We start from the raw sequence: 56565 nt of genomic DNA, 5'->3' as shown, positions 1-56565 counted from the left end.
AAGCTGCCCGGAGGGCCACGTATGAGCTATGTGATCGACCGACGTCTCAATGGCAAGAACAAGAGCACGGTGAACCGCCAGCGCTTCCTGCGGCGTTACCGTGATCACATCAAGAAGGCTGTCGAAGAGGCAGTCAGCCGCCGTTCCATCACTGACATGGAACACGGCGAACAGATCAGCATTCCCGGTCGCGATATCGACGAACCGGTGCTTCACCACGGTCGCGGCGGCAAGCAGACCGTGGTTCATCCCGGCAACAAGGAATTCACTGCCGGCGAACACATCGCCAGGCCTCCGGGGGGCGGCGGTGGACGCGGTCCCGGCAAGGCTGGCAATTCCGGCGAGGGCATGGACGAATTCGTTTTCCAGATCACCCAGGAAGAATTCCTCGAGTTCATGTTCGAGGACCTTGAACTGCCGAATCTGGTCAAGCGCAACCTCAGTGGTACCGACACCTTCAAGACCGTGCGCGCGGGGATCAGTAACGAAGGCAACCCGTCGCGGATCAATATCATCCGCACCCTGCGCTCGGCCCACGCCCGGCGCATTGCGCTGTCCGGCAGCAGCCGTGCCAAACTGCGCGAGGCCAAAGAGGAACTGGCGCGATTAAAGCGCGAAGAGCCGGACAACTTCGGCGATATTCAGGAACTCGAAGCGGAAATCGAGAAACTCAGCGCGCGCATTCACCGCGTGCCGTTCCTCGATACTTTCGACTTGAAATACAACCTGCTGATCAAGCAACCCAACCCCAGCTCGAAAGCGGTGATGTTCTGCCTGATGGACGTGTCCGGCTCGATGACCCAGGCGACCAAGGACATCGCCAAACGCTTTTTCATCCTGCTGTACCTGTTCCTCAAGCGGAACTACGACAAGATCGACGTAGTGTTCATCCGCCATCACACCAGCGCCCGGGAAGTGGACGAGGAAGAGTTCTTCTACTCGCGGGAAACCGGCGGCACCATCGTCTCCAGCGCCCTGAAGCTGATGCAGGAGATCATGGCCGAGCGCTACCCGAGCAACGAATGGAACATCTACGCCGCGCAGGCTTCCGACGGCGACAACTGGAACGATGACTCGCCGATCTGCCGCGACATCCTGATCAATCAGATCATGCCGTTTGTGCAGTACTACACTTATGTGGAGATCACCCCGCGCGAACACCAGGCCCTCTGGTACGAATACGAACGCATCGCCGAAGCCTTTTCCGACACGTTTGCCCAGCAGCAACTGGTCTCGGCCGGGGATATCTATCCGGTCTTCCGTGAACTCTTCCAGCGCAGGTTAGTGACATGACCGCCAAAGAGCAGAAACGCCAACCCATTTCCACCGGCTCCGAATGGACGTTCGAGCTGATCCAGGCCTACGACCGCGAAATCGCCCGGATTGCGGCCGGCTATGCCCTGGACACCTATCCCAACCAGATCGAAGTGATCACCGCCGAACAGATGATGGACGCCTATGCCTCGGTCGGCATGCCACTGGGCTATCACCACTGGTCCTACGGCAAACACTTCCTCAGCACCGAGAAATCCTACAGCCGCGGCCAGATGGGGCTGGCCTACGAGATCGTGATCAACTCGGATCCGTGCATTGCCTATCTGATGGAGGAAAACACCATCTGCATGCAGGCGCTGGTGGTGGCACACGCGTGCTATGGCCATAACAGTTTCTTCAAGGGCAATTACCTGTTCCGCACCTGGACCGATGCCAGTTCGATCATCGATTACCTGGTGTTCGCCAAGCAGTACATCATGCAATGCGAGGAGCGCCACGGTATCGATGCGGTGGAGGACCTGCTCGACTCCTGCCATGCGCTGATGAATTACGGGGTCGATCGCTACAAGCGTCCGTATCCGATTTCCGCCGAGGAAGAACGCCGGCGGCAGAAGGATCGCGAAGAGCACTTGCAGAAGCAGATCAACGATCTGTGGCGCACCATCCCCAAAGGCGCGGACAAGTACAGCGACAAGGACAACGCCCGGTTCCCGGCCGAGCCGCAGGAAAACATCCTGTATTTCATCGAGAAGCACGCGCCGTTGCTGGAGCCGTGGCAACGGGAGATCGTGCGGATCGTGCGCAAGATCGCCCAGTATTTTTATCCACAGCGTCAGACTCAGGTGATGAACGAGGGCTGGGCCACCTTCTGGCACTACACCCTGATGAACGACCTGTACGACGAGGGCCTGGTGACCGACGGGTTCATGATGGAATTCCTCACCTCGCATACCAGCGTGGTGTTCCAGCCAGGCTTCGACAGCCCTTACTACAACGGGATCAACCCTTACGCACTGGGCTTCGCGATGTATCGCGACATCCGCCGCATGTGCGAAAACCCCACCGAGGAAGACCGGCGCTGGTTCCCGGACATCGCCGGATCCGACTGGCTGTCGAGCATCAAGTTTGCCATGAGTAGCTTCAAGGATGAGAGCTTCATCCTCCAGTACCTGTCACCCAAAGTGATCCGCGACCTGAAGCTGTTCAGCATCCTCGATGACGATCAGAAGGACGATTTGCTGGTACCGGCGATCCACGACGAAACCGGTTACCGGATCATCCGCGAAACCCTGGCCGCGCAGTACAACCTCGGTAACCGCGAACCGAACGTGCAGATCTACAGCATCGACCGCCGCGGCGACCGCTCGCTGACCCTGCGTCACCAGCAACATGACCGCAAACCCTTGGGCGACTCCACCGACGAGGTACTGAAACATCTGCACCGGTTGTGGGGCTTCGACATTCACCTGGAAACCCTGCAGGGCGACCAGATCATGAAAACTCACCACGTACCGCCGCGAAGTGAACACAGCGAGGGTGATTACGGTCGACTCGACCTGGCCGTGATTCATCTCTAGATGCGGTTCTGACCTCCGAAAGTCCGACACAAGGGTTATCCTGTCGGGCTAACGGAGGTTTTTTATGCAGATTTTCAAGGTTGGCGGTGCGGTACGCGATCGCTTGCTGGGTATACCGGTCACCGACGTTGATCGGGTGGTGGTGGGCGCGACCACTGAGGAAATGCTCGCCCAGGGCTTTCGCCCCGTGGGTGCGGATTTTCCGGTATTCCTTCACCCGAAAACCGGCGAGGAATACGCCCTTGCCCGCACCGAACGCAAAAGCGGTCGCGGTTATGGCGGGTTCACTTTTCACGCAAGCCCCGAAGTCACTCTGGAAGAAGACCTGATCCGTCGTGATCTGACCATCAATGCGATAGCTGAGGACGACCAGCAAAACCTCACCGATCCCTATCATGGGCAACGCGATCTCGAAGCGCGGATCCTGCGCCACGTTTCCCCCGCATTCGCCGAAGATCCGCTCCGCGTGCTGCGCGTTGCGCGCTTTGCTGCCCGTTATGCCAGTCTTGGCTTCACTGTCGCACCAGAAACACTGGAACTGATGCGCCAGCTCAGCGAGTCCGGCGAACTGCAGGCGCTGACCGCCGAACGCAGCTGGAAAGAAATCTCCCGCGCACTGATGGAAGATCAGCCGCAGGTATTCATCCAGGTGCTGCGCGATTGCGGCGCACTGAAAGAACTGATGCCGGAAGTCGACGCGCTGTTTGGCGTGCCACAACCGGAAGTGCATCACCCGGAAATCGACACCGGCCTGCACACTCTCAGCGTTCTGGAGCAATCAGCTCTGCACAAACAACCGCTGACGGTACGCTGGGCTTGCCTGCTGCATGACCTCGGCAAAGGCCTGACGCCGGAAGAAGAGTGGCCACGACATATCGCCCATGAACACACTGGGTTGAAGCTGATCAAAGCGGTCAACGAACGCTTCAAGGCACCGAAGGATTGTCAGGAGTTGGCCTTGCTTGTCGGCAAGTACCACACCCACTGTCATCGGGCGCTGGAATTGAAGGCCTCAACATTGCTGGAGCTGTTGCAGAGCTTTGATGTGTATCGACGACCGCAGCGGTTTGAAGAGTTTGTCGGCGCATGCGAAATGGACGCCCGAGGCCGTAAAGGGCTGGAGCAGAGAAGTTATCCACAGGCCGATTATTTACGCGGCGCTGCCCAGGCTGCGCGGGAAGTCGCGGTGCAGCCGTTACTGGAGAAGGGATTCAAAGGCCCGGAACTGGGCGAAGCGCTGAAGCGAGAACGACTGAAGGCGCTAAAAGCCTACAAAGACAGGGCGTCAGCCTGAAAAGCTTCGCGAGCAAGCCCGCTCCCACATTTGGAATGCATTCCCCCTGTGGGAGCGGGCTTGCTCGCGAAGGCGTCCGTCAGATCAACGCAAATCCGAAGGCGTGAGCTGCTCGTCTCGCCATTCAAACCCCACCGGCGCCAACACCTGATCAATCTGCGCCTCGGCCCACAACGTCGCGAAACTTTTCCCCACACCTGGATGCACCCGATCCGGCGCAATCAGCGACAGCGGCCACAGCACAAAGGCGTTTTTCAGAATCTCGGCACGCGGCAGAATCAAGCCGTCGAAGTTACCGGTCAGATCGCCGTATAACAGCACGTCGATATCCAGCGGCAGCCCCTTGCGATCCGGCGCATAGCGCCCGTTATCGGCTTCGATGAATTTCAGGCGCCGATCCAGCTCCATCAAGGGCAGATCGGTAAATGCCGAGACCACGAAGTTGAAGAAAGGCCCGCTCTTGATCCCCACCGGCTGACTCTCGAATACCGCCGAACAGCGGATATCCACCAGAAACGTCGCCAAAGCGTCGAGCCCGGCGCGCAAATGGGTTTCGCGCTCGATATTGCTACCGAGCCCGAGGTACACCTGAGTCAGCGACATCCGCGCTCGATCTCCACACCCACGCCACCCTTGGCGGCCGGCACGGCGCCCGGTTTGGTCAGCTTGAGGCGAACCCAGGTGATCTTGAACTCGGCCATCAATACTTCCACCAGACGCTCGGCAAAGGTCTCGACCAGTTGATATTGGGATTGCTCGGCAAACGCCTGGATACGCGTGGAAACGCTGGCGTAATCGAGCGCCAGGGTCAGGTCGTCACCGGCGGCGGCCGGGCGATTGTCCCAGGCGAAGCTCAGATCAAGACGCAGGCACTGTCGAATGCCCCGCTCCCAGTCGTAAGCACCGATCACGGTGTCGACTTCCAGGCCCTCGATAAACACTCTGTCCAAGCACTTTTCTCCGCTGCACGACAAGGGCGCAATGCGCCGTTAGAATCAGGGCGTCCTCGCCCGGAATAGTTAGCATGTTTTGGTTACTGGCGACTCTCGCCTACCTGCTCGGCTCTCTGTCCTTCGCCATTTTGCTCAGCCGCCTGACCGGAAACCCGGATCCGCGAATGAGTGGCTCGGGTAATGCCGGCGCCACCAACATGCTGCGCCTGGTCGGTCGCAAACTGGCGATCCTGACCCTGCTCGGTGATCTGTGCAAAGGCCTGGTACCGGTGCTGATCGCAGCGGCCGCTGGCCTTTCGTTGCAGGATCAGGCCTGGATCGGCGTGTGCGCCGTTATCGGTCACCTGTTCCCGCTGTATTTCCGTTTTCGCGGCGGCAAAGGCGTCGCCACGGCTGCCGGCATGCTGCTGGGCCTGTATCCACCCGCCGCGCTGCTGGCGGTGTGCGCCTGGCTGCTGACGTTCTACCTGACCCGTACCAGCTCGCTGGCGGCGCTGATCGCCACGCCCCTGACCTTGCCCTTACTCGCGTGGCAAGAACCGGAAGCGCTGCTGCCGATGAGCGCGTTGACATTGCTGATCGTCTGGCGCCACCGCGGCAATCTACGCGACCTGTTTGCCGGGCGCGAACGGCATTTTTAAATACCGCTCAGCCACACCGCCAATCGCACCGCCAATCACAGTGCCGACAACTGCTCCATCGGCCAGCGCGCCTGCACGCTGATCGCCAGACTTTCCTGCTGACCAGCCTGCAAACGCTGACAACCGGCAAACGCGATCATCGCGCCATTGTCTGTGCAGAACTCCGGGCGGGCGTAGAACACATCGCCCTGCATGTCGCCGAGCATCTTTTCCAGCGAAGCGCGCAAGGCCTTGTTGGCGCTGACGCCGCCAGCGATCACCAGACGCTTCATGCCCGCGTGTTTCAGGGCGCGCTTGCACTTGATGGTCAAAGTCTCCACCACGGCCTGCTGGAACGCCAGCGCGATGTCGCAACGGACTTGCTCGCTGTCGTCCCCGGCGCTGACGCATTGCTGCCAGGTATTGAGGGCAAAGGTTTTCAGACCGCTGAAGCTGAAATCCAGACCCGGGCGATCACACATCGGACGCGGGAAGGTGAAACGCCCTGCGACGCCCTTCTCGGCCAGCTTGGCGATTTCCGGCCCGCCCGGATAATTGAGGCCCATCATTTTCGCGGTTTTGTCGAACGCTTCGCCGGCGGCATCGTCGAGGGTCTCGCCGAGCAGGCTGTATTGGCCAATGCCATCGACCTGAACCAGCTGCGTATGCCCCCCGGAAACCAACAAAGCGACGAACGGGAATTTCGGCGGTTTTGGCTCCAGCATCGGCGCCAGCAAGTGGCCTTCCATATGGTGCACACCGAGTGCCGGAATGCCCCAGGCAAATGCCAGCGCCTGAGCGCACGAGGCACCGACCAGCAGCGCCCCGACCAGGCCCGGGCCCGCGGTGTAGGCGATCGCATCAATCTCGGTCGGCACGCAGTCAGCCTCGGCCAACACCTGACGAATCAAGGGCAGCATGCGTTTGACATGGTCACGCGAGGCCAGCTCCGGCACCACGCCGCCATAGACGCGGTGCAGGTCGATCTGGCTGAACAGCGCGTCGGCCAGCAGGCCGCGTTCACTGTCGTATAATGCGACGCCGGTTTCGTCGCAGGAGGTTTCTAATCCCAGTACTAGCATGGGTTTGCGCCTTGTTTAGGCTGAATTCGAAGGCGCGCATAATAGTCGCCATGCGATGCCCCGACTAGCGGTTTTCGATCAGAGGCTTTGCATTCCGAGCGATGAGGGGTTAACATCCGCAACCCTTAAAAACCGACGTCTTCAAGTGCTCTTTTGCCGCGAGGATGTTGACCCCGGTAATGAATGAAGGTAGCTCTGGATGCCAGCCGTCAAAGTTAAAGAGAACGAACCCTTCGACGTAGCTCTGCGTCGTTTCAAGCGCTCCTGCGAAAAAGCCGGTGTACTGGCTGAAGTTCGTAGCCGCGAATTTTACGAGAAGCCAACTTCTGAGCGTAAGCGCAAAGCAGCAGCCGCTGTTAAGCGTCACGCCAAGAAAGTTCAGCGCGAACAGCGCCGCGCCGTTCGTCTGTACTAATACACAGACGATCGTAGCAAGCTTCTTGCCTAAGCCCGGCCCTCAGCCGGGCTAATGGCATTTGCGTAAAACGCTTGATGCTTCACCGTCGAAGCCGCACACGCGACCGAGACAAATCTGCTTCACGCGTCAGACCTGGCTCTTTTGCCAGCGGTGCACGTCTTTTCTGACGAGCCTTTCAAGGCTACTGACGAGCACACCCACTGATTCCTCTTACGACGATCAGCCCAAGGCACCTGCATGCGTGCCCGTTTTATTGAGCTATCCGGGGCCATTTATCGGCCGTCAGCGGATTCAGCGCAACACTTTCAAATAGTCGAAAACTGATGAGTACTAACGTCAGTGGTTTTTCGGCAGATACACTTCCCGACAGCGATCACGCAACCGAACCCGGTCGAGCCGCCCATTTTGTGCGCCTCACTCAAGACCTGCGTCCGGCCGCCCTTCGCATCGGACTCATTACAGCGCAGACGAGAACGCCATGGCCGGGCTGATTCCCCAGAGCTTTATTGACGACCTCCTGAACCGCACCGACATCGTCGACGTGGTCAGCTCGCGCGTGCAACTGAAAAAGGCCGGCAAGAACTACACCGCCTGCTGCCCGTTCCATAAAGAGAAAACCCCATCGTTCAGCGTCAGCCCGGACAAGCAGTTCTATTACTGCTTCGGTTGCGGCGCCGGTGGCAACGCCCTCGGCTTTCTCATGGACCACGACAACCTGGATTTCCCCCAGGCGGTTGAGGACCTGGCCAAAGCCGCCGGCATGGAAATCCCCCGCGAAGAAAGTGGCCGCCCGCACAAACCGCGGCAGCCAACCGATTCGCCGCTGTACCCGCTGCTCACCGCCGCCGCCGATTTCTACCGCCAGGCGCTCAAGAGTCATCCGGCGCGCAAGGCTGCGGTGGATTATCTCAAGGGCCGCGGACTGACCGGCGAGATCGCCCGGGACTTCGGTCTCGGCTTCGCGCCGCCGGGCTGGGACAACTTGTTCAAGCATTTGAGCAGCGACACTTTGCAGCAGAAGGCCATGATCGACGCCGGACTGCTGATCGAGAACGCCGAAACCGGCAAACGCTATGACCGCTTCCGCGATCGCGTGATGTTCCCGATCCGCGATACCCGCGGCCGCATCATCGCTTTCGGTGGCCGGGTACTCGGCGACGACAAGCCGAAATACCTGAACTCGCCGGAAACCCCGGTCTTTCATAAAGGCCAGGAACTCTACGGCCTCTATGAAGCACGCAAGAACAACCGCAACCTCGACGAAATCATCGTCGTCGAGGGTTACATGGACGTCATCGCCCTCGCCCAGCAAGGTTTGCGCAATGCCGTCGCGACCCTGGGCACTGCAACCAGCGAAGAACACCTCAAGCGTCTGTTTCGGGTAGTGCCGAACGTTCTGTTCTGCTTCGACGGTGACCAGGCCGGCCGCAACGCCGCATGGCGCGCACTGGAAGCAACATTGCCGTGCCTGCAGGACGGGCGCCGCGCGCGCTTTCTGTTTTTGCCCGAAGGCGAAGACCCGGACACCCTGGTTCGCGCCGAAGGCACTGATGCCTTCAAGGCCCGCATCAACCAACATGCGCAGCCGCTGGCCGATTATTTCTTCCAGCAACTGACCGAGGAAGCCGATCCGCGCTCGCTTGAAGGCAAGGCCCATATGGCCACCCTCGCCGCGCCGCTGATCGACAAAGTGCCGGGCGCCAACCTGCGCATCCTGATGCGCCAGCGCCTGACCGAAATCACCGGCCTGAGCAGCGAAACCGTCAGCCAGCTGGCGCAAAGCGCGCCGCAGGAAGCGCCGCCCGCCTACGATCCGGGCATCGATTACGACGCAATGCCGGATTACAGCGACTACCATCAGCCGCAGGCACAAGACATGTATGTGCCGCAGCAGGAGTGGACGCCGAAGAAACCCGGCGCCGGCGGCAAGAAATGGGACAAGAAACCCTGGGACAAGAACGGCAAGCGTGGCGGCGATCGCGATCAACAACGCCCGCGCACGCCGATTGGCGTCGAATCACCGACCCTGACCGCGCTGCGAACATTGCTGCATCACCCGCAACTGGCCGAGCGCGTCGAGGACGCCGGGCACATTGCGGACGAAAATCAGACCAACGCACAGTTGCTTGTGGCGCTGCTCGAAGCCGTACAGAAGAATCCCAAGCTAAACTCATTTCAGTTGATCGCGCGATGGCACGGCACTGAACAGGGTCGCTTGTTGAAAGCGCTGGCGGAAAAGGAGTGGCTGATTGACGGAGAAAACCTTGAACAACAGTTTTTCGACACCATTACTAGCTTGTCAGCCCGCCAACGCGAGCGAAATCTGGAACAGTTGCTCAGGAAAGCGCGTCAAAGCGAACTGAGCGCCGAAGAGAAAAATCAACTGCGCGACCTTTTAAGTCGCAATGTTTCCGCATCAAACCCGACCTCAACTGGCGCGTGAGGTCATAGCTCAGGTATAATCCTCGGCTTGTTTTTTGCCCGCCAAGACCTTCAGTGGATAGGGTGTTATGTCCGGAAAAGCGCAACAGCAGTCTCGTATTATTGAGTTGATCAAACTGGGTCGTGAGCAGAAGTATCTGACTTACGCCGAGGTCAACGACCACCTGCCCGAGGATATTTCAGATCCGGAGCAGGTGGAAGACATCATCCGCATGATTAACGACATGGGGATCCCCGTACACGAGAGTGCTCCGGATGCGGACGCCCTTATGTTGGCCGACGCCGATACCGACGAGGCCGCTGCGGAAGAAGCAGCCGCTGCGTTGGCAGCGGTGGAGACCGATATCGGTCGCACCACTGACCCGGTGCGCATGTACATGCGTGAAATGGGTACGGTCGAGCTTCTGACTCGTGAAGGCGAAATCGAAATCGCCAAACGTATCGAAGAAGGCATCCGTGAAGTGATGAGCGCGATCGCGCACTTCCCTGGCACGGTTGACCACATTCTCTCCGAGTACACTCGCGTCACCACCGAGGGTGGTCGCCTGTCCGACGTGTTGAGCGGTTACATCGATCCGGACGACGGCATTGCGCCGCCGGCCGCCGAAGTGCCGCCGCCGATCGACGCGAAAGCCGCCAAGGCTGACGACGATACCGACGACGATGACGCCGAATCTTCGGATGACGAAGAAGAAGCCGAAAGCGGTCCGGATCCGGTCATCGCGGCCCAGCGTTTTGGCGCTGTGTCCGATCAGATGGAAATCACCCGCAAGGCCCTGAAAAAGCACGGTCGTCACAACAAGGCAGCGATTGCCGAGTTGCTGGCCCTGGCTGAGCTGTTCATGCCGATCAAACTGGTGCCGAAGCAATTCGAAGCCCTGGTCGAGCGTGTTCGCAGCGCCCTGGATCGTCTGCGTCAGCAAGAGCGCGCGATCATGCAACTGTGTGTACGTGATGCACGTATGCCACGCGCCGATTTCCTGCGTCAGTTCCCGGGCAATGAAGTCGACGAAAGCTGGTCCGACGCCCTGGCCAAAGGCAAGAGCAAATACGCCGAAGCCATTGGTCGCGTACAGCCGGACATCATCCGTTGCCAGCAGAAACTGATCGCGCTGGAAACCGAGACCGGTCTGACCATCGCCGAAATCAAGGACATCAACCGTCGCATGTCGATCGGTGAGGCCAAGGCCCGCCGCGCGAAGAAAGAGATGGTTGAAGCCAACTTGCGTCTGGTGATCTCGATCGCCAAGAAGTACACCAACCGCGGCCTGCAATTCCTCGATCTGATCCAGGAAGGCAACATCGGTCTGATGAAAGCGGTGGACAAGTTCGAATACCGTCGTGGTTACAAGTTCTCGACTTATGCCACCTGGTGGATCCGTCAGGCGATCACTCGCTCGATCGCCGACCAGGCCCGCACCATCCGTATTCCGGTGCACATGATCGAGACGATCAACAAGCTCAACCGCATTTCCCGCCAGATGCTGCAGGAAATGGGTCGCGAACCGACCCCGGAAGAGCTGGGCGAACGCATGGAAATGCCTGAGGACAAGATCCGCAAGGTATTGAAGATCGCTAAAGAGCCGATCTCCATGGAAACCCCGATCGGTGATGACGAAGACTCTCATCTGGGTGACTTCATCGAAGACTCGACCATGCAGTCGCCAATCGATGTTGCAACCGTTGAAAGCCTGAAAGAAGCGACCCGCGAAGTGCTGTCCGGCCTCACTGCCCGTGAAGCCAAGGTCCTGCGCATGCGCTTCGGTATCGACATGAACACCGACCACACGCTCGAAGAAGTGGGCAAACAGTTTGACGTAACGCGTGAGCGGATCCGTCAGATCGAAGCCAAGGCGCTGCGCAAGCTGCGCCACCCGACGCGAAGCGAGCATCTGCGCTCCTTCCTCGACGAGTGATACCAGAACCCCCGGCCCAGGCCGGGGGTTTTGTTTATGCGGCAGATTAAATCCCTCGCACCGCCCCTCCCCGGCATACCCCGTCTACACTCGAAACAATGAATCCCGTGCCATAACGAGACGGTTATGCCCAGACTGGCGCCCGTGCTTTTCTTGCTGTCACTGATGATCTGGACCGCAACGGCTGACGCGCTGACTCTGACCGATGAAGAACGTAGCTGGCTGGCGGCTCACCCGGACTTGCGCCTGGGTGTCGATGCATCGTGGCCGCCGTTCGAGTTCCGCGATGAACAGAATCGCTATCAAGGCCTGGCCGCCGACTATATCGACGTGATCCGCCAGCGCCTGTCGATCAAACTCAATCCGGTCGAGCCATCGAGCTGGACCGAAGTGCTGGCGCAGGTGAAAACCGGCAAGATCGACCTGCTGCCAGGAATCATGTCCACGCCGGAGCGCCAGAACTATCTGTCGTTTACCCGCCCCTACCTCGACTTTCCGATCGTGATTCTCGCCCATATCGGCGGCGCACAACCGCGCAAAATCGAGGACCTGTACGGTCTGAAGATCGCCGTGGTGGAGAACTACGCCCCCCACGAACTCCTGCGCACCCACCATCCCGACCTGAATCTGGTGGCCATGCCCAATGTCAGCTCGGCCTTGCAGGCTCTGGCTACCGATGAGGTAGACGCCGTGGTCGGCGACCTTGCCTCCAGCGTCTGGAGTCTGCGCCAGCTCAAGCTCGACGGTTTATACGTGAGCGGCGAAACCCCGTATCGCTATCAGCTGGCAATGGGCGTACCCCGCGACAACAAAATGCTGGTGGGTATTCTGGACAAAGTCCTCGCGGACATGAGCCCCGAGGAAATCAGCAGCATTCAGGAACATTGGGTCGGTAATGTTCTGGACCATCGGACATTCTGGTCGGACCTTCTGATCTATGGCCTTCCGGGCCTGTTGCTGCTGGTCAGCATTCTGGCGGTGGTCATTCGCATCAATCGCCGCTTGAGTTCGGAAATCGCCCGCCGCGTCGACCTCGAACAGGAATTGCGCAGCAGCGAATATCATTACCGCGGATTGGTCGAGAGCCTTTCGGCCATCGCCTGGGAAGCGCGCATGAGCGACTTCACCTACAGCTATGTGTCGCCCCATGCCGAAGATCTGCTCGGTTATCCACAGGCGCACTGGCTGATTCCGGGCTTCTGGCGCAACATCATTCACCCCGCCGACCTGACCCGCGCCCAGGCCATTTGCGATGAGGCGGTACGCGACGGACGCGATCACACCCTCGACTATCGGGTGATCACCGCTGACGGGCGCTGCCTGTGGGTGCGTGACATTGTCAGTCTGATTGAACATGGCCATGAGCCTGTGATGCGCGGGCTGATGATCGACATCAGCGAAACCAAGCGCACTGAGGAGGCGCTGCGGCTTTCGGAGCAGAAGTTCGCGTCGGTGTTCCAGCAATGCCCGGATATCCTCGTGATCGCGCGGTTGTCCGACGGCTGTCTGCTGGAGGTCAACGAAGCCTTTGAAGAACAGATCGGCCTCAAGGCCAAGGACGTCGTCGGCCAGACCGCCACCGAACTCAACATCTGGGGCATCCCCGGGGTCGGGCCCGGGCTGTTACAGCGCTTGCAGGCTGGCAGTATCCGCAACCTGGAGATGCCCTTTCGCCGCAACAATGGCCAGGTGTTCACCGGTCTGATCTCCGCCGAGCCCTTCGACCTCGACACCACTCCGGCGCTGGTGGTGGTCGTGCGCGACATCACCCAGCTCAAGGAAACCCAGCAGCAACTGCAAACCTCCGAAGAGAAGTTCGCCAAGGCCTTTCACGCCTCGCCGGACGGCTTGCTGCTGTCGCGTCAGAGCGATGGCTTGCTGTTGGAGGTCAACGAGGGTTTCAGTCGCATCACCGGGTTCAACAGCGCGATGTCGGTGGATCGCTCGGCGCTGGATCTGGGGATCTGGGTCAATCTCAACGAACGCAAGCAGATGCTCGACCTGCTGCACCGCGACGGCTTCGTACGCGATTTCACCTGCCATATCCGCCGCAGCGACGGGCAGATCCGTCTGTGCGAAGTGTCCAGCCGTCCTCTGCCGATCGGCGAAGAAGATTGCATGTTGACCATTGCCCGGGACATCACCGAGCGCCATTTGATGCAGGAAAAACTGCAGCAGGCGGCCACCGTATTCGAGAGCACCGCCGAAGGCGTGTTGATCACCGACACCCAGCAGCACATCAGCGCGGTGAACCGTGCGTTCACCGAAATCACCGGCTACAGCGAAAGCGAAGCCCTCGGCCACACCCCGCGCCTGCTCGCCTCGGGACTGCATGACAGCGCGTTTTACGCGGCAATGTGGCACCAGTTGACTGCTGAGGGACACTGGCAGGGCGAGATTTCCAACCGGCGCAAGAACGGCGAGTTGTATCCGAGCTGGCTGACCATCAGCGCCGTACGCAACCGCGACAAGTTCATCACCCACTTTGTTGCGGTGTTCGCCGATATCTCCAGCCTCAAACACGCACAGGCCAAGCTCGATTATCAGGCGCACCATGACCCGCTCACCGGCCTGCCGAATCGCACCCTGTTTGAAAGTCGCCTGCTCACCGCGCTGAACAGTCAGCAGGAAAACGGTGGTCAGGGCGCGGTGCTGTTCCTCGATCTCGACCGCTTCAAACACATCAACGACAGCCTCGGCCACCCGGTTGGCGATCTGCTGCTCAAAGGCATTGCCGTGCGTTTGAAAGAACAACTGCGTGATATCGACACCGTCGCACGACTGGGCGGTGATGAATTCATCATTCTGCTGCCGGGTCTGCAACAAGCCAGCGATGCCGACAACATCGCATTCAAACTGCTCAACTGCTTTGGCGCACCGTTTCAGGCCGGTGAGCACGAGTTCTTCATCAGCGCCAGCATCGGCACTAGCCTCTATCCACGGGATGGCTGCGATGTCGCCACCTTGGTGAAAAACGCCGACGCGGCGATGTACCGCTCCAAGGCCAAGGGCCGCAACCGCGTCGAAAGCTACACCCGCGACCTCACTGCCCAGGCCAGCGAGCGCGTGGCACTGGAGCACGAACTGCGCCGGGCCATCGAGCGCGAAGAGTTGTTCCTCTACTACCAACCGAAAATCAGCCTCGACGACCATCGCCTGGTCGGCGCCGAAGCACTGATTCGCTGGCGTCACCCGACCTTCGGGGAAGTGCCGCCGGAGCACTTCATTCCACTGGCCGAAGAGAACGGCATGATCCTGCAGATAGGTGATTGGGTGCTCGAAACCGCCTGTCGGCAGATGTTCGAGTGGAATCAGATCTACGACAGCCTTGGCCCGCTGTCGGTCAACCTGGCCGGCGCGCAACTGCGCCAGCCGAATCTGCTCGGGCGCATCGAACAACTGCTCAGGGACAACCGTCTGCAGCCGGATTTACTGCAACTGGAAATTACCGAAAACTTCATCATGAGCCAGGCCGAGGAGGCCTTGGCGGTGCTGCACCAGCTCAAACACTTGGGCGTACAACTGGCGATCGACGACTTCGGCACCGGTTATTCTTCGCTCAGTTACCTCAAACGCCTGCCGCTGGACATCCTCAAGATCGACCAGTCCTTTGTTCGCGGACTGCCCGATGACCCGCACGACGCGGCGATTGTCCGCGCGATCATCGCTCTGGGCCGGAGCATGCAATTCACCGTGATCGCCGAAGGCGTCGAGACCCAGGCCCAGCAACAATTCCTCGCCGCCGAAGGTTGCGAACAGATCCAGGGCTACATCGTCAGCCTGCCGCTGCCCCCGGAAGAATTCGCCGCAACGTTTCTTCGTGTAACCGTATCGGATTATTCGGATAGCACAGCCGCCAAACCGTCGCTATAATCCGCGGCCTACTGAGGGCCTATAGCTCAGTTGGTTAGAGCAGAGGACTCATAATCCTTTGGTCCACGGTTCTTATGTGGTACGAATGTTAGTGTGGCATTTGAACCTGATTTTTGATAGCTTTGCACCTTCTCAGCGCCACTGTAGCTCAATTGGTTAGAGCAACCGACTCATAATCGGTGGGTCGCGGGTTCGATTCCCGCCGGTGGCCCCATCCCCCTTACAATCAAGCACTTAGCGCACTCCGCAGACGGCCAACGGCCATGCTGACGGAGCTTTCTGCGTTGGCCTGATTCACCCACTTGAGCCTTTTTCCTTGACAAAGGCAAGTGCGACACCCAAAGCTAATAGGGTGTGGTATTTGGAATAAGAGCTCATGAAGAACTTCATCTTGGTCGAAGCGCCCGTTACGAGCGAGGCTAACTACATCCTGCTTCATCTCGACCCTGGCATGCCCGACGAGGCACGCGAGTTCAAACCGTTCACCGACTACACGACTTGGCTGGCACGTAGGGGCTATGCCGTAAACACTGATAAGCTCTACTCGGAGCACGTTAGCCGCTTCATCGACTACGTGTATGAGGCGTCGAAGACCCAATTTCCTGCAGATGTCGAGGTCACTATCGAGACCGTCATCTACAGCTATCAGGTTTATCTCCTCTTCGGTACAGACGCCACGAACCCGATAGCGAAGACCCTGGCTTATAGTCTGGGGAAGACGCGGCTCACAGGTCAAAACTCAATCGCAGAGTCTATAGAATCATCTATCCGGTGGTTTCTTGAAGTAGCCGAGTCAAAAAACATTACAACACCTGACCATCTTTTCAGTCGGTTCTACTCGAGCCGGGCCGAATATCGAAGCCAATATGAGGTTTCGGCCCACAAGGCCAATTCGTGGATGGCAGCAGTCATTCGTGGCTCGCTTAACTCAGTGTTGCCTAAGCGCAAGCAAGATAAGCTGTTTGCTAAAGCAGGGCGTAGGAACAGGAAAAACGACAAGCAGCCGTTCAAGATTCTCCCATTCCCTATAGAACGATCCGTCGACTTTCTCAGACAGGCCAAGCCTGCAAAGTCCACGACATTTTACAGGGACATGACGCTATATGCCCTACTCGCCGCGACAGGTTCGCGTACAAGCGAGGCGCTACAAGTTCGAATGCCTGACATCGATGGTGACGATTTTGCAGTGTTCCTACGCGACCCCTTTGCAAGGAAAACGCCTGGCATTACTGAAGAAGAGCATAAGCTTCTCTCCTGGAAAGGTCGGGAGACCGAGGTGACCTTCATGATTGAGCCATTCGCTAAAATATTCTGGGAGAACCTTGAGAAGTACCTGACCCTAGAATACAACTCCAGCGTTGGACATGATTTCTTATTTCAAAACTCTGACGGTAGGCCCTTCTTCGCAAGCGACAGGAGTAGCCGTGACAAAACCCTCAAGAAATACGCCTTGAAGGCAGGCTTGCCGGACGTCACAGGCATCAGCACTCATTCGCTTAGGCATATGTACGGAACTTACACGCTTAATTACATGCCAGTTCCTGGACAGCCCCTTCCTGGCCTGCCCATTACATACGTTAAGATCCTGATGGGCCATGCCAGCGTTACATCCACGATGAAGTACGCGAAGCATGACACCGACATCATCGAAGCATACATTCAACATGCTAACCAGTACGTCATGCAAAGAGGCGATGCCTCCTTTACCACAATTCGCGAAGAATTTTATCTACGCCAGCTCGAAGTATTGAAGGACGAGGCGAATCGCATTCAAGGGACGCAACATGATTAACCTGACTAAGGATATTCAGATTATCAAAACTGGAGCACCTCTTGATAGCTCCATTAAAGAGGCGATCACGAAAGCCAAGGCTTGCGTCTGCAAAGAGCTGTTTGGCACGAACTATATCTCTCCAAGTAAGGTAACAAGCGGCGCTCGTAACGAATATTACAACGCGTCCATCGTGCGCCTGTTTGATGACCACCTGAACGTGTCGAATGCACCTATTTATGATGAAGTGTGGGTGCGTAATGCTTTAGCTTGCACGAAAAAGACTGCGCCGATAGAACTTGCGAAGCAGGTCGTTCCGAAGGCCTCTATTGACTGGCTCAACAAGTCTTCCTTGGAGAGGCTGAGTAAAGACTGCGTCTTAATTCTTCACTTTCTCTGGCAGGAGCGAGCTGTCCTGCTCCCGGCTGACCTAAGAAAGCCCACGGTTCACAATCAGGACGAAGGAACCAACTTCTATGAGTTTGCTGCAGCATCCTATACCGAGGTGCTTGCATTTGTGAGCAAACCGTTTGTCTCGCATGTTCTCTACGAAGACATTCCGGACATTACCTCCGTAATGAAGCCTAGTGCCGTCAAAAACTTTGGATGGTACGCATGGCGCATGATTCGTTGCACAGACTGGCATAGAATCGAAGACATCAATCCAAATGACATCGCTGACCTCTCCGACCACTTGGTCTTAACGCGAAGAAATGACGTTGACTGGTTCCAGTACCCCATCGCCCCAGCCGCGTTTTGGAACTATGTTCAGAGGCTGTATTCTGACAGATGTAGCCAGGCCGCCGTCCGCCCTAAAAATGATTTGCACGCCAGTAGAAAAGCGCTGGCCTCTGGCGAATATGACTATCCTGATGAGCACAAGGAAAGTGTCGAGTCGTGGTTGAAATATCAGGACAAATACACCGCTTTACAAAAGTCTCGGGGAATTAAGTCTTTCGACGCTTACAGCAAGAGCTTCTCAGTTCTGAATACCTGGTTGTTTGGCGAATACCCTACTGCCACGGGATTGCTTCCTCCTCACCCAAGTGAGCTTAATCGGACGCACATGGAAGGCGATGGATACATAGGCTTTCTCACTTTTCTTCGCAGAGGCAGGTCAAACTCAACGATCCAGCAGATCATGTACCACATCACCAGTTTCTTCAACTACTTGACGGCTCACTCGAGCGCCGACGAGAAACTTTCTGGTTTTGTTTGCCCCATACTTGAGCTCGATTTCCCCATCGTGCGAAGAAGGAATGGCTCTAATAAGCCTGCATTTCATTCTGAGCATTTCCCATACCTTCTCCAATACTGCTACGCGATAGAGTCTTTCACAACTCACCTAGCCGAAAGGGTATATCACGAACAAATAAACCTGTTCGACGAAAAATTTCGAGCTGATATTGAAACAAAGAACTGGAACAATACCCAAAAAATCGTTCAAACTGAAAAACTTGGGTACGTTCCAATTGTGTTCTACCGGAACCCATCATTTGACGCTTCGCAGCCTAAATCCGAAAATAATCGCCCCATGAAGTATGAGGCGCTGCGACTTCTTCCAAGGTTCGTCGTGCCAATTATTGAACACTCGGTTGAACGCGAAGGAAAGTGGGTGTTCTATCCTCAGCTCAATTACATCAGACATAATATCATCGCACTGGAGACAGGGGTTCGTAGTATTCACATACGCTGGCTAGAGAGGCGAACCTATGATATGCGAATTGATCGTTCAAGACCCCTGCCTCCGCTTTGCAAGTTACGCATCAACACTGACAAAGTAAACGGCCCGTGGGACGCTACTGTTTCGAAGACGGTAATTGAACTGCTAGATCGTCAAAAAGCCATGATCCCTTGGTTTAACGATCCCGCAATGGATGTCGAAACTTGGTATGACTACCATGAAGAAAATGAGCATGGCAAAATCATCACGCTATTTCCGAAGGGAACAAGTCCTGGCGTGCTGACTCCGGAGGCCTATGCGAAATATTTCAAAAGGCTAATTTATTCTTTCGACTTGTTCTGCAGGTTTCAGCTGGGCATTGAGGCGACGAACGCTATGCCAGAGGCTGTGGGGGATCTGGAGTCTATTGATGATCCTCACGACTATCTCACCGCGATCAAACTTGAGGGACAGGCCTGCAAATTAATCGAACATACCCCGCACTCCTGCCGAGTATCAGTTGTATCTGAATACATCCCAATTTTGCCGCCACACATCATCGGCGCATTTATTACCGGCCATGCCAGTGATGAACATGTAATGTATTACGCAAAAGTTGACCCTGCATACCTGAAATCGGTTGCCCAGTATCAAAAACTGAGTGTTGAGCATGGATGGCTAGTTGACCGCCCAGCAATGTCTAACATCAAAGCAGAAGACGTTGCATCGAAGCTTCAGCAGGCTTTCCGGCGAGACAAGGAGAAGTCTCTGATTGACTTCGGTGCGATCTCATTTGACCGTGAGACCAAGGATGATGTGGTTTCGGGCGTCAGGGAGACAAGGCAGCGCCCCATCGACTCGCTGGCCTTCATGCCCACTCATATCTGCCCGTTTGGTAATCGCTGCCCAGCGGACGTCATTAAAGACCTGGGTGCCATTCCTGAGATAAGCATGCCGTGCGGGGGCTGCTATTACTCGGTCAAAACTGTCGACCACCTGCCAAGGATATACGGTCACATTCGTGTGCTAACTGACGAGTGCAGCGAGCTGGAGGCCTATATCGCTGAGTCTAAAAGGAATGGAGCATCGCCTGAAAGCCTTGTCCCAAAAGCCAATCGTCGCAAATTCCTCGCCGCAGAGATCATTTCATGGAGCGTTACTGCTCACTGCCTCGAGCAAATGCATAACGAAATCAAAACGCGTGAGAGCTTCCTGGTAGAGAAACCTGAAATCGTCTCAGAGCACCTGGAGCGCTTAGAGCTCAAGAAAGACTCGCTTTCCAACCTGATTGCTCGCACTGCAGAAGCCAAGTCGCATGCGGAGTATTTCACTCCACAGTTAGACAAGCAGGTTAAAGTGGCAAGAAACAAGCTCCTAGCATTCACTGGGGACTTTAACCGCATGCTGCAAGAAGCTCCTACAGGATTCACGTTGATCGATGAATTTAGGGGCCTGATTCGGTCTACGTGTGAAGTTCTGGGTCTTTCACTGCATGATTTGAATGATGCAATGAGTAAGCCCATGGCCTTGGAACGACCTACTGCAATCCTGAAGCTAATTTCGAGCCCAGGGGGTGTTTCTGCATGAGCAAAGGTGCGAAAAAGGGCCAAAACCGATTTGCAGGCTCTCAAAAGCTGAACCGCGACTATAGAATTTCCCGAATTAAAGACGAAGTAATACCTAAGCTGAAGTCTTTCGTAGGAAAAGCATCATTCGATGGGGTTACGCCTTACTCAAGATTCTGCGCCGAACTTTACAACGATGGGCTTCCTGTAAACGAAAAGAAGATTGGCTACAGAACCTTGGTACAGAGCACTGACTATTGGACTCTGCTCGGGCCAATATTCTTCAAGCACTGGGATGCTGCTGGAAACATGGAGCCTAAGAAGGACAAGCTTGTCGGAAAGCTGGCCGTTCAGCGAGCAGACCAACTTCAAGCTGAGACAGAGAAACTGAGGAAGGAGGTCGAAGCTCTGCGCTCAGCCCTCCGTAGCCATGGTGCTCAGCCAGTAACCCTGCCAGACACAACGCATGTGGATCAAGGATTCATGGCGAAGTTTGACAAAACCTGCCGGGCCCTTAAGTTGGTTCTCGATGCAAGTGAAGGGATGTTTACGGTTGACATGCAGGCTAAAAAGATTTGCTGCAGTTTTGACGACCTTGAACCTAGGGAGGGACTCGTGCCAACAGAGGTGGTTGAGCCGTTCATTCTGTGGTTGAAAGCGAAAGAGAAAAGCCATGGACACAAGTGATCAGAAGCGCTCTCCGTACGACCGCTATAGGGACTACGTGCTGCAACTGGAACAGGCTGGGGAGAAATTTCCTATGAACCAGTTTGGCGCCGTCAACTTCAGCAAAATCGCTGATGAATGTGGTAATCGTAGGCAGTGGTTTTCTGAAAGCGCCAAGAAGGTCTTTTGCTCCCAGGGCCAGACCCTGGAACAGGTCATCGCGAAGGACATTCGCCGCATAGGCAGCGAGTTTGTTGCGGCCAAAGACCCCGAGTCTCTGGCGGTTGATATGGCGGATTCGAAAAGTCGCGAAGCCAATCGCTTGCGAGTAATGCTTGAGCAAAAGTCGAAGGAAAACGAACTGCTTCGCGAGCAAGTTGAGCGACTCTCTGCCGAGCTACGGTTGCTTCGGACATCTGCACAGGAAATCAGTAGCCAGCAGGACTTAATGATCGACTCTGGGCGGTCATTCATCCTATGAGCAACCTGTCGAGCGTGATCCAGGTGAGCTCGGTGAAGCCAGGCAGTTTCGGTGGTGCAGTCTTCTCCGGGCGCATCATTGGCCAAAACAAAATTTACACCTGCAGAGCCAGTTATAAAATCATCACCCGCATTCCTCAACCAGGTGAATGCTGGCAGTTCAAAGGCTCGATCACAGGGCATGATCAGTTCAGGGATTTCGTTCTGATCGAGAGCTGCCATATCGTAAACCTGCCCATTGCGGCGTATGTGGAACGATTGCTGGTAAAGCATCCTGCATTTCGCGGGCTGTCATTCGGCAAAGCGAAAGTCTCGAAACTGGTCAGGGCATTTGGCGCAGAAAACCTTGCTCAGGCATTGACTGCTGGCAGGGTCAGCTACCTGGCGGAATTTATTAATCCCGATCTCGCCCAGAAGGTCGTGGATGCTTGGAGGACGCTGCAGGATGAGATTTCAACGATTGAGTTTCTCATGGAACACCACTTCGACCCTGGGCTCGCCAAAAGCATTCTCAAGGTTTGCCAGACCAATACGGTAGAGCGTCTGAAGCTTAACCCGTACAGCCTCGTTGCGTTTCAAGGCATCCACCCGAACATATGGAAAATCGTGGACGCCGCAGCAGCTAAGCTAGGCATATCTCGTGATGACCCACGCAGGCTGGCCGGCCTTGTGGAGAACTTGCTGTATGTGCGCCTGGATCAGGGTCATACGGCATACCGAATCGAAGAACTAAAAACCGCCCTGATGCAGAAGCTTTCATCCGCCAGACTGGTAGACCAAGCTATCGACTGTGCCCTACAAAGGCGTGCTGTATGCGTGAAGACGCATCAAGGGACGACACTCATCCAGCCACTGGGCGCGGCCCTTATCGAAAGTAAACTTGAGCAGCGAGTCGCTACTCTACTGTCCGCTCAGGCCTCATTGCTCCACGGTTCTGCGCAGGAACTGGAGCAAGCGATTGAAGATTACTCCGCACATAGTCAGAGCACCTTTGGGTACTCGCTTACTCAAGACCAGAAAAACGCAGTGCGAATGGCGCTTACTAATCGCATCAGCACGCTGACTGGGTTCGGCGGTACTGGCAAAACAACCGTGCTGAAAGCCATCGTGGATATAGCTTCTCGGCACCGCCCAGTGCATGTCCTAGCACTGAGCGGAAAAGCCAAGGAGCGGGCCAAGGAGTCTGTTGGCCGAGACACCCACACGATCCACAGCTTTTTGATCAAAATCAGCGCCGCAAGCTCAGGGTTCAACACTGGGGGCGACCCGCTCGTAGTCATTGACGAATCCAGCATGGTGGACATCGCCTTGATGCTGAAACTGCTGAATGCGTTCGCAAAGAAGGAACTGTCTCTCTTGCTAGTAGGCGATACCGGTCAGCTATCACCGGTAGGCTATGGAATATTCTTCCATGCCCTGGTCAAATCAAAGGCGATACCGTCGACCCATCTGACCAAGGTTCACAGGTCTATCGACAACAGTCACCTTCAGAACATCGCCATGAAGATTAGATCGGGTCATCTGGACACATTGCCATTCTGGAATGGCGAGCGCGATGGGGTTTATCTGATCCCCTGCACGAACACGCAGGACATGCTGACACACCTCGCGAAGATCAAGCAGATCATCCCTGATGCTCAGATTCTGACGCCCCACATGTCCGAGCGCATGCCGGATTCCGGGCACAAGATAAACAACCATCTGCAAAGCGTCCTCCAGCACACAGACGAGACGCTGGGCATTTGGATGGGCAAATACTGGCTGCGAGTGAATGACCCCGTCATCGTGACCCAGAATAGCTACGAGCATAATTTGTTCAATGGCAATACCGGGATCATGTCCGGCGTTACGTCAATCGATGGCCAGATCTATGGTGCATGTCTCTTCAATGGGATCGAAGTCACCCTATCCAGGATGGACTTGTTCGTGCTCGGGATGAAGCTCGCTTACGCCATCTCAATTCACAAGTCGCAAGGCAGCGAGTACGAGACGTCCATCATTTGCTCTCTGAGCCAAAGCGAATTTGTGGAACGCAGCATGCTCTACACCGGCGTGTCACGATCAAAGCGGCTGGCCTTGATCCTAAGCACTCAGGACATTGTGCAGCAGGGGGTAGCTCGCCCAAATCGAAGCGACACGCTCTGTGTTGGCTTTTCGGTTTGAATTCCTAATCGTTAGTTAGCAACAATGTTTTGGACTGGGCTACCCCTTCAGGCGTCTTGCACTCCTAGTATGATCGCAGGATCCGCGCCCAATACCTTAGGTAGGAGTATGTCCTTGAAGCTGCTTACAAGCCTTTGGAACGTCATTAGTCCCGACCGACGCCCCGAGCGGGAGAAGGCGCGTGAACGCGAGTTCATCCTGGCGGCGAACTCCTTGAAGACCCTCTCGGTTACTGACCGGGGTGGAATGTCTATCGACCCGGAAGAGATTCGCGACCAGATCATCGCCTCACGTGAGCAGCTCAAGCATCTCGTCCACAAACCTGGTGCGCCTGGCGGGCCATTCAAAGCAGCGGTACATGTCCAGGTGGAACAGGAAGAGAGTCCCGCCGTAGAGGCTCCAGTGAGCGCATTAGACTGTAGGGAAGTGGTGACTTGGCGTCGGCTCCATAGTGGCGCTGCTGTGCGCTATGTGTGCCTCCAGTCTACGAATACCGGCTGTTACGCTGTGGCGACGGCTAGTCTCTTCTCAAATGGCCAAGAGAGTCTCCCGCCTTGGGTCGACGGCAATACCAACAGGCAAGTTGCAAATGCCCTACGGCTCGGTGATCTTCAGTGGTACTCGACTTTGAGCGAGGCGATGGATGCATGGGATGCAGAGCTCTGATGGCTCCACTAAGCGTCATCACTGACGCCAAGGCCCCCAAGTTGGCGGGTTATCCACGATATCGATGGACGTGCTGAGTTCGTACTGCATGTGCTCGAAGACTCTGTCGAGACGTGGATGAGCTTTCGATTCTCGTAGTGCACTCACTAATTCCAATAGCTCCCGCCCTTGAGCCACAGGCATTTGGATATCGCAATACACGGTGTCATCGCCGCCTCGCTCCATGTCTAGTCTCCGTCTGCTTCAATCCAGCTTGGGCTTACTGCAGGCAGCTGTGTGTGCCTCGAAGTGTTGCATCTCTGTTTCCCAGCAATCCAGGAATTTATACCAGTCGCAGGCGTAGAACCCTTCTGCCAGCCTGGTCGAGCCTACGCTTGCCTGAACGAAGCGCTCCCTCCAAGGCTGCGGGATAGTCTGCTCCAAAATGATGTCGATTCCAGAGTTATGACGCATTACCGAGACAGAATTACGAACCTCAACGAGTTCGAGTGGCTGATCGCTACAGGGGGCGTCGTTTTGCTCTTGGTCATCGAGATCATCGAGGATCGCAAGGAGGCCGGATGCACTGATATCACCAGGGTGGAAGGTGGCAAGCGCCCACAGAAACCTTCGCCTAGTTCTCTCACGCTCGCGGAGTAAATCGCAGGTCATTTAAGCCTCCTTTTCACAAAGCAGGGCGGTGGTTATGGCGTGCCGCCTTCGGCGGATGGCTGGCGTGAACCGAGCCGTGGCAAGCCACGTCTCGTCCCTACGGGCGTCCATCCCACACGCCTGCGCGCTCCGCTTGCCCGATACTCGCAGCCAAAGGAAAGTCTGGCGCAGCGATCCTGAAGCCGGGGCGGGTGTTAGCGTGCCCTACGCACAGGACAATTACTTGTGGAGCTTACTAAAGCGACTCGATAGCGCTGCGGCTTCGGTAGTTTCCCAAGCTTCAGGATCAGATGTAGCGTTGAACATCGCCCATGCCCTCCACAGGAAAAATGCGGCAACCAAGCTCGACTCAATTACTGCAAATACCGTAGTGGTATACATATAATCCGAATTTTCTCCAAACAAGAAAAGCACTGGGAATATCGAAGCTATCCAGCCGGCGACGAAAGTTAAGCAAAATGCGATGGTCGCAGTGACCGTCAGGAAAAGCGGGACTTGATATCTATACTGGGTTGCAAATGATTTCTCGCCGTTTTGCTTCGCTAGGCCGTACAAGATGCCTGTGTTTTTTTCCTTGTCATTACTTCTTTTGAAAAGTCCATACAAAGTTACGTTTTCGCCGACTTCTAACTCTTCGTAAAGCTTATTCGATACTTGCAAATTCGGGATAACTGCACCATCAATGCTGACTTTAGCTTTATGTCCGCCGTTCATTCGATCAACAGATCGAACGTAGTCAACTTTTCCTGAAACTTTCACGCAATCGAACTTCATCACTCACTATCCCTGCCATCGCTCAAAAAAGTGGATCTGGTTCTTGCCAAGACGTCGCTCAGTGACTATTGCAGGCGGGCTCACGCTGGCCATAAACGCCGGACTTGATGAGCGCGTCTCCCATCGAGACGTCCCTGGCCGTGTCTTAGGTGCTGCTCTGATGACCAATCCATCACCAATCCAGACGTCGCCGCTATGATCAAACGACTGCTTGGCAAACCATATGTCACGATAATATCACTATGATCTGTTTATCGAAACACGCTTGCCGTGGCTCTATCCTCAGTTTTGAGGATCCGACTCATGCATCTGAAAGAAGCGCTGGCAGGAGCATTGCGTGGAGCTCGTGCTCATCAGGGGTTGAGTTACGAAGAGTTGGCGGGGGCAACGCACAGAACGTACGTGGGGAAGCTTGAGCAGGCCCGAGCGAACGCGACGTTGGAGAAACTGGACGAGATCGCTGACTATCTAGGCCTCGACCTTTTGACTATGGTTACTCTCGCCATTGCGGCTCAGGGTGACGAGCTCCCTTCGCAAGCCCTGCAACGTACTGCCTTGCGAATCAGGGAATTCGAGATGTCCGGAGGGTGGCAGTTGGTAGAGGAGCAATTCAGTGATGGAAAGCTCATCAAGCGCTCCCAGGGAAAGCCTAAGCAGCCGCTTTATGCAGATTACGTTCGAGCCCTGAAAGCGCAAGGTTTCGACAGGAAAACAATCGCTGAAAAGCTTGGCATTGCCAGAAGCACAGTCCAAAAATATTGGAATACATAAACCTCCAGGTTATCGCGACCCCTCTTTTTCTACGTGATGTGTTTCGTGCTCATGGCTGCGGTGTATCCTTGGGCAAGGGTAGGCACTTGTGGTGTTGCCCATAACGTAGAGAGCAGGTTCGGATGGCTGAAATAGTGGGGATATTTGATCGGTGAAGCACGTCAGGCTGATCCGCCATGGAGAAAGCGCGGCCAACGCAGGCCAACCCAGCCTTGATCACGCGAGCATCCCTCTTACCCCAAAGGGGGTCGAGCAAGCGCGCCAAGTGGCAGGGTCATTCGCTCAAGCCCCAGATCTGATCGTTGCCTCGCCGTTCTCCCGAGCGCAAGCAACTGCAATGCAGACAGTGGCTGCTTTCCCTTCAGTGCCGTTTGAAATATGGCCCATTCACGAGTTCACCTACCTTGAACCTGCACGGTGTATCAACACGACCGTTGCCCAGAGACGAGCTTGGGTGGAGGGATACTGGGCCAAGTCAGACCCAGCGTTCACGGATGGTGAAGGCGCCGAGTCATTCTTGGACTTTATATCTAGAGGTCAGTCTTTCTTAGATAGACTTGCAGAGCATCCTGCCCAGGACATCGCCGTGTTTTCACATGGGCAACTCATCAATGCGGTGGCTTGGCTGATTGAGTGCAGGCCACAGAAGATTGACGGTCAAGCTATGGCCGTATGGCGAGAGTACGAGATCACTCACCACGTGCCTAACTGCTCTGGTTACAAGCTTACCAAGCACCCAGACGATGCCGGCTGGAGAGTAAGTCCTGAGGAGTTGCGAGTTGGCGTAACTCAACGCGTACCAGGCAGATCCTACCAAGCGTTTCGCGTTCCCGAGCGCGTGCTGATTGAGGAGCGGGCCCAGGCCCTATCGGCTGCAGGCTACCCGCTGCCAGACGATGATCCGGCTATGTACGCTGAGCAAAGGCTACTCGAGGCAAAAGAGGCTGCAGGTTTATTACCCTCGCACTCTCCTGGCAGAAAACTGTAGCGGGAGTGCGAAGAGGGCAGGACTTTAGCGAGAGGTGTCACCTGGCTGGAGACACCTCCTCCACGTTCAACGACGAAAAATGCGATTTATCAAGATCAACGCTGCAGCACCAATCGCGAGGGCGGCGACTGGTTTTTCTTTAACGAACGTGGATACGCTATTCAGTGTATCGCCATAGGTTTTAGTCAGCTGACCAGCCGCTTGATGTCCCGCACCTTCAGCTTCCATCTTCGAATCACCAATTAGTTTCCCGACCGTGCTCTGCGCCTTGCCGGCCAGCTTTTCTGCTACACCTTCAACTTGTTCGCTCTTCATGATTCATCAAACCTTTGCGTGAGAGTGGGGAGCTCCGAACCGCGCTAATCGGGCGGCTATCAGCACGACATTAGGGACATGCGCATGATGATTAGTTCAATGGTGATGAGCTGTAGGCCAGTTTGGAAAAGCGCCTACACGTTTAAGCCTATTGCTATGCTGTTGCTCCCAACATGGAGGTGAGCCAAATGCAGGGTGAGTATTCCCTATCAGATGTACTGGAAAGGATGTACCAAAACCAGCTGGCCCTTGAGGCTGCGCTCATGGAGCTGACCCTCCAGGTGGAAGCCCAGGGACATGCGGAAGTCGGCGACAACGTCCGTGGTGCGCTTTACACAATTGGTGAGAACGCTGGTCATATCAAACAGGGGCTGGCCCGGCTCAAAACACTCCCATGAACCAGCCGCTTTTCGATTTTGATCTCAAACGCGTTTCCCGCACGCACTACATCACTGGCAAAGCTGCGATCAATTTTCCAGATCCAGGTAGTACAACGGGAGGATGGCATTTCCTGTCTTACTTCGACCGAAAATCCGGCGTGGCCAAGGTGTCCTTGGCAGGTATTCATTATCCAGATACGACCGATTTCTTTGGAGACGCTGGACTCATCGACGTAACCGACGAGCTTGCGATGAGAGGCTGGTCAGAAGACGGCAAAAGGCTGTTCATGGCGGATCACTACCGTGCCGCAGCAGACATGATTATTAAGTGGGCGGTAGGTGACGCCAAACGCTGCAACGTCGAAATCGCTGATTGGTTCCCTTCAACATGCGAAAGGCAGGGATTGTTGGTGATGTTGGATTTAGGGAAACCGGTGCTTTTACGTAGAGGAAGGTTGCAAAAAATGGAAGCTTGGCTTCGCTCGCAATGACCACCGCAAGTCTGCGTGTCTGTTCCTTCTTCCGAATGCCCTCTGAACAACTGCTTTTGTTGAGCACCGCTTCCCAAGCCTTGCAGCAAGGAGTAGCGTAGCGATTACTACATATCGAGTAGATATTCCTACATGAAAAATTGGCTCGCATTGATCCTTGGCTTACCCACCGCCAACGCCACCGAGCGCATGCGAGCCTGGCGTGCCTTGAAAGCTTCAGGTGCCGCTGTACTCCGTGACGGTGTTTACCTGCTCCCTGATACCAGCGCTTGCCGCGAAGCTCTGACTTCTGTCGAACGAGACATATTGGCCATCAATGGCACCGCCTACCTCCTGCCTGTAGTTGATCCCAACGGTGAGCGCTTTATCGAGTTTTTCGACCGCAAGGATGACTACACCAAACTTGGTGGAGAGATCGAAGGCTGCCGTGAGCAGTTGAATGCTGAAAATGCGCTGGCGACGACCAAACAAATCCGCAAGCTGCGCAAAGCCTACGATCAGATAGCGAGCATCGATTACTTCCCAGGTGAACCAAAGCACCAGATTGATGCGGCTCTACAGGAGTTAGAGACGGCAGTCAGTAGAGCCCTGTCGCCGGATGAGCCGCACAGCAGTAATCAACCGATATCGGTACTCAATCTCAGCGATTATCAGGGCCGTATCTGGGCAACGCGTAAACGTCCCTGGGTCGACCGGCTCGCCTGTGCCTGGTTGATCCGCCGCTTCATCGACCCGCAAGCTCAGATCGTCTGGCTGAACACTCCACAGGACTGCCCAGTCAACGCCTTGGGGTTTGATTTTGATGACGCAACCTTCAGCCATGTTGGTAACCGCGTCACCTTTGAAACCCTACAGGCCAGTTTTCAAATCCAGATACAAGGTCTAGGTCGCATTGCTGCCCTTGTGCATTACCTCGATGTTGGCGGTATTCAGCCGGTGGAGGCTGCCGGGATTGAGCGGGTGCTTGCTGGGCTGCGAGAGACCATTTCCGACGACGACCAACTTCTGGCTGCCGCGAGCGCCATCTTCGACGGCCTGCTCGCCGGGTTTGTGAAAGAGGAGCAACCCAATGAGTAAAGTTATGGCACCAGAGGTTGAAGCGAATCCGTTGAGGCCTGAACAGATTAGTCTGCGTGAGGCGTTCTGGTTCTGGTTGAAGCTCGGTTTCATTAGCTTCGGCGGGCCTGCGGGCCAGATCTCGATCATGCATCAGGAGTTGGTGGAGCGGCGACGCTGGATTTCAGAACGCAGATTTCTACATGCCCTCAATTACTGCATGTTGTTGCCAGGGCCCGAGGCTCAGCAATTGGCGACTTACATTGGTTGGCTGATGCATCGAACGTGGGGAGGCGTGATCGCCGGCGCGCTGTTTGTACTGCCCTCACTATTCATCCTGATCGCGCTGTCGTGGATGTACATCGCGTTCGGCGAAGTACCCGTGGTAGCCGGACTTTTCTACGGCATCAAGCCCGCCGTGACGGCCATCGTGGTGCAGGCGGCGCATAGAATCGGCTCTCGGGCACTGAAGAATAATTGGCTGTGGGCGATAGCAGCGGCTTCATTTGCCGCCATCTTTGCATTCAATGTTCCGTTCCCGCTGATCGTCTTAGGGGCAGCGTTGATTGGCTATTTCGGGGGGCGAATGGCACCCGAAAAATTCAGAGCCGGTGGCCATAGCGCCGCCAAAAAATCCTTCGGCCCGGCCTTAATCGATGACGACACGCCGTCCCCCGAACATGCTCGGTTCAGCTGGTTGAAATTGGCCTCACTCGCACTGATTAGTGCCGTGCTATGGGCTTTGCCGATGGGTGTTTTGACCGCGCTCTTTGGGTGGGAAGGAACCCTGACCCAGATGAGCTGGTTCTTTACCAAAGCTGCATTGCTGACCTTCGGCGGGGCTTATGCCGTACTGCCGTATGTCTATCAAGGCGCAGTCGGTCACTATGGCTGGCTAACCCCGACACAGATGATCGACGGCCTTGCGCTGGGGGAAACCACGCCAGGGCCGCTGATCATGGTGGTGGCTTTCGTCGGCTTCGTCGGGGCCTATGTCTCGCAAGTGTTCGGGGCTGATCAGGTGTTTCTGGCCGGAGCTGTCGCAGCTGCCCTGGTGACCTGGTTCACCTTCTTACCTTCGTTCCTGTTCATCCTTGCGGGTGGCCCTCTGGTTGAGTCGACCCACAACGAACTCAAGTTCACTGCACCGCTTACCGCCATCACCGCCGCCGTAGTTGGGGTGATCCTCAATCTGGCGTGCTTCTTCGGGTATCACGTGCTTTGGCCGAAAGGCTTCAGCGGTAACCTCGACTGGCCCTCTGCATTGATCGCCATCGCAGCCGCAATAGCATTGTTCCGCTTCAAGCGCGGCGTCATTCAGGTACTGATGGCCTGTGCGCTCGCTGGTCTGGCAGTACATCTGTTGCGCTAGCGATCACGAGCGGATTAAACAGCGTCCGTCAGACACCCAGAGATCTGAAGTGACCAGCTCACACCAAAGCCCAGCCTGACGCTGGGCTTTGGCCATTTAATGGCAGTGGTAGTCGTTGGTTTTATGGTTGCGATGGCAACCTTTTGAATCAGTACCGCCGCTGTGTGCGAAGGCAGCAACGGACGTAATCGAAAGTAAAGCGGCGATCAAAATGGCGGACAGTTTCATCAGGGCTTGCTCCTTGCTCATATTTTATATCCGTGAGAGGTCTCACGCCCGGCAGCGTATGGCTAAGTGCCTTCACTGAGCAAGCTACTTCTCCGGAGACTCGATCAAAGGTCGAATGCTTATTTCTTGAGCTACTTCTGGCTCTGGTTTAGGATGAATTCATATCCCCCTAGGGGGGATATGAATTCATCTGAAAACGAGAAACTCGTAGTTCTTTTATCTTCGGGAAATCTCAGTAACCAGATAGTCGTACGCGCTTCCTTTTGAGATTTCTCATGCTGAAAATCCTAGCCAACCGAACCTATCGCCATCTTTTCCTGGCTCAGGTGATTGCACTCTTAGGGACTGGCCTTGCCACCGTCGCGCTCGGTTTACTGGCGTTCGATCTAGCAGGCGCCCAAGCAGGTGCCGTTCTCGGCACGGCGTTGGCTATAAAAATGACGGCCTATATTGGCGTAGCGCCCATTGCAGCGGCTTTTGCAGAGCGCCTGCCTCGCAGAGCCATGCTGGTCTCGCTGGATCTGGTGCGGGCGCTGGTCGCGCTTGCTCTCCCGTTTGTGACCGAGGTTTGGCAAATCTACGTGCTGATTTTCGTCCTTCAGTCCGCATCGGCAGCGTTCACTCCAACGTTCCAAGCGACCATTCCAGACATCCTGCCGGATGAAGACGACTACACCCGTGCCTTGTCGCTATCGCGTCTGGCTTACGATCTCGAAAGTGTCGCGAGCCCGATGCTCGCTGCCGCGCTCCTGACGGTGATCAGCTTCCACAGCCTTTTCGCCGGCACGGTCATCGGCTTCCTCGCTTCTGCCGCCCTAGTCGCCACGGTGTTGTTGCCAAAGGCGAAGCAAGTACCACGACGCAGCATCTATGAACGAACTACTCGTGGCATGCGCATATTCCTAGCGACGCCCCGCCTGCGAGGGCTGCTGGCTCTCAACCTGACGGTAGCGGCTGCCAGTGCCATGGTCATCGTCAATACCGTGGTGATGGTTCAGTCGCGCTTCGCTCTGCCTCAAAGCTCAACGGCATTGGCGCTGGCTGCGTTTGGTGGTGGTTCCATGATCTCGGCCCTGGTCTTGCCTCGCCTGCTGAAAAACATCAAAGACCGAACGGCCATGTTGTTTGGCGGAGGAATACTGGTCGTAGGCTTGGCCGTCGGCATCAACCTGACCACCTACAACTTCCTGCTGCCGCTGTGGATGGTGCTCGGGGTGGGCTATTCGCTGGCCCAGACTCCGAGCGGTCGCCTGTTGCGTCGCTCGGCACATGCCGAAGATCGCCCGGCGTTGTTTGCCGCCCAATTTGCGCTGTCCCATGCTTGCTGGTTGATTACTTATCCACTGGCGGGATGGCTGGGAGCCAACATCAGCCTCACGGCGTCGTTTGTTGGCCTCGCCGTGGTGGCAGGCAGTGCACTACTGGTCAGCATCGTGATCTGGCGCCCAGCTCATGATCAGGAGTCGATCAAACACACCCATGAGAATCTGCCGGGCGATCACGCACACATCGACGGCCAGGACGGTGTGGATCACGAACATCCATATGTGATCGATGATCAGCATCGCCGATGGCCCAACAGATGATCGTGAGTTCCTAGGACTTGCTAAAGCTGGTGACCGGTATTCAGACCAGCAACCTTAACGCTTGCAAAGCGGCAAGGTGGCCCGGATAGAACCAGTATCCCCATTGCCGCACCGGCCAGACCTTGAAGGTGAAGGTCTGACGCAGTAGCCAGAGTCCGATCAGCGGCGCCGCGAACGCGGTGCTCAACGCCACCAATGAATAGACTTCCAAGTCCAGCGCCCTGGTTACGATGCTACTTCGCGTATTGCTCATCAAGCATAGAGCCGCAGGCAGCAGCCAAAGAACACCGGGGCCTTTAATTGCCATTAAAACAGCCGCTGGAACAAGTGCACCGTAGAAGCCGTACATCAGTGGATCATCCAGCACGTAGGCAATTGCGGAGGCCATCAACGCCATAGCGCTGCTCAACAGGGTGCGATGTTGCCATCCCCAGGCAATCACCAGTCCCAATGCCAGCGTCACCAACACGTTGAATGATCCCGAGGTGCTGATGTAGCGATAAGGCACTTCTGAAATGGCGGCGAACACCAGCATCAAGGCAAGGTATCGACCATTCGCCGCCGTCAACAACTCGCCCTATTTGGAGCGCGCCACGTTGGCCGCAATGGCGACACAGAACAACGGAAAGGAAAGTCTTCCCGGAATGAACAGGTTGCTAATCTCCGGCCACACCAACCGCAAGTGATCGATAACCATGGTCAGCATCGCTAGCCACTTGATCAGATCCAAGCTACTGCTTCGGCTCTTGAGTGGGGAAAGCGGGACAGTGGGTATCGTCATGCCCACCCCAGCGTAACGGCGGTCAGCACGAGATAACGCACGCCCTTGGCCAGGGTGACAATCAGCAGGAAACTCCAGAGGGGCTCGCGCATGACTCCGGCGACGACTGTCAGCGGGTCGCCAATGATGGGCACCCAGCTCAACAACAGTGACCAGCGCCCGTAGCGCAGATAGGACTGCTGGGCTTTTTCTAACTTGCTCTCACTCACGGGGAACCAGCGCTTGTGGCGGAATCGCTCAACGGAACGGCCCAGAAGCCAGTTCAGTGCGGAGCCAAGCACGTTGCCAACAGTCGCGACCGCCAATAGCGTAGAAACAACGTACCGGTCGGAGAGCAACATCCCGACCAGCACGGCTTCAGACTGCATTGGCAATAACGTGGCGGCACCGAGTGCCGCCACGAACAGACCAATGTAGCTCGTGAGTTCAAACACGAAAGACTTGCCTCAAGCGTTCAGGCCGATCCAGCCATGGAAGCCCACGTATAGACCAACACCAATGATCAGTACGCTGGACAGGTACGGAGCACGACGAGCCACGGTGCCCAGCCAAGGCCAACGGTTGGAGGCCTGCTTAGCACCAATTGCCGCCGCAGCACCTACAGTGACCAAGGTGAGCGCCAATCCGATGCTGAAACACAGGACAAGCATGCCTCCCAGCGCGACTTCTTTAACCTGAAGACATAACAACAGAACGGTAATGGCTGCCGGACAAGGAATCAGACCGCCAGTCAGGCCGAACATAACGATCTGGCCCGTGGTGACCTCGCGATTGGTGAAGCGCTTGCGGATATCGTTGGCATGCGCACGTTCATGCGCATCTTGGTAGCCATCAATCGACAACTCTAAGCCTTCCAATTCGGAATGAGCATGCCCGTGATCGTGTTCCTGGTACTGGAGATCGTAATCATGGGAGTGACCTGCATGCCCAAGACTCAAGCGAGCACTGAACTCATGTGGTTCCGGAATATCGACCGTCGACTCCAGGACGCCGTCGCGCTCAACGAAAGAGAACGATTGGCTGCTACCGTCCGGACGAGTAGTCATCAGGCGAACATCTGAGGCAGCCCAAGCGTGCCCGGTCAGTGTCTTCAGGCGCCAGTGCGGTGGCATGCCTTCCTCGAAGATCGACAGCTCGATGCGGCCATGGCCGGTATCGATTCGATGGGTCTCATCATGGTGACCATGGTCGTGCTCGCCATGGTGATGATCATCACCTTGCTCGAACTTGAACATCTGCTCGCCGCGCCAAGTACGCCAGAGCATCCATAGCGCAATCACGATAATCAGTGCAGAAGAGGCAAGCTGGAAGTACGGCTCAGTGGTTTGCGCATCCAGGCCTTTGCCCAGGTACATGCCGCCGATGGCGACCAACCACACCACTGCGGTATGCGACAACGTCGCGGCCAAGCCTAACAAAACAGCCTGTTTGACCGAGCCACGGATGGCCACGATGAAGGCCGCCATCATGGTTTTGGAATGTCCCGGCTCCAGGCCATGCAAGGCGCCGAGCAGGATCGCGCTCGGGAAATACAGCCAGGCGTGAGCCCCGCCTTGTTGCAGCAGTTCAGCGAAATTGGGCATGTCTGACCTAGAGGTACTTGGTGATTTGCTTGAAGGCTTCCAGTGGTGCGCGTTCGCCATTGCCTAGCGCCGAAACGGTGTCCTCCAGGCAGTGATCGATGTGATCCTGGATGAGCGTACGTTTGGCTTGGCACACTGCTTTTTCAACCGCATGCAGCTGCTGGGCAATGTCAACGCACTCACGACCCTCTTCGATCATGGTGATGATGCCGCGTAAATGCCCATCCGCCCGTTTGAGACGTTTGATGATCGCCTCATGACTTTGGTGGGTGTGGGGATGGCTGTGTTCGTGTTCGTGCTCACTCATGACTTGAGCCTCAGGCCTCAATGAATTACGCTGGCATCCTATCCCCCCTAGGGGGATCCGGTCAAACGCGTAAAAGCCCTATAAACCGAGTTGAAACCCTAACGCCATGTTCAGCAGAACACTGACAACTACGGTGGTAATCGCGCTTGCTCTCGCCATGTTGGTGGCTTGGGCCGGGCATACCTATTCGTTATCAGTGGCGTCGAAACAGCCAGCCTGGGAGATCACGCAAGACGCCCATCACTCCCACGGCGAAGAGGCTTCATCAAGCTATTCGAGTCTTTCAGATCACTACCATTCGCCATTGACCCCTGATCACCAGCACGAAACACCGCAACTCACAGCGGCGTTGATGCTGGCGACATCCCCAATGCTATCCATCCGGGTCGATGCGATTCGACACTCTGTTCCCCTCCCGCCGATATTTTTGATCGAGCGTCCACCCCGTCCTTCGTTCGCATCTTGACCTTGGCCGCACTGCGGCCTTCGATCTCTGCAACGTAGGATTGATCTATGCATTCGTACTTGATGAGCGGCGCTGGCGCGTTTATTACGCCTTCGCACCGCCCCCTATTGCTGTTGTTTTTATTCGTCGCTGCACTTTTCCTCGGAATGCCCGAGGCGATGGCTCACGCTGTTGCGGAAGGCGACAAGGGCTTCATTCAGGAAAGCTCCGGCGTCATGTTGGTGCCCTTCATCTACATGGGCGCCAAGCACATGATGACCGGGTACGACCACCTGCTGTTTTTGTTCGGGGTGATCTTCTTCCTCTACCGCCTGAAGGATGTTGGGCTTTACGTCACGCTATTCGCCGTGGGCCACTCTGTCACCCTGCTGCTTGGCGTGCTAACCGAGGTCAGCATTAGCTCGTACATCATCGACGCCATCATCGGTTTCTCGGTGGTGTACAAGGCGCTCGATAACTTGGGCGCGTTCCAGCGCTGGTTCGGTTTCCAACCCAACACTAAAGTGGCCACGTTGATCTTCGGCTTGCTCCACGGTTTTGGTCTGGCGACGAAGATCCAGGAGTACGAGATCTCACCTGATGGCCTAATTCCGAACCTGATCGCCTTCAACGTTGGTGTTGAGATCGGCCAGCTGCTGGCTCTCAGCGCGATTCTCATTCTGATGGGGTATTGGCGGCGCACCGGCAGTTTCTGGCGCCACGCCTATACCGCCAACGTTGCCATGATGAGTGCCGGTTTCCTCCTGATCGGTTACCAGATCACCGGCCTGTTTGTCTCCGCGTAAGGAATTCTGACCATGTTCAATACTCCGCTTCCAACTGTTAATGAATTGCCAAGCACTCGCAAGCTGGTGCGCTCCACTGTGATTGCCCTGCTGACTGCGGTCGGCCTGCTGGTGACAGTGGTTATGCCTTCGGAACATGCCGTCGATCCAACGGGTGTGGGCCGAGCACTGGGACTGACCCAAATGGGCGAATTGAAAATCATCCTTGCTCAGGAAGCTTTGGCGGATGCCGCACCACCGCAAGCGGCTGCTCCAGCCCCAGCCCCAGCCCCGACTCCGCAGGTTGCGCAAGTCCAGCCTATTGCGAAACCTGTTGCTCAGCCGGCGTCCACACCCACTTCAGCTTTGAAGACTAATCAAATGAGCGTCACGCTCAAGCCAGGTGAAGGGACGGAAATAAAGCTCGAAGTCTTGAAGGGCAAGTCTGTTAGCTACGAATGGACTGCGGTTGGTGGGCCTGTGAACTTCGATACCCATGGCGAACCCTACAACGGTGAGAAGGGGTACTTCCACAGCTACAGCAAGGGCAAGCAGGTCAAAAGTGACAAGGGTGAATTTACCGCCATTTTTGACGGCACCCATGGTTGGTTTTGGCGTAATCGCAGCAACAACGACGTGACCATCGCACTCAAAACTAACGGCGATTACTTGAACGTCAAACAGTAATTCAAAACAGCGATGGCTGTCCTACTGCCGAAAATTCACCGTTCAGCCTGCCCCCAGGCCATTTATCAACTTTTGACGAGTCCTTCCATGAAAACCCCAACCACTCTGTTTCGTTCGATGCTCCTGATCTGCTTCCTCGGCCTGATGACGGCATGCGGCGGTGGTGAGAAAGGAGAGACCTCCGAGTCCGCTGAACACGGACACTCACACGAGTGACCCCCTGAATAGAACAAGGCCGCAGTTGCGGCCTTGTTTCTCCATGAAGGGGCACCCGAGCTTTCTTTTATTCTCAGTCAGCAGGCCACACAGGTGAGCGGATCTCAAAGGCGCATAGCCTGAGGCCTGATGAAGTATCCACCTGTCTTGTGGTGAAGGCAGCGTTGACTCTAGAAATAGAACATCAACGACAGGTAGATGGAGAAAACAGCATCCAGCGCATTTGAGGTATAAGAATCTGGTAGCCGAGCCCATCTGGTGAAGATAATTTTCGCTGCAGACGGTCAGGCTTCGGCTCATGGAACTGTGACTAACACCTCAGGTTGTTCACCCTTATTTTTGATTCTCCAGCTCAGGGCTAGACATGCACACCATAAGGAAAGTGGTAATTCAGAATTTCAAAAAATTCAAATCACTCACGCTCGATTTTGAGAGCGGGAAGAACGTCCTGATTGGCAACAATGAAGCGGGGAAAAGCAGCATTTTGCTCGCTCTAGACCTCGCGCTTGGCGGGAGTCGCAACCGCATTGAAGCTCTGGGGGCAGAAGCACTGCTCAACAAGGATTCGGTGAACACCTTCCTCGCAGGGGAGAAGACCCTAGAAAAACTACCTGAGCTGATAGTCGACGTTTTCCTAGAGGAAGGTGACGACGAAGGCCTGTATGGAACCAACAACTCCCACCAGCGCCAGACTGACGGCGTGCGCATGATCCTTGCGGTGATGGCCGAGTATGGCGAAGCGGTGCAAGCCATCTTGGCTGATGATCAACCGAACTTCCCGTTCGAATATTACGCGGTGCGGTTTGAAACGTTCGCCTGCAGGCCTTATGCAGCTTTCAACCGACCCATCAAACACATGATGCTAGACGGTTCACGTATTGATGGCGACCACGCATCTCGTGAATACACCCGAGCTGTGTACGCTTTCAACGCCCCCGTTGAAGACCGCTATAAGCTTGAAAACCTGTATCGCCAAGGCAAGCAGGCTTTTACAGGACAACATCTCGCAGCCCTCAACGCTGACCTACCCGCGTATCAGTTTGACGTACGGAGTAGCGTCCGGTCGAACCTGGAAACTGACCTAATCATCACGGAAGACAATATTCCGCTTGAGAACCACGGCAAAGGAAGGCAGTGCTTCATCAAGACTGAATTTGCGCTGAGCAAGCACAAGCAAGGCGGCTTGGATGTAATGCTCTTGGAGGAGCCTGAGAACCACCTCAGCCATTCCTCCATGAAAGCACTTGTCGCCAAGCTAGCGGAGAACGAGAGCACCCAGCTTTTCATTGCAACCCACAGCAGCCATATCTGCTCAAGGCTTGATCTTCGGCATGCCCTTTTGATCGGCCCGAATGCAGCTGCTGGCTCACTTAAAGCCCTATCACCTGACACCGCAGAATTCTTCATGAAGGCCCCGGATAACAACGTCCTGGAGTTCGCGCTCTCGAAGAAGGTGATATTGGTTGAAGGTGATGCTGAATTCATCCTGGTGGAAGAGTTCTATAAGCAATGTACAAATGGGCGCCTACCGCATGTCGATGACGTCCACATAATCTCTATTGGGGGCACCAGCTTCAAAAGGTACATGGAACTCGCTAACCTGCTCGGAATTCGAGTCGCAGCCATACGAGACAATGACAAGGATTATCAGAAAAACTGCGTAGAAAACTACGTCGACTTCGCTTCGGATAATGCCAAAGTCTTTGCCGACAAAGACAATGCCCGTTCAACCTTCGAAATAGGGTTGCACAACGACAACGAGGAAACCTGCAAGACCGTCTTCGGCCCAGGACGAAAAACCCTCTCCCCCTTGGAATACATGCTGGCAAACAAGGCAGAAGCCGCGTTTGAGCTGCTCAAGGGAAAGCCAGGCGAGCTCACCGTTCCTGCCTACATCGCGGAGGCAATCCAATGGATAAACGAGTGATGTTCGCTGTGGCAGGTTCAGGGAAGACCACCTTGCTAGTGAAGCGTCTGAGCCTAGAAAAGCGCGCACTGATAATCACCTACACGGAGAACAACTATCGCCATTTGCGCGATAGCATCATCAAACGGTTTGGCCATGTGCCGAAAAACATCAACCTGCTGAGTTATTTCACGTTCCTTTATAGCTTCTGCTATCGCCCTCTGCTGCAAGTGCATATGCAGACGCGGGGAATCAGCTTTCGAGCTCCGCACGCCCGTACGCTAAAGCTCAAACGGGACAATATGGCGTATTACGCTACTACAAGCGGCAGCGTTTACCACAATCGCCTCGCAAAGCTCCTAGAGACCGTTAATGCAATTCCTGACGTGATGGCGCGAATGGAGCGCTTTTACGATGAGTTTTATGTCGACGAAGTTCAAGACCTAGCAGGTCATGATTTCAACCTGCTAATGGCATTAGCGAAAGCCAAGGTTGAAATGCTATTTGTAGGTGACTTCTATCAGCATACGTTCGACACCAGTCGTGATGGAAACGTGAACAGCTCGCTACACGCTGACATTGGGAAATACGAAAAGCTTTTTCAAAAGGCGGGTGTGACTGTCGACAAGGAGACACTGAGTCGAAGCTGGAGGTGTGGCGTCACCGTATGTGATTTCATACGTGCACATCTGCAGATTGATATGCAGTCACAGCACACGTATGAAACCGAAATCATTCCTCTGGCCAATCAAGTCGATGCTAACGCCGTGCACGCCGATGGCAACGTGGTGAAGCTGTTCTACCAGGAACATTATAAATACGGGTGTCTGTCTAACAACTGGGGTGCCAGTAAAGGTCTGGATCACTACAACGATGTATGCGTTGTGCTGGGTACTACTCACTGGAAGGTCTACGAAAAATCCTCGCTTGCCGATCTCCCTCCACAGACAAAAAACAAACTCTATGTTGCCTTCTCACGGACACGCGGGAGGTTGTATCTGGCGCCCGAAAAACTTTTCAAACGATTTAAAACAGATTAGGTCGGAGCCATAGGCGGTGATCTCTGGCCTAAGATCTTGCCCGGCAAGCATGATCAGCATGAAGGGTAACTGCCTGGCATCACACCTAGCGTGATCAGTCGCCAGGCTTTCCCTGCTCCATCTCCCCAATCCAGCTATATGTGCCGTTTAGCCAAACGAAGACGCTGTTGAGCACCTCGCGCAAGTGCCGGATGTTGATGTGCGTAACGTCTGGGAGATGGTCTTTACCACTATTGGTCGTCGCATACCGAAACGCCATCGAGTCTGGGTCAACGTTGTCCAACTGGCGAATGAACTCGTGAACAGCAGTAGCATTGGCGTCAGAGCGCTCTAGACCGATGCCCTTGAGCAGATGACGCAACTCCGACCACAGAGGCATCAACGGATGCTTGTCGTAGTTCTTGGGCTCTTTGCCTGTCAGAGCGCGAGCACTCTTTAGCATCAGCTTGAACTGCAGCTCCAAGGAGTGGCGGTATAGAAAAAGCAAAGGGTAAATGCCGCTATCCAATGGCACCTGACGATTCGCCATCGCCTCCACAAGTCCGTCAGCGGCATCTTTGTATGCAAAAGCATAGAGATCGACACGAAAGTGAGACCAGTTCAGCATCGCGTTGTACTGCCAATCTTCACCCTGGATAAACAGCTGCTGGCCGGAGAAGTCTGCCGGCCACTGGATGGCCTCAAGCTCCGGGTCGAGCATCGGTGGCGATTCCTCATCCATATCGTCTTCTCACGTTGGCCAGTCCATGGTTCAGAACTTTACGAGTCTGGGTGGACTACCGGCAACCTGTAAGTGGTTTTCTAGCGTGGACTACTGTGCGAGAAAGCGTGATCCAAGGCTGAGGTCACATTGTCCTTTTTGCTGGATACTGACATCGAAAAATGGCTCTGATCCATGCTGGGCAGGGTTTGGTGCCTAATTGAGTCTCAACCGCCAACGTACCACAGCCGGTTAACTGTGCTCTTGGGCAGTTCTAATTGCCGGCAAACCTCCGCTTGAGAAAGGCCTGCCGCCTTGAGATCGCGCACCGCTTTGAGTCTTTCTGCGGCAGCGATCCTCTGGGGCGTAGTGAGCTTTTGGGGTTCGGCAGGTAGCTGCTCATCAAGAACACCGAGCTGCATGAGTTCTTTCATTGTGTCATTCAGAACTGAGCGCGCGGTCTTGCCCTCATCGGCTGCGGCCACCAGTGTGAGAAAGGAGAGTGGCATTAGGCCTAGCGCTTTAGCTAAATCGGCACTGAGATCGACGGTAGCCGATGTCGTCGATGCTTCCAAGCGGCTTATGTGTGCTTGATCAGTCTGTTGCTGGAGGTCTGCTTGCGACAACCCATGTCGAACCCTCAGCCACTGTAGCGTTGCCGCATATGCCTTCCGCAAAGACATCCAGCGCACCTCTCCACAAAAGGAGACGGTATGCCCCGTTTGATGAGTTCCACACAAATGTATATAGTCATTGCGATGGGACGAAAGATGCGCAACCTTTGCGATCTGTGCGTGCGCAGAGCCCTATTTCCTTTGTCGCCAATAGGATCATCAATTTATGACTAATTCTTCTGAGCACGAGCTGCTGCGGGAGGGGGAAATCTCCTCTGCTGGCACGTCGCTGTCTCATGCAGAAGTGGAAGTATTGGTCGCGGGGCGCTTCGGTCGTAAGCCTTTTTGCACCGTCGAGGACTGGGTCATCTTCCACGTCGACGAATCCCCAGAGTCGCTCGCGAAAGTACGAGCTACTGGTCTGGAGCCGATGTTCATGTATGCCCACTGCGTCATCCATGACGGTCATGGCCGGTTTCCGCCAGGGGGCTGGGTGCGCTCGACCCTGTGTAAATCGTTCGACGGTGTTTGCCTGTTCGAGACGCGAAACACGGTGTACGTGCTCGTGGGAAAAGGGCGCGAGATGACTGCCTCGCTGAAGACAATATTTGGCTTATGTTAATCGCAGGCGCACTTCGCGGGCCTGCTCAACACGAGATACACGATGTTCAGGATTAGCATGCAAGACCAGGCCGGCCCGGTGGGTATGTTCGGGGACGGTCTCGCTCACTTCCACGCCATGTCGCGATCCTTGGTTACTCATTGGTATCACGTCAGTCTCAAGCGCCGGCATGAGGGACGGTTCGTAGCTTATGAAGAGATGCTGAACGATGAGCCTCGCTTGGTGGAGCTGCTGGTCTCCCAAGACGAGAGCATGGTCATTCAAGATGTCCAGGTCGTTACCCCGGCATGGATGAACAAAGGGTCAGGCTGGAAGATGGAAAAGCTGAAATCGCTTTCCATGGGGTTCAACCAAGCAGAAGTGCCGATCTGTGTTCTGCACGTCGAGAGTGGTGATGTGTACGTCAATACCCATCAGCGCGACCTCGATGTCGATGCCTTGGTTGGGGTCAGGGAGCTATATCGGCGCAGCGCTGCAACCACCGGCGTAGCCTCAGCGTCGGAGGCTCTGTAGCTATGGACGACATCAATACCGTCGCAGTCGATTTACACGAAAAGCGCTACTCGGACTTCGACCTTCTTCGCATCGCCAAAGCAGTGAATCAAGACTACGACGGGCTGGTCACGGCCTACCTGGTGAATGTCCATATTCATGCGTGCAGTGCTGTTGGTGTGGTGTTCGGTCACATTTGCCCTGGGCCGTACCAACGATTTGCAGATGGTCGGCTGATTCGGACATCCGACATTCAGTCCGTAACGAAGGAAGGCAGTTTTTGGGTGATCAATACGGTCAACTCGAAGTACGTCATTGCGACGTTCAGGCGGGACGTCGGACGGCGTAGCTTGCGTGAGTTCATGCGCATAGCGGGAGACAGGTATCTGCCAACGCCGGATCGCCTCCAGTAGCTCTGAGGTCGTTGTTTTGGGCTTGCCCCGCCTCGGGGATGGCTGTCGTTTACCAATCCCGCTGTTGCGGGACTTGGCCCCTTCGGGCTTCCATCCTCAAGTCTCCAGCCCTGCTTGGGCCTAGGCGCTCCGCTTGCCATTTCGGACGCCAGCACATGGTGCCTGCTCGATTCCCTAACCGTTGGCCATTGAATCCGGTCTCCGAGGTTTTGACCGCTTCCTCGGGAGCAGATAGTTATCGGACACTTTCAGCGATATCGTATGCTCGGTTCCCTATGCTTAGCCAAGGACGTGTGGCATGCCGAAGATCAAACCACTGGATATGAAGCTAATCGACCTTCTTTTCGAGATGGAAGGGGGTTACGTGTTGGACTTCTCAGACCGCACCATGTCCCAGTTCTTCCTCGGAGAGCTGGAGATCGATATTGATGATCCGCTGTTCGCTGCGGATGGCACATCCAAAGCTAGGCGCCTGCGGAGCTTCCTCACGCTTGCCGATACACCGACTTGCGTGCGAGCGCTCAAAGCACTCTGGCAATATCGTCAGGCTGCGCTGGCCAACCAACGCAAAGATGAACCTGTGGTTAACGCCGAGGGGCGCTTCCTGACTTTGATTCAAGGCTTGGAGTCCGGCTCATCTGCCGACGTCATCAATGGCGATCCGTTCGCAGCTGTGCGTCAGGTAAATGTTGATCAGGCGGCTCAGTTGAAGAGGGCCCTGTTGGACATTCATAAGCTCGCTCCTCAAGCACGAGGCTACGCATTCGAGACGTTCCTCCAGCAGCTGTTTGAGGCATCCAACCTCCAACCTCGCGCACCATTTCGGAATACGGGGGAACAGATAGATGGAAGCTTCCAATGCCGAGGTGACATCTACCTTGTTGAGGCGAAGTGGGTAGTGAACCCTGTTGGTGCAGGGGAGCTGCACATCTTTCAAGGCAAGATCAGCCAGAAGGCAGCTTGGACACGAGGTGTTTTTATCAGTTACTACGGATTCACTGACGTTGGGCTGGAGGCATTCGGGCGCGGCAAGAGCTTGATATGCATTTCGGGAAAAGATATCAACGATGCTTTAGACAAGCACATACCATTTGCGGATGTAATCGACCGCAAAGTGCGGGCGGCTGCTGAGACAGGTTCAGTATTCGTACCTTTGGATAAATTGTTCTAAGCCCATGCGGCAACGCTAAATTTCATCAGAGGCTCCAATGTACCTAACCATCATGAAGCCCGAAGTGCTTCAGGACGTTGCATCGCTCGGTCGTGGTCTTTGGATTGTAGAAGGCCCTGATGGCCCAGCGCTCGTGGTCAAAGCGGGCAAAGAATTTATCCTCGCCGCACGTGAGAAGCGCGAGCTGAAGTTCTATCTTGCACCATACAAGTCTGATGAGGCGCAAGGCCTGACGCTGTTGACGGCCTGCTTTGATGATCCGATTAGTCCGCTGACTATTAAAACACCTCTGATGGGTAGCGATCCTTTTACAGAGGGCCTGAAAAGTCTTCCTGACCGTTTTAGCGTCTGTTTTTTTGATGAACACAATCGCGAACTTCTCAGCAGTACAGCGCACGCTAGCCTTGAAGGGCTCCGAAAGTATGCAAAGGGTGTCAATCCCTTGGGGAAGGAGCACTGGCATCTCATGATGGAGCAGGCAGATCACTGGTTCAGCTTTACGACTAGGGAAGACGACAGCCGAGCAGTAACGTTGACGCTCTTGGAGGATCTATTTCCAAGCGACTTCCTGATCACCGACCTCACTCGCCAAGGCTTCCAGGGTTCCAGAGGTTTCTCAAATACTCACCTTGAGCGACCGGAGCCAGGACACCTACAGGAGCTGGATATCATCTATCTGCTCCAGCGTGCTTACTCGGCGGAGCAAATCATCCATGGGCCAGTGAAAGTCTCCGATGGGGAAGAGCTGACCGATGCTGTTGTTTTGGGGACGGAGGTCACGCTTTTACTACAGGCCAAGGACAGCCCAAACACAGCTGAAATGATGGGGACAAAGCTTGAACGAAAGCGTAAGAAGGCCCTGAGTCAGTTGAAAGGAGGCCTATCGCAGCTACGTGGCGCAGTTTCAACTATCGAGCGTGAGGGAAATCCCGCGCTGCGGCTTGTTGATGGTACTTCCCTCAAAATCGATCTTGCAGCACGCCCCCTTGTAGGAGTCGTGGTGGTAAAAGAGCTGTTTAGCGACACCTATGAAGAGTACGGGGCCATGATCTTGGATTTCATGGATGATGTAGGTGTTCGTGTGTTGGCATTTGATTACAACGAGTTCGAGGTTATGACCAGGCACTGTCCCTCAGAGGAGGCACTCCTTTCGGCATTCTGGCAAATTTCCGAGTGCGCGGTTGAACAGAGGATCTATCCCAGACTTCGCTTCACTGAGCTTCCCCCACGCTGATTCACCACCATTTCCACTCAATGAAGGGTACCCCCGACAATCCCCTAGACTGAACTAGAGGTTTAAACGTCACTTCACCGTCGTATAGGTTAGCGATCCGCAACAGTACCCTGGCATCACTGAGCAAACATGCCGGCAATAATCCTGGCGTCGAGCAAGGCGTGGTGAGGCAGCTCTTCACCCTCGCTAGTCGGAGAAAGCGTCGTCGCATCGGTAGGAAAATTGCGAACGATTCTGGGCCATCGTCCGTCCTCATATACCAGGTCGCAAAAAAGCTCCCAATCGTACTGAGGGGCATCAGTGACGATCTCGACCTCCTTTTTGAACGACGTCAGAAACCTGAGCAGCGATATCCTGGCTTCAACAATAGGCAATGCGTAGCTCCCACCCCACAGCTGCGGAAGCACGATTTCCTTTACGAAATCACTGCAGTCTTCTTCTTTCCAAGCATCGAGCAATTCCACGTAGAATTCGCGCCCATCGTCAGCCACCAGTGCGAGTGATATCAGCTTCGCAGCCGCTGAGAGCTTGGTAAACTCACAATCAAGAAAGACCCTCACCTTGTTAGAACTCCGTAATGACTAGGGCTCGCTTGGATATGGCGCAGGAAGGTCAGCTATGGGAAATGGCTCTCGAGCATCTTGGCTCAGACGGACTCCTCCAAGCGGTCATAGAAATGTGGAGCCGCGCCGCCCCTCCACCCAGACCATTGGTCGAACACCTGTCCACCAATGAGGTGAGTCAGGACGTCTTGAGCATACTGAAAATTGCCCAGCAGCGGGTAGGTGCCATCGTGCCAGGTCGAACGCCTGATGCAGGCACAGTCACGCTTTACGCTCGTCACGCTAGCAACTTAGTTGATGGGCTCATTACACTGCTGCCAAAGGTGAAGCTTTCGCAAGCCTTACGAGGCTCTTGTCTTGAAATCGAACTGGGGATTTGACGTCCGCACAGGCTCCACGAATACCAGTCAGCAACAATCCTATTAAAACTTGCCCAGCGAAATGCGTCCTTTTGAGATGTTCTATGAGCTCTGATTTAACTGAAGAAGAAATGCGTCATGCCCTTTTCGGCACACCTCAGCCAGAGGAGCAAGTTTCTACGCCGCTAGTGCCGGAGCCCGTGGAAGAAGTTGTGCTCGCCAAACCGCTGGTCGCTCCAGCAGCGAAGAAGAAAGTGGCAAAAGCATTTACGCCTAGGCTGAGGGTCACGTTACGTGTTGGAAACGAGTTTGAAGGAAAAATGGTCGAGTTGTTTCACGAGGCCGACACGTTGAGCTCGTTGCTTGCTGAGCAGGAGGCTGTAAAGGCTGCTAGGAAAAAGTACAAGTACGTGGAAGTGGTATCGGTTAAATCCATGTAAACGCGCCAAATGACCTAGTCGTGCAAAGGGTCGGCCCGTACTTGGATCATTGATTAAACATCTTGCCTAGCCAAAAGGGCCTTCAGATCGCTTGCATGCAGCTGCTCTTGATGCCTCTTGATGCCATTGGCGCTGATGCTATAGGATCAGAACAGGAGATGGCATTCCTCCTTTAACCGCCTTAGTGCTGATGATGCCTACGTGAACCCTGGACAGGGTGCGTAGGTGTGTCCCCCTGTCCTCCAATTCAGGACAGGCTATGATCTTACCCTTCGAGTTTCCCTTTTCCTTCAGCGCGAGCCGCTTGCCAATTAGTCCACTCAGATCTGATGAGGAGGACTCTCCGTGCTGAAGTCATTAATGGTCATCGCCGTTGGCGCTTCACTTGGAGCCTGGTTGCGCTGGATATTGGGCATGAAACTGAATGCTCTGTTTCCTACGATTCCTCCAGGTACTGTGGTCGCGAACATGGTTGGGGGCTACATCATCGGCCTGGCCATCGCCTTCTTGGCCGCTTCCCCTACCCTCAGTCCAGAGTGGCGTCTCCTGATCATCACGGGTTTCTGTGGTGGGCTTACTACCTTCTCTACATTTTCAGCCGAAACGGTTGCCTTGATTCAGGAGGGCAGACTGGTCTGGGCGCTTGGCTCAATTTCGTTGCACGTTGCAGGCTCGTTAGCGATGACCGCTGCCGGGCTTCTGTCCTACCAAATGATTGGTACTCGCTGAGGAGATAGAAATGAAAGGCTATATGGTCGTTTTCTTCACCCAACAAAACCGTCGTTATCAGGGAAAGATGCTAGGTGAATGGATCGTCGACGTGGCTAAAGAAATGGGGTTGCGGGGCGCCACGCTCTGCACCGGAATCGAAGGGTTTGGGCACACAGGAAAACTGCATTCATCGCACTTTTTTGAGCTGGCGGATCAACCCACGGAAATTCGCTTGGCAATCACGGAAGATGAGGCCGAACGATTGTTCAAACGACTGGACTCTGAGGAAATATCGGTATTTTTCACGAAGACGCCAATCGAGATGGGCACTCTTGGACAAACGCCTTCCAGTTCAGCCCCTTCGACAACTTCGGAGCTATGAACATGAGCTACACGGACATTCCGGCTGGTAACGCGATCCCCGATGACTTCTTCACCGTTATCGAGATTCCTGCAAACCACTCGCCGATTAAGTACGAGGTGGACAAGCCAAGTGGGCAGACCTTTGTCGACCGCTTCCTCAGCACGCCGATGTTCTACCCGGCCAACTACGGGTTTATTCCGAACACGCTGAGCGACGATGGTGATCCGCTGGACGTCCTGGTGGTTTGCCCTTATCCCGTCTCACCTGGCGTTGTCATCCGCAGTCGCCCGGTTGGCGTGATGTACATGACTGACGAAGCCGGAGCGGATGCCAAGGTGATCGCAGTGCCTCACGAGAAACTTAGTTCAATGTACACCGACGTGAAAGAGTGCTCAGACCTCCCTGCCTTACTCCTCGCACAGATCCAGCACTTCTTCGAAAACTACAAAGCATTGGAGCCGGGTAAGTGGGTGAAGATGGTGCGTTGGGGGAGCGCGGATGAGGCGCGGGAAGAGATTCGCAAGTCGGTAGCGGCGTATATCCCCAAATAGGCTTACTCCAGATTCAAATGCCACTGTCGTAGGATCGCGCTGAGGTGCGTGCATTTATGCTGGGCCTCAGTTGCTTCAATCATCAAATATCCGAGGAGCCACACGCCTGTAAAGAAGGATCGATGCTCGCTCGCCTAGTGAGGCTATGTGCTTGGAGCGCGCCCCTGCGGTTCATGAGCGAGCCCGTGCCGGGGAACACACTGAAGGCTGATTAAGGCCCGGTGTAAATCGTTACAGGCTATGTGCCCTGCCGCGCTGGTAAACCTCGGATGTTAAAATAATCGCTTTGGATCAAAGCGCAAGGACACTGATGACTCATAGTAGAGTTCCCGCAGAAACCCCTAGAGCAGCCGCGATTCTGGCTCGCTTCCTATCGTCGGAATCCGCTGGCGGTCTTGTACTGATGGGCGCAGCACTCGCGGCCCTAATCGTGGCGAACTCGCCTCTCTCGCAAGGTTATTTTGCCGCCTTGCACAGTGTCTGGTTGGGCATGTCTGTGGAGCATTGGGTCAATGATGGCCTCATGGCCATCTTCTTCCTGATGGTCGGCCTAGAGATCAAAAGAGAGGTTCTGGCAGGTGGGCTTTCCACTTGGGGCCAGCGCGCCCTGCCGGGGTTTGGTGCTTTAGGTGGCATGGTTGTGCCTGCGCTGATCTACATCGCAATCAACTGGGGTAATTCTGAGACTTTGAAGGGGTGGGCTATCCCAGCCGCTACCGACATCGCATTCGCCTTGGGTGTCTTGTCGTTGCTGGGGAAGCGAGTCCCTACGTCGCTGAAGGTCTTCCTCGCCGCCTTGGCGATCATTGACGACCTGGGTGCTGTAGTCATCATTGCCTTTTTCTACACCTCTGGTCTTTCCATGCCGATGTTGCTGGCATCGCTCGCAACCCTGGCCATTCTGATCGCAATGAATCGATTGGGCGTCAGACGATTGTTCCCGTATCTGCTGGTAGGTGGTGTGCTGTGGTTCTTCGTGCTGCAATCGGGAGTGCACGCCACCCTTGCGGGTGTCGCTGTAGCGCTGTGCGTTCCAATGGGTAAGCCTGAAGAGGAAGCCCGGTCTCCACTGCTGTTCCTAGAAGAAAAGCTGCATATGTGGGTAGCGTTCGCTGTGGTGCCGATTTTTGGCTTCGCCAATGCGGGTGTTTCATTGGCCGGTATCTCGATGGAAAACCTAGTCGATCCGGTTCCGCTGGGTGTTGCGCTCGGCTTGTTGGTGGGCAAGCAGATTGGCATTTTCCTATTGGCTGCTCTGGCCATTCGTATGGGCTTGGCCAAACTGCCGGAAGGTAGCAATTGGGCACAGCTTTACGGCGTTGCGCTCTTGTGTGGCATCGGCTTCACCATGAGCCTGTTCATCGGAAACCTGGCGTTTGCTGGATCAGCTCACCTGATCGATGAGGTAAAAGTCGGCGTGTTGATTGGTTCGACCCTGGCTGCAATCGGTGGAGTCCTGATTTTGCGACGCAGCGCTGCGCCCGCCATTGTCGCCGCCACGGTTTCTAAATAAGCGTAAGCGAGCCGGCCACGGAGTTTCTCCCTGACAGAAATCCTGTGGCCGGAACATCGTCTCGCGAAGCGAGGTCATCGTGTTTTACGCCACAAGTTGCTGAGATATCCCCTCAAAGGCTGATTGGCGGCATCAACTCGGACGCGACTTTTTTCAGCATGAACGTTTCGCGCTGAATTGACTGCCCCATCGATAACTCCTGACGCTGCATCACGGCTTCGTTGTGCGATATGGCCTCATGCAGGCTGACCCAGACAGGCCGCATTCCATTAGCGATTTCGTGGCTTTCCATTCTGACGGGCTCTAGCTGGGGCGCTACTTCGCATAGATAAAAATGCGACGTCATGTGCATCAGGTCATATTGTGGCTTCCAGTAGGGCCGGTACTCCTCGATATAACCGTAGTGCTGGAGCACCTGTATTTCACGGGCACCAGTCTCTTCCTCAAGCTCACGCTTCAGGCCTGCGACAATGTCTTCGTCACCATCAAGGCCGCCTCCAGGAAAGCTGAAATCGTTATAGCGCTCCGTGAACAGCAACAGGATCTGTTCATCCCGCATCACGATGCCGCGTGCTGCGTGTCGACGGAATACTCTGCCCTGTTTGGATTTCAGCTCGGGGTGAACAATTTCAGTTATGAGTTGCATGTGGTCTCGTTACGGCAAGATCAGTTAGTCATCGTCCAGGGTGGCCACGGTATTTCCGCAGCTCTGGAAATACTGTGGCCAGTGGAACTGGCTCAGCGAAGCAGCAATACGGGTAAAGTGGATGTTCGCAGCATCGTCGTGGTCGTGCTGCCCACCAGAAACTGCCTGATGCGTGAGTGCCCGTACGCCCCCATGACCAAGAGGTCAATGCTGTGCTCTGTCTGATACGCATGCAGCACCGACTCTACTTCGCCTGGGCGGATCTCGGCATGCACCAGCGAGCCAGAAGAGGCAAGTGTGGTTCGTGCTTTCTCCAGCTCATTCTGGTTTTCTTTAGAGTCCGTACCAACCATGACGATATGAATTGGCAGGCCTTCGCACAGCGGGCTCGAAGTAAGCATCTGTACGGTCTTGTGGCCTGTAGCGCTGCCGTCAAATGCCACCATGATCGTTTCAGGTTTCCTGAAATGGCTGGTTGTAATCAGGATGGGGCGGTGGATAGTTCGGACTACCGCTTCAATCTGGCTGCCAAGACTTTGGGCAGTGCGAGTGCTGTCCTCACCGACTCTTCCAATCACCAGTAATCGAATATCGTCTTGGAGATCGCTCACGCTCTCGACGAGATGGCCATGGCGCTGCTTCATATCAGGTGGCATGGCGCCAGAGTGGACTGTTCGCTCGCGAGCTTTTTCAAGCATGTGCTGCCCATGCTCCAAGGCCAGTTTTGCACGCTGCGCATCCAGCGTGGCCAACTCTTCCAGTAGATGTTCTCTGCTACCGAGACCGATATTTCCGCTCAGGTCTGCTGATGCAGGGTATTTCTCCTCATCCAATACATGCAGCAAGGTAAGGGGCGCGCTAAGTTTTTGCGACGCCCATGCTGAGTAGTCGCAGACCGCCAGCGAGGATTGTGAGTTATCAATGCATGCCATTACGTGGGTCATTGTCGTTCTCCTTAGTGGCTCATGAGCTTGTCGATGGCACCGGGTTTGTCATGCACGCCGAAGCGGTCAACGATTGTTGTGCTGGCTTCATTGAGACCGAGCACTTCAACCTCAGCGCCTTCACGGCGGAACTTGATCACGACCTTATCCAGCGCTGCGACGGCGGTGATATCCCAGAAATGCGCTTGTGTGAGATCGATGGTGACTTTGTTGAGCGCTTCCTTGAAGTCAAAAACTTCAGTGAACTTGTCCGCAGAGCTAAAGAACACCTGGCCCACGACGCGGTAAGTCCGATGCGATTCCGTCTCTTCCAAAGTGCTCTTGATATCCAGGTAGTGCCCAACCTTATTGGCAAAGAACAGCGAAGCCAGCAGCACACCTACCAGTACGCCGTAGGCTAGGTTGTGAGTGGCCACGACGACCACGACGGTCGCCACCATGACGAGGTTGGTCGACAGCGGATGCTCTTTCAGATTGCGCAAGGAATCCCAGCTAAAGGTGCCGATGGACACCATAATCATCACAGCCACGAGTGCCGCCATAGGGATTTTGGAGAGCCATTCGCCAAGAAATACCACCATCAGCAGCAGGAAAACGCCGGCACACAATGTCGAGAGACGGGTGCGGCCACCAGATTTCACGTTGATGATCGACTGGCCGATCATGGCGCAACCTGCCATGCCGCCAAGCATGCCGGCAGCGATGTTGGCCACACCCTGGCCTTTGCACTCGCGGTTTTTGTTGCTGGTGGTATCGGTCAGGTCGTCGACGATGGTCGCGGTCATCATCGACTCCAGTAGGCCTACAACTGCCAGCGCAGCGGAGTAAGGAAAGATGATGCGCAGGGTTTCAAAGTTCAGCGGCACTTCAGGCCACAGAAAAATCGGCAGCGTATCCGGCAGTTGGCCCATGTCCCCCACGGTACGGATATCTAGCCCCAGATAAATGGCGATGGCAGTCAGGGTCAGGATGCACACCAGTGGTGAGGGAACCAGCTTGCCGATCTTAGGTATATACGGAAACAGGTAGATGATTCCAAGGCCCGCTGCGGTCATCGCGTAGACGTGCCAGGTCACGTTGGTCAATTCAGGTAACTGCGCCATAAAAATCAGAATCGCTAATGCGTTCACAAAACCCGTGACCACAGAGCGAGAGACGAAGCGCATCAGCGAACCTAGCTTCAGGTAACCCGCGAGGATTTGAAGTACCCCACAGAGCAACGTGGCTGCCAGCAAATACTGAAGTCCGTGCTCTTTAACCAGAGTGACCATGAGAAGTGCCATGGCGCCGGTAGCCGCCGAGATCATGCCGGGACGACCGCCGACAAAGGCAATAACAGCACAGATACAGAAGGAGGCGTAAAGTCCGACCTTTGGGTCAACGCCGGCGATGATGGAAAAGGCGATGGCTTCAGGGATCAGCGCAAGTGCGACTACGAGCCCCGCGAGCACATCTCCACGGACGTTGGAAAACCACGTTTGTCTAAGTTTTTGCAGCATAGAAAATATCCAAGGCAAAGCATCGCGCACGCCAAGGGAATGGCGAGCGAATCGATACAAATTCAAATTTTGAGGATTTTTTTGCTGTGTGCTTAAGGCGTATAACCAGGCGTACAGCAGTGCGCACCCGCGAGCGAGGCTAGCGGAAGCAGGTTGTTGCGAGGGGGCGTAGCGCTAAGGCGGCGTAGGCTGCCAGTAGATCGTTTGGAGTACAGTCATGCTGATGTTCCTGTAGCTCAAGGGGTATGCGGAGCAGAAGTATACAATGAAGCCATCGTCGATTGCGACCCGCTGCCAAGCTCCGCATGAGCTACGTCAGATACAGGCTTATTCAATGGGTATACCTGCGGGCAAGGCTTTGTTTTCCACCCGTTCTTGTCTGAGCTGGTCTGTGTGCTGAGAGGTGAGTTGGCCAGACGGTTACGTTGTTTTTACTTATCGCTGCACTTTTCCTGGGAATGCCCGAGGCGATGGCTCACGCCGTCGCGGAAGGTGACAAAGGCTTCATCCAGGAAAGCTCCGGCGTCATGTTGCTGCCTTTCATTTACATGGGCGCCAAGCACATGATGACCGGGTACGACCACCTGCTATTTCTGTTCGGGGTGATCTTCTTCCTCTATCGCCTGAAAGACGTGGGGCTGTATGTCACGCTGTTTGCTGTAGGTCATTCGGTCACGCTGCTGCTTGGCGTACTTACAGAGGTCAGCATCAGCTCGTACATCATCGACGCCATCATCGGCTTCTCGGTGGTGTACAAGGCGCTCGATAACCTGGGCGCATTCCAGCGCTGGTTCGGTTTCCAACCCAACACCAAAGTGGCCACGCTGATCTTCGGCTTGCTCCACGGTTTTGGTCTGGCGACGAAGATCCAGGAATACGAGATCTCACCTGATGGCCTGATTCCGAACCTGATCGCCTTCAACGTTGGTGTTGAGATCGGCCAGTTACTGGCCCTCAGCGCGATTCTCATTCTGATGGGGTATTGGCGGCGCACCGGCAGTTTCTGGCGCCACGCCTATACCGCCAACGTCGCCATGATGAGTGCCGGTTTCCTCTTGATGGGTTACCAGATCACCGGCCTGTTTGTCTCCGCGTAAGGAATTCTGACCATGTTCAATACTCCGCTTCCCACTGTTAATGAATTGCCAAGCACTCGCAAACTGGTGCGCTCCACTGTCATTGCACTGCTGACTGCGGTCGGCCTGCTGGTGACAGTGGTTATGCCTTCGGAATATGCCGTCGATCCAACGGGTGTGGGCCGAGCACTGGGACTGACCCAAATGGGCGAATTGAAGATCATCCTTGCTCAGGAAGCTTTGGCGGATGCCGCGCCACCGCAAGCTGCTGCTCCAGCTCCAGCTCCACAGGTTGCGCAAGTCCAGCCTATTGCGAAACCTGCTGCTCAGCCGGCTCCCACACCCACTTCAGCTTTGAAGACTAATCAAATGAGCGTCACGCTCAAGCCAGGTGAAGGGACTGAAATAAAGTTCGAAGTCTTGAAGGGCAAGTCTGTTGGCTACGAATGGACTGCGGTTGGTGGGCCTGTGAACTTCGATACCCATGGCGAACCCTACAACGGTGAGAAGGGTTACTTCCATAGCTACAACAAGGGCAAGCAGGTCAAAAGTGATAAGGGTGAATTTACCGCCATCTTTGACGGCACCCATGGTTGGTTTTGGCGTAATCGCAGCACTAACGACGTGACCATCACACTGAAAACCAGCGGCGATTATTTGGGCGTCAAACAGTAATCAGAAGCAGCGATGGCTGTGCTACGGCAAGAAACGCAGCGTGCTGCTTGACCACATGTCATTCAATTTCATCCATTTTTGAAGAGTATTCCAATGAAAACCCCAACAACCATGATCCGTTCGATGCTCCTGATCTGCTTCCTTGGTTTGATGACGGCCTGCGGAGGCGATGAAAAAGACGCAACTTCTGAGATCGCTGGGCACGGCCATTCACACGAGTGACGCCGTAAATAAACAAGGCCGCATTGCGGCCTTGTTCCTCAAAGAAGAGGCACGGGAGTTTTCTTTTATTCTCAGTCAGCAGGCCAAGCAGGTAAGCGGATCTCAAAGGTCGTATAGCCTCCTCCGGAGACACACTCAACGGCGCCATCATGGGCGTCAACCAGTGATCTGACGATTGCCAAACCTAACCCCGCGTTGTTCGTAGCACCCTCTCTACGTGCAGGATCGACTCTGTAAAAACGGTCAAACAACCGGGGCAGATGTTCTCCAGCTATTTCCTCGCCGGGGTTCTTCACTGACAAGCTGATTATGCTACCCAACGACTCGATTTTTACGGAGACAGTGCAGTCAGGAGGGGTATACCTGAGCGCATTAGAAAGTAAATTCGAGATCATCCTATCCAACATCGTACCGTCACCATAGACCGCGCCGTGTCCGGAGACTTGTAGCTTTACTCCGGTGTCTTCTGCCAGCAACTGGTAATACTCGAAAAGTTTTTCGACCACCGAACGCAACTCGACTTTCTCTTTGGCAGGTAGAACCAGACCGTTGTCCGATTTTGCTAAGAAAAGCATGCCGTCAATAATGCTGGAGAGTCGGTTCAGATCCTCCAGGTTTGAATAGAGATTCTCTTCATAAGTGTCCGGTGCACGTTTCTTTGAAAGGATGACTTCGGTGTGTGTACGCAGATTGCTGATAGGGGTTCGTAGCTCGTGCGCAATATCGGCTGAAAAGTTGGACAGCCGAACAAAAGACTCTTCAAGGCGAGCAAGCATGGCGTTGAAAGAAGAGACAAGGCTCTCAAGCTCACGAGGCACCGAGTCCATCGGGATGCGTTCTTTCAGCGAACCGGCTGACATTGAGGCCGCGACTTGCGTCACCTGTGCGACCGGCTTTAACCCGCTGCGCGCCACCAGCCACCCTAACGCTGCGCTGACCAGAGCGCTGATAGCCAGCCCAATGACCAGCC

The 56565-nt window shown here is 55.2% G+C and carries 55 protein-coding genes, 2 tRNA genes, 2 pseudogenes and 1 riboswitch (1 of these 60 running past the window's edge); of the genes and pseudogenes, 40 read left to right on the top strand and 19 right to left on the bottom strand.

Going from position 1 to position 56565, the window contains the following annotated elements:
* The first annotated feature begins 21 nt into the window (after nt 1–21).
* The 3 genes from QMX91_RS01465 (at nt 22) to QMX91_RS01455 (ending at nt 4146) form a co-directional block, all read left to right on the top strand.
* On the top strand, nt 22–1293 hold the full coding sequence (locus QMX91_RS01465) for a YeaH/YhbH family protein (protein ID WP_003228849.1): 1272 nt from the start codon (nt 22–24) through the stop codon (nt 1291–1293).
* Nucleotides 1290–2852, top strand: coding sequence for a SpoVR family protein (locus QMX91_RS01460; protein ID WP_027610714.1), 1563 nt, complete (start codon nt 1290–1292; stop codon nt 2850–2852). Before QMX91_RS01465 ends, QMX91_RS01460 begins: the two co-directional genes overlap by 4 nt.
* 64 nt (nt 2853–2916) lie before the next feature.
* Nucleotides 2917–4146 (top strand): multifunctional CCA addition/repair protein, encoded by a 1230-nt coding sequence (locus tag QMX91_RS01455; protein WP_282412136.1) that lies wholly within the window; start codon nt 2917–2919, stop codon nt 4144–4146.
* An 84-nt stretch (nt 4147–4230) separates the two neighbouring features.
* On the opposite strand, the gene folK is transcribed toward QMX91_RS01455, so the two are convergent.
* Nucleotides 4231–4749 (bottom strand): 2-amino-4-hydroxy-6-hydroxymethyldihydropteridine diphosphokinase, encoded by a 519-nt coding sequence (gene folK, locus QMX91_RS01450; protein WP_134787472.1) that lies wholly within the window; start codon nt 4747–4749, stop codon nt 4231–4233.
* Complete coding sequence (gene folB / locus QMX91_RS01445) at nt 4740–5096, bottom strand: dihydroneopterin aldolase (RefSeq protein WP_003228857.1); 357 nt, start codon at nt 5094–5096, stop codon at nt 4740–4742. Before folB ends, folK begins: the two co-directional genes overlap by 10 nt.
* Before the next feature lie 74 nt (nt 5097–5170).
* Here folB and plsY point away from each other — a divergent pair, with 74 nt between their 5' ends.
* On the top strand, nt 5171–5740 hold the full coding sequence (plsY, locus tag QMX91_RS01440; protein WP_027610711.1) for a glycerol-3-phosphate 1-O-acyltransferase PlsY: 570 nt from the start codon (nt 5171–5173) through the stop codon (nt 5738–5740).
* 35 nt (nt 5741–5775) lie between these two features.
* Here plsY and tsaD read toward each other — a convergent pair whose 3' ends face one another.
* Entirely contained in the window at nt 5776–6801 is a 1026-nt protein-coding gene (gene tsaD / locus QMX91_RS01435) for a tRNA (adenosine(37)-N6)-threonylcarbamoyltransferase complex transferase subunit TsaD (RefSeq protein ID WP_282412135.1), read from the bottom strand.
* Nucleotides 6802–7000: 199 nt separating this feature from the next.
* On the opposite strand from tsaD, the gene rpsU reads away from it, so the two are divergent.
* The 12 genes from rpsU to QMX91_RS01375 all read left to right on the top strand — a co-directional run bounded on the left by rpsU (nt 7001) and on the right by QMX91_RS01375 (nt 24424).
* Complete coding sequence (gene rpsU / locus QMX91_RS01430; protein WP_002551877.1) at nt 7001–7216, top strand: 30S ribosomal protein S21; 216 nt, start codon at nt 7001–7003, stop codon at nt 7214–7216.
* A 481-nt stretch (nt 7217–7697) separates the two neighbouring features.
* A complete protein-coding gene (gene dnaG, locus QMX91_RS01425) occupies nt 7698–9662 on the top strand; it encodes a DNA primase (protein ID WP_007966496.1) in 1965 nt (654 codons plus the stop codon).
* 67 nt (nt 9663–9729) lie between these two features.
* Nucleotides 9730–11577 carry an RNA polymerase sigma factor RpoD gene (rpoD, locus tag QMX91_RS01420; protein WP_027610709.1) on the top strand — a complete coding sequence of 616 codons (1848 nt, stop codon included), beginning with the start codon at nt 9730–9732 and terminating at the stop codon, nt 11575–11577.
* Nucleotides 11578–11703: 126 nt separating this feature from the next.
* The gene (locus QMX91_RS01415) at nt 11704–15450 is read left to right on the top strand and encodes a bifunctional diguanylate cyclase/phosphodiesterase (RefSeq protein ID WP_115988768.1); all 3747 of its coding nucleotides are present in this window, start codon (nt 11704–11706) and stop codon (nt 15448–15450) included.
* A 17-nt stretch (nt 15451–15467) separates the two neighbouring features.
* Nucleotides 15468–15549 (top strand) — tRNA-Ile (locus QMX91_RS01410).
* 38 nt (nt 15550–15587) lie between these two features.
* Nucleotides 15588–15664, top strand: a tRNA-Ile gene (locus QMX91_RS01405).
* A gap of 162 nt (nt 15665–15826) precedes the next feature.
* Nucleotides 15827–17242 carry a site-specific integrase gene (locus tag QMX91_RS01400; RefSeq protein WP_096144466.1) on the top strand — a complete coding sequence of 472 codons (1416 nt, stop codon included), beginning with the start codon at nt 15827–15829 and terminating at the stop codon, nt 17240–17242.
* On the top strand, nt 17235–20471 hold the full coding sequence (locus QMX91_RS01395) for a hypothetical protein (protein ID WP_096144465.1): 3237 nt from the start codon (nt 17235–17237) through the stop codon (nt 20469–20471). Before QMX91_RS01400 ends, QMX91_RS01395 begins: the two co-directional genes overlap by 8 nt.
* Nucleotides 20468–21136 carry a hypothetical protein gene (locus QMX91_RS01390; RefSeq protein WP_096144464.1) on the top strand — a complete coding sequence of 223 codons (669 nt, stop codon included), beginning with the start codon at nt 20468–20470 and terminating at the stop codon, nt 21134–21136. The genes QMX91_RS01395 and QMX91_RS01390 overlap by 4 nt, the downstream gene beginning before the upstream one ends.
* Nucleotides 21123–21596, top strand: a complete 474-nt coding sequence (locus QMX91_RS01385; protein ID WP_096144463.1) for a hypothetical protein — start codon at nt 21123–21125, stop codon at nt 21594–21596. Before QMX91_RS01390 ends, QMX91_RS01385 begins: the two co-directional genes overlap by 14 nt.
* Entirely contained in the window at nt 21593–23758 is a 2166-nt protein-coding gene (locus QMX91_RS01380; protein WP_198863118.1) for an AAA family ATPase, read from the top strand. Before QMX91_RS01385 ends, QMX91_RS01380 begins: the two co-directional genes overlap by 4 nt.
* A gap of 108 nt (nt 23759–23866) precedes the next feature.
* Complete coding sequence (locus tag QMX91_RS01375) at nt 23867–24424, top strand: hypothetical protein (RefSeq protein ID WP_096143046.1); 558 nt, start codon at nt 23867–23869, stop codon at nt 24422–24424.
* 18 nt (nt 24425–24442) lie between these two features.
* Here QMX91_RS01375 and QMX91_RS01370 read toward each other — a convergent pair whose 3' ends face one another.
* The 3 genes from QMX91_RS01370 to QMX91_RS01360 form a co-directional block, all read right to left on the bottom strand.
* Nucleotides 24443–24649 (bottom strand): hypothetical protein, encoded by a 207-nt coding sequence (locus tag QMX91_RS01370; protein WP_096143045.1) that lies wholly within the window; start codon nt 24647–24649, stop codon nt 24443–24445.
* An 18-nt stretch (nt 24650–24667) separates the two neighbouring features.
* On the bottom strand, nt 24668–25075 hold the full coding sequence (locus tag QMX91_RS01365) for a hypothetical protein (RefSeq protein WP_096143044.1): 408 nt from the start codon (nt 25073–25075) through the stop codon (nt 24668–24670).
* Nucleotides 25076–25294: 219 nt separating this feature from the next.
* Entirely contained in the window at nt 25295–25849 is a 555-nt protein-coding gene (locus QMX91_RS01360; RefSeq protein WP_032894807.1) for a hypothetical protein, read from the bottom strand.
* 303 nt (nt 25850–26152) lie between these two features.
* Between QMX91_RS01360 and QMX91_RS01355 the strand changes: the two genes are divergently transcribed.
* Nucleotides 26153–26620, top strand: a complete 468-nt coding sequence (locus tag QMX91_RS01355) for a transcriptional regulator (protein WP_032894808.1) — start codon at nt 26153–26155, stop codon at nt 26618–26620.
* A gap of 151 nt (nt 26621–26771) precedes the next feature.
* Nucleotides 26772–27380, top strand: a pseudogene (locus tag QMX91_RS01350) (histidine phosphatase family protein); the annotation flags it as partial.
* A 294-nt stretch (nt 27381–27674) separates the two neighbouring features.
* Here the strand turns inward: QMX91_RS01350 and QMX91_RS01345 are convergent.
* Nucleotides 27675–27923 carry a CsbD family protein gene (locus QMX91_RS01345; RefSeq protein ID WP_032894809.1) on the bottom strand — a complete coding sequence of 83 codons (249 nt, stop codon included), beginning with the start codon at nt 27921–27923 and terminating at the stop codon, nt 27675–27677.
* Nucleotides 27924–28111: 188 nt separating this feature from the next.
* Between QMX91_RS01345 and QMX91_RS01340 the strand changes: the two genes are divergently transcribed.
* From QMX91_RS01340 to chrA, 4 genes are all read left to right on the top strand, one after another.
* Nucleotides 28112–28321: a hypothetical protein gene (locus tag QMX91_RS01340; RefSeq protein ID WP_032894810.1), complete on the top strand. Its 210-nt coding sequence runs from the start codon at nt 28112–28114 to the stop codon at nt 28319–28321.
* Nucleotides 28318–28794 carry a hypothetical protein gene (locus QMX91_RS01335; protein WP_032894812.1) on the top strand — a complete coding sequence of 159 codons (477 nt, stop codon included), beginning with the start codon at nt 28318–28320 and terminating at the stop codon, nt 28792–28794. Before QMX91_RS01340 ends, QMX91_RS01335 begins: the two co-directional genes overlap by 4 nt.
* Nucleotides 28795–28926: 132 nt before the next feature.
* Nucleotides 28927–29871 carry a chromate resistance protein ChrB domain-containing protein gene (locus QMX91_RS01330; protein ID WP_032894813.1) on the top strand — a complete coding sequence of 315 codons (945 nt, stop codon included), beginning with the start codon at nt 28927–28929 and terminating at the stop codon, nt 29869–29871.
* Entirely contained in the window at nt 29864–31222 is a 1359-nt protein-coding gene (gene chrA / locus QMX91_RS01325) for a chromate efflux transporter (RefSeq protein WP_032894815.1), read from the top strand. Before QMX91_RS01330 ends, chrA begins: the two co-directional genes overlap by 8 nt.
* A 96-nt stretch (nt 31223–31318) precedes the next feature.
* Here the strand turns inward: chrA and QMX91_RS01320 are convergent, their stop codons facing one another.
* Complete coding sequence (locus QMX91_RS01320; RefSeq protein ID WP_223656464.1) at nt 31319–31471, bottom strand: YHYH domain-containing protein; 153 nt, start codon at nt 31469–31471, stop codon at nt 31319–31321.
* 254 nt (nt 31472–31725) lie between these two features.
* Between QMX91_RS01320 and QMX91_RS01315 the strand changes: the two genes are divergently transcribed.
* Nucleotides 31726–33036, top strand: a complete 1311-nt coding sequence (locus QMX91_RS01315) for an MFS transporter (protein ID WP_158879137.1) — start codon at nt 31726–31728, stop codon at nt 33034–33036.
* 40 nt (nt 33037–33076) lie between these two features.
* Here QMX91_RS01315 and QMX91_RS01310 read toward each other — a convergent pair.
* The 4 genes and pseudogenes from QMX91_RS01310 to QMX91_RS01295 form a co-directional block, all read right to left on the bottom strand.
* Nucleotides 33077–33817: pseudogene (locus QMX91_RS01310) on the bottom strand (TraX family protein).
* Nucleotides 33814–34251, bottom strand: coding sequence for a YqaA family protein (locus QMX91_RS01305; protein ID WP_060765781.1), 438 nt, complete (start codon nt 34249–34251; stop codon nt 33814–33816). Before QMX91_RS01305 ends, QMX91_RS01310 begins: the two are co-directional and overlap by 4 nt.
* A 12-nt stretch (nt 34252–34263) precedes the next feature.
* Nucleotides 34264–35400, bottom strand: a complete 1137-nt coding sequence (locus tag QMX91_RS01300; protein WP_131672251.1) for a nickel/cobalt efflux protein RcnA — start codon at nt 35398–35400, stop codon at nt 34264–34266.
* 7 nt (nt 35401–35407) lie between these two features.
* On the bottom strand, nt 35408–35707 hold the full coding sequence (locus tag QMX91_RS01295; protein WP_032894820.1) for a metal-sensing transcriptional repressor: 300 nt from the start codon (nt 35705–35707) through the stop codon (nt 35408–35410).
* Between the two features lie 513 nt (nt 35708–36220).
* Between QMX91_RS01295 and QMX91_RS01290 the strand changes: the two genes are divergently transcribed.
* The 4 genes from QMX91_RS01290 to QMX91_RS01275 all read left to right on the top strand — a co-directional run bounded on the left by QMX91_RS01290 (nt 36221) and on the right by QMX91_RS01275 (nt 40786).
* Entirely contained in the window at nt 36221–36958 is a 738-nt protein-coding gene (locus QMX91_RS01290) for a HupE/UreJ family protein (protein WP_060765779.1), read from the top strand.
* 12 nt (nt 36959–36970) lie between these two features.
* Nucleotides 36971–37624, top strand: a complete 654-nt coding sequence (locus tag QMX91_RS01285; protein ID WP_060765778.1) for a hypothetical protein — start codon at nt 36971–36973, stop codon at nt 37622–37624.
* Nucleotides 37625–38204: 580 nt separating this feature from the next.
* Entirely contained in the window at nt 38205–39767 is a 1563-nt protein-coding gene (locus QMX91_RS01280; protein WP_131672253.1) for an AAA family ATPase, read from the top strand.
* On the top strand, nt 39752–40786 hold the full coding sequence (locus tag QMX91_RS01275; RefSeq protein WP_031318513.1) for an AAA family ATPase: 1035 nt from the start codon (nt 39752–39754) through the stop codon (nt 40784–40786). The genes QMX91_RS01280 and QMX91_RS01275 overlap by 16 nt, the downstream gene beginning before the upstream one ends.
* A 94-nt stretch (nt 40787–40880) precedes the next feature.
* Here QMX91_RS01275 and QMX91_RS01270 read toward each other — a convergent pair whose 3' ends face one another.
* Nucleotides 40881–41507, bottom strand: coding sequence for a hypothetical protein (locus QMX91_RS01270; RefSeq protein WP_131672254.1), 627 nt, complete (start codon nt 41505–41507; stop codon nt 40881–40883).
* 206 nt (nt 41508–41713) lie between these two features.
* The gene (locus QMX91_RS01265) at nt 41714–42169 is read right to left on the bottom strand and encodes a helix-turn-helix transcriptional regulator (protein ID WP_017337049.1); all 456 of its coding nucleotides are present in this window, start codon (nt 42167–42169) and stop codon (nt 41714–41716) included.
* Between the two features lie 157 nt (nt 42170–42326).
* Here QMX91_RS01265 and QMX91_RS01260 point away from each other — a divergent pair, with 157 nt between their 5' ends.
* The 5 genes from QMX91_RS01260 (at nt 42327) to QMX91_RS01240 (ending at nt 46032) form a co-directional block, all read left to right on the top strand.
* Nucleotides 42327–42722, top strand: coding sequence for a hypothetical protein (locus QMX91_RS01260; RefSeq protein ID WP_017337050.1), 396 nt, complete (start codon nt 42327–42329; stop codon nt 42720–42722).
* Nucleotides 42723–42764: 42 nt separating this feature from the next.
* Nucleotides 42765–43235: a hypothetical protein gene (locus QMX91_RS01255; RefSeq protein WP_017337051.1), complete on the top strand. Its 471-nt coding sequence runs from the start codon at nt 42765–42767 to the stop codon at nt 43233–43235.
* Between the two features lie 2 nt (nt 43236–43237).
* Nucleotides 43238–43627, top strand: coding sequence for a hypothetical protein (locus QMX91_RS01250; RefSeq protein WP_017337052.1), 390 nt, complete (start codon nt 43238–43240; stop codon nt 43625–43627).
* Nucleotides 43628–43925: 298 nt separating this feature from the next.
* Nucleotides 43926–44798, top strand: a complete 873-nt coding sequence (locus QMX91_RS01245) for a restriction endonuclease (RefSeq protein ID WP_017337053.1) — start codon at nt 43926–43928, stop codon at nt 44796–44798.
* 37 nt (nt 44799–44835) lie between these two features.
* On the top strand, nt 44836–46032 hold the full coding sequence (locus tag QMX91_RS01240; RefSeq protein WP_238588319.1) for a hypothetical protein: 1197 nt from the start codon (nt 44836–44838) through the stop codon (nt 46030–46032).
* A gap of 116 nt (nt 46033–46148) precedes the next feature.
* Here QMX91_RS01240 and QMX91_RS01235 read toward each other — a convergent pair whose 3' ends face one another.
* Nucleotides 46149–46592 (bottom strand): 3'-5' exoribonuclease, encoded by a 444-nt coding sequence (locus tag QMX91_RS01235; RefSeq protein ID WP_017337056.1) that lies wholly within the window; start codon nt 46590–46592, stop codon nt 46149–46151.
* A gap of 466 nt (nt 46593–47058) precedes the next feature.
* Between QMX91_RS01235 and QMX91_RS01230 the strand changes: the two genes are divergently transcribed.
* From QMX91_RS01230 to nhaA, 5 genes are all read left to right on the top strand, one after another.
* Entirely contained in the window at nt 47059–47394 is a 336-nt protein-coding gene (locus QMX91_RS01230; RefSeq protein ID WP_017337058.1) for a hypothetical protein, read from the top strand.
* A 145-nt stretch (nt 47395–47539) separates the two neighbouring features.
* Nucleotides 47540–47601: riboswitch (Fluoride riboswitch) on the top strand.
* 138 nt (nt 47602–47739) lie between these two features.
* Entirely contained in the window at nt 47740–48123 is a 384-nt protein-coding gene (crcB, locus tag QMX91_RS01225) for a fluoride efflux transporter CrcB (protein WP_017337059.1), read from the top strand.
* A 10-nt stretch (nt 48124–48133) separates the two neighbouring features.
* Nucleotides 48134–48487: a DUF190 domain-containing protein gene (locus tag QMX91_RS01220; RefSeq protein ID WP_017337060.1), complete on the top strand. Its 354-nt coding sequence runs from the start codon at nt 48134–48136 to the stop codon at nt 48485–48487.
* Nucleotides 48488–48489: 2 nt separating this feature from the next.
* The gene (ppa, locus tag QMX91_RS01215; protein WP_017337061.1) at nt 48490–49020 is read left to right on the top strand and encodes an inorganic diphosphatase; all 531 of its coding nucleotides are present in this window, start codon (nt 48490–48492) and stop codon (nt 49018–49020) included.
* 310 nt (nt 49021–49330) lie between these two features.
* Nucleotides 49331–50533, top strand: coding sequence for a Na+/H+ antiporter NhaA (gene nhaA / locus QMX91_RS01210; protein WP_017337062.1), 1203 nt, complete (start codon nt 49331–49333; stop codon nt 50531–50533).
* Nucleotides 50534–50645: 112 nt separating this feature from the next.
* Here nhaA and QMX91_RS01205 read toward each other — a convergent pair whose 3' ends face one another.
* From QMX91_RS01205 to QMX91_RS01195, 3 genes are all read right to left on the bottom strand, one after another.
* Nucleotides 50646–51179, bottom strand: a complete 534-nt coding sequence (locus QMX91_RS01205) for an NUDIX domain-containing protein (protein ID WP_017337063.1) — start codon at nt 51177–51179, stop codon at nt 50646–50648.
* 92 nt (nt 51180–51271) lie between these two features.
* A complete protein-coding gene (locus tag QMX91_RS01200; protein WP_017337064.1) occupies nt 51272–52123 on the bottom strand; it encodes a universal stress protein in 852 nt (283 codons plus the stop codon).
* Nucleotides 52124–52134: 11 nt separating this feature from the next.
* Entirely contained in the window at nt 52135–53622 is a 1488-nt protein-coding gene (locus QMX91_RS01195; protein ID WP_083376071.1) for a SulP family inorganic anion transporter, read from the bottom strand.
* Between the two features lie 458 nt (nt 53623–54080).
* Between QMX91_RS01195 and QMX91_RS01190 the strand changes: the two genes are divergently transcribed.
* The 3 genes from QMX91_RS01190 to QMX91_RS01180 all read left to right on the top strand — a co-directional run bounded on the left by QMX91_RS01190 (nt 54081) and on the right by QMX91_RS01180 (nt 55595).
* Nucleotides 54081–54719, top strand: a complete 639-nt coding sequence (locus QMX91_RS01190) for a HupE/UreJ family protein (protein WP_240344226.1) — start codon at nt 54081–54083, stop codon at nt 54717–54719.
* A gap of 12 nt (nt 54720–54731) precedes the next feature.
* Nucleotides 54732–55373, top strand: coding sequence for a transmembrane anchor protein (locus QMX91_RS01185; RefSeq protein ID WP_158879133.1), 642 nt, complete (start codon nt 54732–54734; stop codon nt 55371–55373).
* Between the two features lie 93 nt (nt 55374–55466).
* Entirely contained in the window at nt 55467–55595 is a 129-nt protein-coding gene (locus QMX91_RS01180; protein ID WP_263868211.1) for a hypothetical protein, read from the top strand.
* Nucleotides 55596–55666: 71 nt separating this feature from the next.
* Here QMX91_RS01180 and QMX91_RS01175 read toward each other — a convergent pair whose 3' ends face one another.
* On the bottom strand, nt 55667–56565 hold the 3' portion of the coding sequence (locus QMX91_RS01175; RefSeq protein WP_047338274.1) for a heavy metal sensor histidine kinase. The gene runs 484 nt beyond the window's last position; only the last 899 of its 1383 coding nucleotides appear in the window; the start codon falls outside the window, past its right edge; the stop codon is at nt 55667–55669.

Source organism: Pseudomonas sp. PS01299 (assembly GCF_029960145.1).
GTDB classification, from domain to species: domain Bacteria; phylum Pseudomonadota; class Gammaproteobacteria; order Pseudomonadales; family Pseudomonadaceae; genus Aquipseudomonas; species Aquipseudomonas putida_A.
Note: the sequence above shows the minus strand (reverse complement) of the source record. Positions and strands in the feature narration are given on the sequence as shown.

Coding starts and splice junctions, on each gene's coding strand:
- QMX91_RS01465 (WP_003228849.1), top strand. CDS start 22: ATGAGCTATGTGATCGACCGACGTCTCAATGGCAAGAACAAGAGCACG.
- QMX91_RS01460 (WP_027610714.1), top strand. CDS start 1,290: ATGACCGCCAAAGAGCAGAAACGCCAACCCATTTCCACCGGCTCCGAA.
- QMX91_RS01455 (WP_282412136.1), top strand. CDS start 2,917: ATGCAGATTTTCAAGGTTGGCGGTGCGGTACGCGATCGCTTGCTGGGT.
- folK (WP_134787472.1), bottom strand. CDS start 4,749: ATGTCGCTGACTCAGGTGTACCTCGGGCTCGGTAGCAATATCGAGCGC.
- plsY (WP_027610711.1), top strand. CDS start 5,171: ATGTTTTGGTTACTGGCGACTCTCGCCTACCTGCTCGGCTCTCTGTCC.
- tsaD (WP_282412135.1), bottom strand. CDS start 6,801: ATGCTAGTACTGGGATTAGAAACCTCCTGCGACGAAACCGGCGTCGCA.
- rpsU (WP_002551877.1), top strand. CDS start 7,001: ATGCCAGCCGTCAAAGTTAAAGAGAACGAACCCTTCGACGTAGCTCTG.
- dnaG (WP_007966496.1), top strand. CDS start 7,698: ATGGCCGGGCTGATTCCCCAGAGCTTTATTGACGACCTCCTGAACCGC.
- rpoD (WP_027610709.1), top strand. CDS start 9,730: ATGTCCGGAAAAGCGCAACAGCAGTCTCGTATTATTGAGTTGATCAAA.
- QMX91_RS01415 (WP_115988768.1), top strand. CDS start 11,704: ATGCCCAGACTGGCGCCCGTGCTTTTCTTGCTGTCACTGATGATCTGG.
- QMX91_RS01400 (WP_096144466.1), top strand. CDS start 15,827: ATGAAGAACTTCATCTTGGTCGAAGCGCCCGTTACGAGCGAGGCTAAC.
- QMX91_RS01395 (WP_096144465.1), top strand. CDS start 17,235: ATGATTAACCTGACTAAGGATATTCAGATTATCAAAACTGGAGCACCT.
- QMX91_RS01390 (WP_096144464.1), top strand. CDS start 20,468: ATGAGCAAAGGTGCGAAAAAGGGCCAAAACCGATTTGCAGGCTCTCAA.
- QMX91_RS01385 (WP_096144463.1), top strand. CDS start 21,123: ATGGACACAAGTGATCAGAAGCGCTCTCCGTACGACCGCTATAGGGAC.
- QMX91_RS01380 (WP_198863118.1), top strand. CDS start 21,593: ATGAGCAACCTGTCGAGCGTGATCCAGGTGAGCTCGGTGAAGCCAGGC.
- QMX91_RS01375 (WP_096143046.1), top strand. CDS start 23,867: ATGTCCTTGAAGCTGCTTACAAGCCTTTGGAACGTCATTAGTCCCGAC.
- QMX91_RS01370 (WP_096143045.1), bottom strand. CDS start 24,649: ATGGAGCGAGGCGGCGATGACACCGTGTATTGCGATATCCAAATGCCT.
- QMX91_RS01365 (WP_096143044.1), bottom strand. CDS start 25,075: ATGACCTGCGATTTACTCCGCGAGCGTGAGAGAACTAGGCGAAGGTTT.
- QMX91_RS01360 (WP_032894807.1), bottom strand. CDS start 25,849: ATGAAGTTCGATTGCGTGAAAGTTTCAGGAAAAGTTGACTACGTTCGA.
- QMX91_RS01355 (WP_032894808.1), top strand. CDS start 26,153: ATGCATCTGAAAGAAGCGCTGGCAGGAGCATTGCGTGGAGCTCGTGCT.
- QMX91_RS01345 (WP_032894809.1), bottom strand. CDS start 27,923: ATGAAGAGCGAACAAGTTGAAGGTGTAGCAGAAAAGCTGGCCGGCAAG.
- QMX91_RS01340 (WP_032894810.1), top strand. CDS start 28,112: ATGCAGGGTGAGTATTCCCTATCAGATGTACTGGAAAGGATGTACCAA.
- QMX91_RS01335 (WP_032894812.1), top strand. CDS start 28,318: ATGAACCAGCCGCTTTTCGATTTTGATCTCAAACGCGTTTCCCGCACG.
- QMX91_RS01330 (WP_032894813.1), top strand. CDS start 28,927: ATGAAAAATTGGCTCGCATTGATCCTTGGCTTACCCACCGCCAACGCC.
- chrA (WP_032894815.1), top strand. CDS start 29,864: ATGAGTAAAGTTATGGCACCAGAGGTTGAAGCGAATCCGTTGAGGCCT.
- QMX91_RS01320 (WP_223656464.1), bottom strand. CDS start 31,471: ATGAGCAAGGAGCAAGCCCTGATGAAACTGTCCGCCATTTTGATCGCC.
- QMX91_RS01315 (WP_158879137.1), top strand. CDS start 31,726: ATGCTGAAAATCCTAGCCAACCGAACCTATCGCCATCTTTTCCTGGCT.
- QMX91_RS01300 (WP_131672251.1), bottom strand. CDS start 35,400: ATGCCCAATTTCGCTGAACTGCTGCAACAAGGCGGGGCTCACGCCTGG.
- QMX91_RS01295 (WP_032894820.1), bottom strand. CDS start 35,707: ATGAGTGAGCACGAACACGAACACAGCCATCCCCACACCCACCAAAGT.
- QMX91_RS01290 (WP_060765779.1), top strand. CDS start 36,221: ATGCATTCGTACTTGATGAGCGGCGCTGGCGCGTTTATTACGCCTTCG.
- QMX91_RS01285 (WP_060765778.1), top strand. CDS start 36,971: ATGTTCAATACTCCGCTTCCAACTGTTAATGAATTGCCAAGCACTCGC.
- QMX91_RS01280 (WP_131672253.1), top strand. CDS start 38,205: ATGCACACCATAAGGAAAGTGGTAATTCAGAATTTCAAAAAATTCAAA.
- QMX91_RS01275 (WP_031318513.1), top strand. CDS start 39,752: ATGGATAAACGAGTGATGTTCGCTGTGGCAGGTTCAGGGAAGACCACC.
- QMX91_RS01270 (WP_131672254.1), bottom strand. CDS start 41,507: ATGGATGAGGAATCGCCACCGATGCTCGACCCGGAGCTTGAGGCCATC.
- QMX91_RS01265 (WP_017337049.1), bottom strand. CDS start 42,169: ATGTCTTTGCGGAAGGCATATGCGGCAACGCTACAGTGGCTGAGGGTT.
- QMX91_RS01260 (WP_017337050.1), top strand. CDS start 42,327: ATGACTAATTCTTCTGAGCACGAGCTGCTGCGGGAGGGGGAAATCTCC.
- QMX91_RS01255 (WP_017337051.1), top strand. CDS start 42,765: ATGTTCAGGATTAGCATGCAAGACCAGGCCGGCCCGGTGGGTATGTTC.
- QMX91_RS01250 (WP_017337052.1), top strand. CDS start 43,238: ATGGACGACATCAATACCGTCGCAGTCGATTTACACGAAAAGCGCTAC.
- QMX91_RS01245 (WP_017337053.1), top strand. CDS start 43,926: ATGCCGAAGATCAAACCACTGGATATGAAGCTAATCGACCTTCTTTTC.
- QMX91_RS01240 (WP_238588319.1), top strand. CDS start 44,836: ATGTACCTAACCATCATGAAGCCCGAAGTGCTTCAGGACGTTGCATCG.
- QMX91_RS01230 (WP_017337058.1), top strand. CDS start 47,059: ATGAGCTCTGATTTAACTGAAGAAGAAATGCGTCATGCCCTTTTCGGC.
- QMX91_RS01220 (WP_017337060.1), top strand. CDS start 48,134: ATGAAAGGCTATATGGTCGTTTTCTTCACCCAACAAAACCGTCGTTAT.
- ppa (WP_017337061.1), top strand. CDS start 48,490: ATGAGCTACACGGACATTCCGGCTGGTAACGCGATCCCCGATGACTTC.
- nhaA (WP_017337062.1), top strand. CDS start 49,331: ATGACTCATAGTAGAGTTCCCGCAGAAACCCCTAGAGCAGCCGCGATT.
- QMX91_RS01205 (WP_017337063.1), bottom strand. CDS start 51,179: ATGCAACTCATAACTGAAATTGTTCACCCCGAGCTGAAATCCAAACAG.
- QMX91_RS01200 (WP_017337064.1), bottom strand. CDS start 52,123: ATGACCCACGTAATGGCATGCATTGATAACTCACAATCCTCGCTGGCG.
- QMX91_RS01195 (WP_083376071.1), bottom strand. CDS start 53,622: ATGCTGCAAAAACTTAGACAAACGTGGTTTTCCAACGTCCGTGGAGAT.
- QMX91_RS01190 (WP_240344226.1), top strand. CDS start 54,081: ATGCCCGAGGCGATGGCTCACGCCGTCGCGGAAGGTGACAAAGGCTTC.
- QMX91_RS01185 (WP_158879133.1), top strand. CDS start 54,732: ATGTTCAATACTCCGCTTCCCACTGTTAATGAATTGCCAAGCACTCGC.
- QMX91_RS01180 (WP_263868211.1), top strand. CDS start 55,467: ATGAAAACCCCAACAACCATGATCCGTTCGATGCTCCTGATCTGCTTC.